The following is a 46,268-nucleotide window of genomic DNA, read 5'->3' on the forward strand; positions in this document are numbered from 1 at the left end:
GCTTCTTGTTACTGCCATGGATGTGTTTTGCTATCTTTTAGTGTGCCCAACAACAAAAGAAGCAGTCCTGATTGACCCCGCTGGTGATTACGATGACATCATGCAGGCAATACAGCACCATAATGCCAGCGTAAAGTACATCATTAATACTCATGGTCACTTTGACCACACATCAGGTAATAGTAAAATGATTGAACTCACTAAAGCACAGCTTCTGATTCACGAAGCTGATGTGCAACAGTTAACCGGAATTGCCAACCGCCTCATGGCACGCTTCAACAAAGGAAGTGCATCTCCAAAACCCATGCAAACATTGCGCGATGGCGATATAATAAAATTTGGCAATGAATCACTTGAAGTAATCCATACGCCAGGACACACACCTGGCAGCATAAGCCTGTACACACCAGGCCATGTTTTCACCGGCGACACCCTTTTTACCGAAGGCATGGGGCGAACTGATTTACCCGGCGGTTCATATAAGCAAATAATGGAATCAATTTACCGGATACTATCGCTACCTGATGACACTATTATATGGCCAGGGCATCACTACGGGCGCTTTCCAAAAAGCACCGTAGCCGAGCAAAAGCGATATTACATGTAATTATGATGCTAATTCATAAAAAAGTTAATGAATGATGTGTAAAATATTTTTTAGGAGAGGCAGTGTGCATAAAAAAATTATCTTTAATTGGCAACTGTTAGTAAAAATATTTTTGATTATAGTGTGCATAATCACTTCAAGTTTGGTGTATGCTGATTTCCCACCATGGGATGCAGATGTTGTTATCCCCGCTGAAACAAAAAGGCAAAAGCAAACCGCACCACATGTACACAACGCTGCGCAGGCTATTGGCTATTTTTTTATTCGTATGTTTCAGGTGATTGTTTCACCTCAGGATGGGCCAAACTGCCGCTTTCAGCCAACCTGCAGCGAATATGGCAGACAAGCAGTTATGCGCTATGGCTTTATTGTAGGGGGATTTTTAGCAGGTGAGCGCCTTATCCGGTGTAACCCCTACTCAATGCCGGGACATGACCCGCTACCACAACGAATATCCGAGTAACCCACATGTGTGTTGTACCACTTATCATGGCACTGTTGTTTCAGACAGTTGCTCAAACACCCCTTCAAAAGTATATCGCTCAGCTTTATAAAAATAATGAATACTACCAGTGTATTGCCGAACTTCGCCGATACAGCATGATGGCAGGCCAGGATATGGATTACAGCATTGCCTACTGTTACTATAAGGGCAACAGGCTAGCTGAGGCAGCCCACATATTACACAAAAGTCCAAATAAGCAAACCCGGCACTACCTTCTTCTTGCACACATCTATACTTCATTACAGCAATATAATGATGCACTGCAAATGTTAGCGTTATGCGATAGCTTTGGCCATCCACCGCAGCAAATGCTTGTATATAAAAATATGCTAGCAGTGCATGTTGCTCGCTACGATTGGGATGCCGCACTTTCGTTTTACACCTCTCACAGCGATGAGTTGAAAGAAATGCAAGAAATGTTTACTGTATTAAATAACGCCAAACGTGATGCAAAAAGCCCTTACCTTGCTGCAGGCCTGTCTGCAATCCTGCCTGGCACAGGTCACTGCTATGCACAGCATTGCTCCGACGGGCTTATAAGCTTTGTTACGGTTGCAGTGCTTGCAGGAGCAACATATATCTCGCATGCAAAAGGAAATGATGCTCTCATGTATACATTTGGAGCACTGGCTGTAATTGGTTATGGTGGAAATGTGTATTCAGCATATACCAGCGCCCTGCACTACAATGAGCTTCTATACAGTAACTATCGCACAAAAATATATAATGAATTTTTACAGTACAACCCTGAACAATTTTTACCGCAATGGATGACACAGTGAAAAAATTTTTTATCATATTATGTGTGTGCATGATATGCACACACGTGAACGCTGACCCTCTGTTAGAGCTGGCGGCAACACATCTTTACAATAAAGAATACTACCATGCCATTACCGAGTGCATGCGTTATCAATACTGCTACCCTGATGGAAGCGAATATCCACGTAGCATGCTCATAATGGCACGCGCATATTTTCTTGGCGGCAACTACTACCGCGCAACTGATATTGCTTACGAGTGCTATCAGAAATATGCAGGCACACTGTGGGGAGAACAGGCATTGTACAATTTGGCCACCATGCGGCTACTTGACGGATCTGCATTTTTTGCATACCGCAATTTTCAGGAATATTTTACGTTGTACCCACAGGGAAAACTAAACCAGCAGGCCAGGCTTAATTTTATTTACACTCAGGTGGTGCTCAATTATTATGATGATGCAAAAAAAGATCTTGATGCTTTTCTTACACACACTAACGATAAGGATTTGCGTGATGAAGCTGAAAAGTTTAAAATTGCATTTGACAACTTTAACGCACGCCAAAAAAAATCGGTGTGGGTTTCGTTAGGGGGTTCGTTGGTGGTACCTGGTTTTGGGCATTTTTATACAGGCAAAATTTCCACCGGGCTTTTATCGCTTGCATCAACAGTTAGCTTTGCTGCTCTTGCATACCGTGGATACATGCATGACAATAATTTCCAGCTTGTCTTTTTTGCTCTGGCGGGGTTTACTTTTTATCAGTATTCGCTGGTGAGTGCTGTTATCAATGTGTATGAGTATAACAGCGATGCATCATTTAAAGAAGCTATAAAATTATCAGTAATGAAGCGGTTTTAGAAAGATATTTAGCAACATGTTTCTTTAAACATTTGTTATTGCGCGTCCCATGTATCATATAGAAATATTTTGCTTGCTAAAACTATTTTATGGAATTACATTGCAATTACGATTATTAAGGACAACCACTATGAGAACTAAAATAATAACAATTGGCAATGCAAAAGGTATTCGTATCCTTAACACTATTTTTAAAGTAGTGTGCAACCCTTCAACAGTGAATATGCTGTTTTAAGAAAAAGAAAAAAATAATAGTAAAAGTAAAGCCCGCTAAAAAAACATGAAGGATGGGACAAAACAGTTCAAACAAATGCATAAAAAAATCACGATGTTTTATTAATTGATGATTCCATGGACATCCCTGATTTTGAATGGTAAACGATGATAATAAAACAATACCATCTATATTTAATAAACCTTGACACAACGATTGGCCATGAAATAAAGAAAACAAAGCCATGTATTGCAATCTCACCCAATAAAATGAACAACACCATTAGTACCATCATTATTGCACCTATGGCCACTAAATCACACAGCTATCCAACCAGAGTTAAACTTAAATTTCAGAACAAAACAGGATACATGGTACTTGATCAAATCAGGATTATTGACAAAAAAGAATTGTTAAGGAATTATGGATTGTGAATAAAGGCATTATCAAAAAGATTAAATCTGTTTTGCAAAAGATGCTTATAGAATAAAATATTGACAATCAAGATCCATGGAACAGGAAAAGAAAATAAAAGATATTGAATCGCTGCTCAAAGAGCGACGCCCGCTTGAGGATATTGCACAGGATATTCTAGATGGCGCCTTTGGTGAGCTTGATATGGAGCGAAAAGACTCTTTAGACCGCTTCCTTGATTTTGTGTATACTAAAGTACAGCGAGGGAATCCATACATACTGCATCTTGCCTATCCCACAAAACGAATGGCTGATTCAGAGTTAGAGGCAAAAGTGAAAGAGTTAATCAACCAACACCTGTATCCTGATATTATTTTGCCCCTGCTTAAATTTTTTACCCGCAATGTCCATAACTCTGATACCAATCTTTACATAGCATACCTCATTGAAAACGAAAACATTATCAAAGCTATTTTTGATACATTTGTGCTGTTTAAAAAGGACATATTTGAAACCGACAGGGAAAAGCGCACACAGAATGTACGAAGAATGCAGCAGTTTCTAGCACGTATTGAAACCATTTCAGCATCACCGCTTGATGCTGCAGCTCGTTTAAAATTTATCCTGGAATTTTTAGCGTTGAAACAAAATGTCAGCCACATTTACACACTGAACGATGTGAAGCTTGCCAATTAAAAGCCAAATTTTGGAAGGCGCTCTACTACTGTTTCCTTATCTAGTTCCATCTCACGCACATATATATTTTTATAACGCTTTGAATTCTGATAATTGGATATGTCGTTAAGCTCTGGTTCATAATTCTGGATAAGCCACCACAATATATCCTGTACATCAAAGGGGTTGGTATCAACTGCTGTATATTTATACCACAATTCCCTGCCTTCCATTGCTTTTGCCAAGTCAGGATGTCGTGTAAAAATTGGATCAAGTAAATTTTTAAGTCCAAGCCTCATTCCATCTCGCCAGCAACTGTAAAACAACACATAATGATATGTGTCTTCATTAAGCTTTTCCATAATGGCAACAATGCCAGCAAGCTCTGGAATTATTTTTGTTATTGAATACTTGTCAAACTTATACACTGGTGACCATGCAATGGTATACAACACATCATCCTGGTATATTTTCTTTTTCATGTATTTCGCTCTCCCTTTTTCTTTTTACTCCTGCAATAAGTTCATCTAAAAGCGTTATAATCTTTGCAATACGCTGTTTCACATCAATTGTATTGAGCAATGTAATACGTTCATCATAGTCAAGTATGAAATAATTTGCAATAAAATCTGTAAGCTGCGCCCCGTCTGATATATAATTTAAAAGATGTATCAGTTTGTCCGATTCATCAACATTTATCAAAAAAATTAATTCCTGAGCTTTTTTTCTGATTTTTTCCGCCAGCTCTGTTTTTGCTGGTAGCGTTTCATCAATTTCTTCATACTGGCATTGGAACAATCCCTTCCTGCTAAGTATCTTCACACGTTTGAGCCCTTTTAACGACAGCAAATATGTTGTGTCCGATAGCTCCACTTTCATCACCTCCGCAAGCACCCCTACATTTTTAATAGAAAAATAATCGTGCACTGATTTTACAGGATATACAATAACCGTATCACCCTGCGCATAGCGTTGCGCAATCAACTTTCTTTTTATGGGCACTGTAACTCCGCAATGCGGGAATAACACCTTTCTGTATGAATAAAAGATACGCACGTGCGCTCCTGATTAGTTTTATGGTAGTAACATGTATAGCTTAAAACTGGCGGCAACATTTGCAATCATTTTATTTATGTATTGCTGTTGACGGAAACAAATCGTTTAAGCAAAAATTTTTATTGCATTTCTTTTACCCATCACTTATAATACAGCCATTGAAAATAACACAACACAAGCGAGGCAACTATGGCTGAAAAACGAAAATATACTCGTGTGTCAAAAAAATGCAAATCTATAGTTGAAAGCATGGAAGGCATTACGTTCAGCACCGCACATGATATCAGCGAAGGCGGGATGTTCATTTCAACGCCCGAACCAGTGCATCCGGGAAGCACTGTTGACATTGAGGTATACCTTTCACCTGAAGAAAGCATAACACTTAAAGGCACTGTGCGTTGGGTACGCAAGCACGAAGAGGGCAACCACAAAGCCGGCATGGGTATTCAGTTTATACCCACAAGCAGGGAAATGGAAAAGCTTAAAAAAGCATTCTTAAAATGAAGACTTTTTGCAAATCAATATTCCTACATTAATAAGTCTATAATTCCATTGTACATCTGCAAATCCAGAGTACTGCTCAAGGCGGATTTTGAATTCTTCTTCAATTTTTTTCATCATATTTTTTGTCCTAGTCATGGCACTATGCATATCTTTGCCATACCACTTCCTTTGGCACTCCTGCCATTCAAGACGTTTTTCCAAAAAATCCATCTCCTGCCGATAATGGTGCTGCAGGCTTTCAAGGTATGGATCAATATGCAAATTCATTGATTCTTTTATTTCAGTAACTATCGCCCTGACCTTTTTTTCAAGGCGTGCAAGCGATAGCTCATAGTAATACTCTATTCTATCGCAGTAGTTTTTAGCTACGTCATTTTCAACACTCACCACACAACCGTATTGACGCAGCGCTTCCTGTTCAATGTCCTCCACTATGGCCTGGTTTAAAATATCCTCTGGCAAAAATACCGGCACTATTTGCTGAACCTCTTCTTTTGCGTATAGTGTCAAAAGATAATGAAAGATCAAACCTCGTGCATCATACGGACAAATAATTTGCTTTATACCTGAAAATCCTCCAAATGCATGCTCCTTACACCGTGCAATGCCAAAATCAACAAGTGGGTGACCAAAAGCTAAAAATTCAAGAGCTTCGTTTTCAAGAGCTATCTGGCTTTTAAATGTCCCAAATTTATTAATTGGTGTGCCATGCGCAGGATTATGGCGCACAAAATACAATCCGGTTTTGGGGTTGGGATCTGATATACATTGTGCAATTGACGTATCAACTGATTTCAGTTCGTTCATAAACTGCTCAATGCGCGCATTGGTAAATTCGCGTTCCTGCATAGTGATTGTGTAATACTGATCAAAATTCATGTCAATTTTGCGAGCAACAGTAAGCTCCTGCAATTTGCTATAACTTTCCCTTGCTTTTTGAAGATGGGTATCAATGTCCTTTGATACCTTGCGCTTATTTTTTAAGCCTGCAATAAGTTCCATAAAAATTCGGTTAAAGAAGCGCTCATCAGCGATGTCACCTAAAATTACATCAGGCGTTCCTAAGGATTCTTCAAACAATTTTAACTTATGGTTAAGTACTTCCAGAACACGTTCGGCAACAGTATCCCTTGTAGCAAAATTGTAAATGATGACATTGTTGCTTTGCCCAAAGCGGTGAATGCGCCCAATGCGCTGCTCCACCTTAAGCGGCGACCACGGAAGATCATAATTTATAAGCACATTACAGAATTGCAGATTACGCCCCTCACCGCCTGCCTCAGTGCATATCAGGATTTCTGCATCATTTTTAAATGACTCAATTGCAGCTTCCTTTTCATCGCGTGACAGCGAACCATGAAACAGTACTACCTTAAAGTTTTTCAACACCTGGGCAAGATATTCCTGAGTTGTCCTAAACTGAGTAAAGATAAGAATTTTTTCATGCTTTTCGGCTTTTAATTTTTTCACAAGCTGTAGCAGTTTTTCTGCTTTTTTATTTCGTCCTACATTAATTGCCATTGCTACAAGCTTCTCAAGGGTTGCTATCTCATTCTCTAGCTCTTCACTTTCAACAGCTACAATATCATCTACATCTTCAATTGCATCATCATCCATCTCATGCCACATAAGTGCTGGCAGCGCTTTTTTCTCCTTCAGCTCTGTTAAATATTCGTGCCGTTTTTTCAATGCGCACATCAGCGCATACGACGAAGAATCCAAAAGCTTTTGAAACACCGTCATAACAAAGCCAATGGCACGATTATCAGCCTGCATTGCTTTGTTAAACTGGTCAGCAACATATTCAGTCGTTGCATCATAGAGGATGCGTTCCTCAGGATACAATTCAAAACGTATTGTTTTTGCAAGACGCCTGGTAAACCCGCCAACATCACGTTTAGTCCTCCTAATTACCACTGAGGATATTTTTTGTTTCAATGGCGCAAGGTTGGCATCCGGCACACAGTAAGTTTGCTGAAAGCTGTGCAAAGACCCTAAAAGATTTTTATCAAGAAGCGAAATGAGATAATAAAGCTCTTCTAATTTACCTCTAAACGGTGTTGCTGAAAGCAGCAGCAATGCCTTGCTATTTTTGGCAAGGATTTCAGCCACCTGGTATGATTTTGTCTGAGTGAGTGCATCACGGCGCAACCGATGGGCTTCATCAATGACAACAGTGTCCCACTGCACCTGTGACAAACTATCTACAAACTTTTTGTTCTTAATAAAATCAATTGAGCAGATAATCTTATTCAATTGCCAGGGATTGCCCCTGTGTTTATGATATATTTTTTTATCTACTATCGTAAATTCTTCATTGAATTTGCTCTGCATTTCATGCTGCCACTGGTACTGCAGGCTTGCCGGGCACACAATGCACACCCTATCATAATTGTAGCGGTACGATAGCTCCTTTATCACAAGTCCTGCTTCAATTGTCTTACCCAATCCAACTTCATCAGCTATCAAAAAACGCTTGTGCAGCGAATTGACAATTGTATAGGTGCTTTCCACCTGATGTGGCAGAATACGAGTACGCGAATTGGATAGCGACAGCATTTTATTATTGGCATACGCGCAAGAAAGAACAAAGCTTTCAGTTTTCAGCAAAAAACGGCTGTCGGGAGTAAATGAATGTTTGGCAATATATTCTAAAATTGATTTATCATTCAATGCCACGCTTTTTGTTTCATTATAATCATCTTCATAGAACAGATGAACAGTCTGCATAGAGATGTATGTTCCCCCAATAATTGGATTTCATTATCGCATTCCGATGTGCTCATCACCATCATTCCGGGCTTACCCCGGAATCTTTTGCCACCCTGTCATTCCGGGCTTGTCCCGGAATTTTTTCCCACCCTGTCATTCCGGACTTGATCCGGAATCTTTTTTGTTGTAATAGATCCTGAATCAAGTTCAGGATGACTTTCCCAACACTGTCATTTTAAGCTTTTTACGGTTATATGTATGAAAGGATTTGATGCGACATAATACATACCTCTATCATACGTACAAGCATTTTTTTAAAATAGATTTTGTTACATCATCTTGCTTCCTTGAAGAGAGGCCATATAATAATAATTATTACCGCAGTTCAGCTCTGAAGATATCAATGCTATATGGAATGTTTTCATCAAGGATAGGCATAATGGGCTGAGTCCGTGGCTTGAATCCACGTGCAAGGTTGACACGAGCAAATTCATTTTCCATACCAAGGCGTGAGGCATACTCTATAGCCTTCCAATAAGCAATGCTGCTTTTGGTTTCATTCCCCTGGATCTGATATACTGCACCTAAATTATTATATGCTGATGCCAGCGACTGGAAGATAATCAGATGTTCCTGTCGGTCAGCCCTAGGCATCCGTATCGCTTCGGCCTTACGTTCAAACACAGCAATCATCTTTAAATACTCACCCTTACTTGCCTCTAAGTTATTCATATGATAGAACGCATTGCCTATCGCAAACATAACCTGGGGATTGGTTACAATATCTTCATACAGATTAAGCCATTGCTCAAGTGCCTGCTGGTAATTCTGGTTTACATAGTATATCCGGCCCAGGTTATAGCGCACTTCAGGAGAGGAAAAGTTTTCCTGCAAGGCAAGCTCATACTTTTGCCGTGCAATATCTAAATTTGCCATTTTATCAGATTCCTCATCAAGAAGCGCTTCATCAAGCTCATCGCCAAACCTTAATGTAACCTTATCAAAGAAATAATAAAAGATATGGCCAAGGTAGGCGTATGTTTTACCTATTGATTCAGATTCGTAGTAAAAATCCTCATAGGTGAACTCTGGTGGGTACTGATATGCTGTGATAGCTGCATTTAAGTATTTATACGCTTCAACCGGTTGCTTTATTGTATAGTTGTATTCACCTAAAAGATGCAGTGCTGCAAAATAACGTTCGCCTTTTTCCTCTGCTTTTTGTTCAGCTTCTTTTAAGAGCATTTCAACAAGCTTAAGGTTCTTCTGTGCTGCAGCTAACTTAGCACTGGCAACATACAAAGGAGGATAATCCGGATCCTTTTCTTTTAATGCATCAAGCACACCACGGCATGCTGGTATTAAATTATCCTCTTCGTCCTTGAGCCGTGGTGATTGTATACCTAAATCAACACGCACATTGAACGTATCCGAACGGTTTTTGCCTAAGTAGTAATGGGCTAACTTGGCCAAAAGTGGCGACGGGATATCCGTGAGAATGTCTCGCGCACGCAGGTCCGTATGTATTGAAAGCACTTCGGGCAGATTATCTCGCTCAATAAAAAGATTAAGAAGGCCTGCATAGCCAACCCAGGAATTAGGATCTACTTTAAGAATATTCTCAAAATACTGGCGTGATTTTAAATACTGCCCCTGATACAAGTAAGCATTACCAATACCAAACAGAGCGGTGATATTTTTTGGGTCAATAGCTAACGCTCTGTTATACATCATAATTGCAAGATCAACCTGTGAAATCTCATAGGTGCCTTTGGGCGCAAATGTTTTAATGGCATCGTTTTGAATACGGGTATAATAGTTTTGCGGTATTTTGGCAAAGAAATACCCAGTATTGTTCAGTGTATCAATATCCCGATTATTAATCTGAAATGCGCGTTTTAGTTTAGTATACGAATAATCAAACTCTCTCTTTTTAAAGTATGCCCGCGCATAGGCATTATAGCCATAAAGATAATCCTTTTTATAATGCTGGTCAACGTATTCAAAAAGTTCTTCTGCCTTTTTATAATCCTTCACCTTTTTAGTGGCAGGGTCGCCCGGCTCAAGTATCAAAGCCACCCCCTTGTTGATAAGCCGTTTGGCCATAAATGGCTTATAAATATACTGATAGACAGTTACTGTTAATACAAATCCAACAAGTATTGCCGCTGCAATAATCTTTGTCTGCCGTAAAAGCCGCTGTTGTCGCTGCATCCCTTCACGGGTATATTCAGGACGCGCAGTGATGACTCTTCTTTGTGGGATTTCTTCCTCAAGGGTAAGCCGTATATTAAGCTTTTTTTCAATGAAGCGCTGAATATTGTCTTCAGGCTTTCCAGAAACAATAAGGTCGATGAGCTTTCGCGTATCTTCAGGGGATAACTGGTCCTGTAAAATTATATCTTTAATTTTCCTTCTTAGAGTTGGGTGAAGCAGGAGTAATGCTTTTTTAAGCCGCCGCAATTCTGCATCTGATATCTCAACACTTTCCTCCATTGATATGGGCTGTGTTTCCTCTTCACCTAATCCCTCAAACTCAGGTCTGAATTCTTCAACAGCACGTTCAACCTTTTCTGCTTTTCGTACTGGCTCTTCAAAGCTTTCAAGCTCATCAAATGAAGGTGTTTCAAATCGCGCTCGTGGTGGCTCTTCTTCTTTTGAAATTTCTTCAAACGCTGCCGGCTGTGGCATTTCCTCATCAATGCCTAATGCCGATAGATCCGCCTGGGGCAACTCCTCCGCCTTTATTTCTGATATCTCCGATACCTCTTCTGCCCCAATTTCAGAAAGATGTATGTCCTCATCCAAGCTTACATCACGTGGCCCACGTGGCTCTTCAGTCACAAATTCATCGGTACGGATTTCGTGAGCTTCAACAGTTTCAGGTTCAAATTTTGTAAGCTCTTCCAGTTCATCAAGTGGACTTACTTCTTTTTTTGATGGTCGTGGTGGTATTTCCTTTTCTTCAAATGCAGGTATTTCTTCTTCCAGCAACTCCTTTGGCAATTGTTCTTCAACTGCTATTTCTGTTTCTTTTGGAGCTTCTTCAAAGGTTGCTGGTTCCTCAAATTCAAACTCAGGTAATGCCTCTTCTTTACCCGACGGCGGAGCTTCCTCCGGCACTTCCTGAATCATATCAGTTATGTCAACTATCTCTTCAGGCTCTTCATACACTTCAGGCACAGCTTCTAGCTCACCTGTTTCTGACTTTTCACCTGGTGTAATGGTAAAATCATCTGCAGTAGAATCAGCCTGGATAACACTTACCTTACCGCGCATCTGAGCAATAGATGATAGTTCAGAATCAAACGAATCAACAATGCGTTTTATTTCAGCTTCTTCTTCTGGAGCCAGATTCTGTATCTCTTCGGTAACTGCCATAATGGATTCTCGCGATCTGTTATTCTCCTGTCAGATAATGTGACATAAACATACTCATCATATTCTATTTTAAAAATCAAACATATTTTTCTAATTATATATTAATATGCATTTACAGCAAAATCATATAAATATTTTCTCTATACCTATCGACATATTAATATGCAATTATAAAGCGTAAAATTTAGCACCAGGAGCTTGTGTTCCATGCCAAAATCGCTGCAATGGATTATGCTTATCATCACACTGTGTTATTTCTCTACTAACGATTATGTGCCCTCAAAAAGTGTTCCTTATTTTTCGCTGTACACTCTTTCAAAAGCTTCACCGCCCTCACCGGTAACTGTCTCACATAGTAAGCCTGGCATGCCACAAATACTCAAAGGCACACTGATAACCTACAAAAACCGAAGTGCCCACAAAGTGTATATAGCCGGTGATTTTTCATACTGGAAAAAACAACCCATGGAACGAAGCTCTCATGGAGTATGGTTTTACATAATTCCTTATGATGATGACGAGCGTATTGTGCGCTATAAATTTCTGGTTGATGGTGTTTGGATTAATGATCCTACAAACCAGGACATTGCCGATGACAATGCTGGATCATATTTTTCTATTGTTCGACAGGAAAAGCTTCCGGAAGGCACACAGGTTAGTTTCAAGATTCTTGATGAAAATATACGGCTAGTTGAATTCAGGTTGTATGCACCAAATGCATCAATCGTGGCACTTGCTGGCGATTTCAATAACTGGAATCCCGAAATTGATTTGCTAAAAAAAGATAGTTCTGGGATTTGGCGCCTTAAGAAGCGCTTGCCTAAAGGAGCATTCCGCTACAACTTTGTTGTGGATGGTACGTGGAAGCTTGATATGTACAATCCAAACACCGCATCAAACGCAGCAGGAATGCTGTGCTCAGTGATACAGTTCCCCTAAGTTACAAAATTTTGTGGCGATAGTAACCGGAAATTATAATCCTTTGATTACAGTGGCAAGTGCCAGTATAACAAAACCTATTGTTACAAGCCACCATGAGTAAGCAGACAGCACTGGAATTGCAACAAACCTGCCGATAATCCCCAGTAGACCTATTACAACAGAAATCCACCATACGATGGACCGTGGCGCATTTGTCTTCATGACAAACCTCCTTAAAAAAATATTTATATACACCAACCATGCTTACAAGGTTATTAATCGCAGCCACAAGTTATCCTGCCAGCACTATCATAAGTCAAAAACTTAAAAATGGCAATTGGATACACTGCTTTTAAAAATCACACAATAAAAACTACGCTTATAATAATCTCTAAATTTACGGAAATCAAGTCATATATTTTATCTGGGTTTACCTATAAAGCAGGGTTGTTGACCATTTACTTTAATTAAATTTGTTTGATTTGTTTTTATGTCGTAACCATAAATATTAAAGTTATACACAAAAACAATTTTATCCCCCGAAGGCGAAAACGATAGATCACTATTAAAGCTTAGTATATAAGGGAGTGTATAATCAATAGTGTTAGCTAACACTAAATTATAACAATGAATAATATTAGGATTATACCCATCAATATAAACAATCACTTCTCCATGTGGTGCAAATGTAATATCGTAACAATTAGTTATACCATATTGATTTGCATAATTTACTCCATTGACCAAGTTCATAATACCTACAATATTGCTAGCTCCCCATATATAACTTGCTTTAGCAGAGTCAGGTGAAACGCTAATGCCTATAATATAAGAATCCACTCCTGAAGCAATAAACTCTTTAATGGTAACACCACTCTTATTCATTACACCAATATAATATGTATCTGTGAATCTTCTGCCATACACAATTCCAGATCCATCAGGCATCCATGTAGGTGAAAAGTAGTTTTCGTCCTCTCCAGTGAACGTCAACCTTGTTTCATTTTTTCCATCGTTATTAATCAAATATATTTCTTCATAACCTTCTACGTTTCTTACAAATAGTATATATCTCCCACAAGCAGACCATGAAGGATTATCATCATGGCCTGAATATGTTAATTGCATTTCGTTACTCCCATCCTCATCCATAACCCACACATCACCATTGCGGATAAAACATATCTTCAGAGGCTCCTCATTCCTGACAGCATCACATCCAGTACTGCTCATACATAGCAGAAATGTCAGCAAACAGAGAATAAACGCATTCCAGTATTTCCTATTCATCAAACAACCCCTTATTAATACCTTGCAGCGTCCACTGCAGACCACAATAAATTAAACTTCCATGAATATTTTTTTCAATGTACTCTTCATCACACCATGCAAATTGATATCCTGCTCGTATAAAGAAAGATATTTTCTGGGTTATTATATACCCTAACCCTATGATTGCTTCTATACGCGGCCCAAGTGAATCATGTACTTCTGTTTGCGAAACATCCATATACGGGCCATAGTGTTTTGGCGTATATTTGCGTATATATACTGCACCACCGCCAATTCCAGCATTCATTTTAATAGGACATGTGGCAAAGGTATAGTCAAGGTACATCCCTCCTGTAACTGGGAATAAAAATATGCTGGTATTCCATGGCTTATCTGCATATTTCTGCCCATAACTTATAGATGATGAACAATACCACATTGCTTGTAAACCACTAAGCTTAAAAGGGATGTCACATGATACCCCAATGCCCAATCCCTGAACATACCCTTCTTTGCCAGCGCAAGTATTTGTATAATACGTATCAGCAAATATTAAAGCATAACCAAACGCAGGCAAAAATGTAATTATAATTATGGCGGGGATTATAGATAATATCTTCATAAAAAATTACACTTTTTCTATATATAACTTATCAATGTTACTGTTAGCAAATTGATATAATGTAATGCTAACTTTTTTCAACTATTTTTTATATTGTTTTCGTAGCAAATATGCATACTATCCAAACTACATGTTATTGAATAACACAAAATGATATGAAAACACATAACTTTACTATGAACGAAAAGTATAAAATTATTTCCATTTGAAAAAATGGTGCTGCACAACCATACTACTATTTTCTTTGCATACCTTCACGGTTCATTATTATCAGTTGATGACTTCATTGATATTGGCATCGCAATGTATTTAAACGATACAATAGATTCTATCATGGACTTTGCGTTGCAATGTAAATAATAACTAATGAAAGCCATTAGGAAATATTTTATTAATGTTAATGTTAGAGCACTTAACACAGCACCTTTGCCTTTAAATACAATGTCATCAAGACATTGATTTTCTGCCACACATAAAAAATCACAGCAAAGAGATAGTAGGTGTTATTATTTAATGAAACCAAATTTACGAAAATATTTTCTAAAAATCAGTACAGCACCAAAGATCTTTGAAGGTTTAAAAAAGCTCTCATTAAAAAAATTAGTGCGGATGCCCTTAACGTTACAAGCGCAAAATGCGATGTCATAGTCGCAATTGCAAGTATTATAGATCTCACATAATAGCAAATAATAATTTCAGACCACCAAACAATTATACAGATACATTCACAATTATGTTTTCAGCAGGGTTTAATTGATACGTCATTGGTTGATACGTTAGTAATGATGGCTCGTTTTAAAAACAGATTAGTCCATATTTATTGTGAAATTGATATTAATGAACTGTATAAAATTATTCAAACACAACTGCATGATATTTATGAATCTTTAAAGCCGTTTAAGACAATAATAAAAAGAAATGTGTAAACCTTTAAGTATAACACATACTAATAAAGCTTACAGTACCTTACCGCACACCTGCGCTATACAACATTTATCACAGTGTGGTTTTTTTGTGCACACATCCTTACCGTGTTTTACAATTAATGCATGATACTCATTATAATCCTGTACCGTGCCCTCAAAGTTTTTATGAAAGAACTCCTGTATTGCCATATAATCCTCGTTCCCCGTTAAAATCCCAAAGCGTGTGAATATTCTTTTAGTATAAGCATCTACAACAAATATTTTTCTATTAAGTGCATATAGCAATATGGAATCACACGTTTCGGGGCCTATGCGAGGGAGTGAAAGCAATTCTTTACGAAGCGTATCGGTAGGTAATCTCTGCAATGATTCAAAGCTGAAATCATATTGCTTAAACCAATGTAAAAATGCAGCAATGGCACCAGCTTTCTGATTATAGTATCCTGAAGATGTAATGTATGGAGCTATGGCCCCAGCACTTTTTTTGTAAAGCGCCTGTGGTGATAAAAGCTTGTGTTTTTTGAGATTTTCAACTGCTTTTGCAGCATTAGCCCATGAGATATTTTGAGCCAGAATTGCGCCGATAGTTACTTCAAAGCTAGTCTCTGCAGGCCACCAGTGCTGTGGACCATAGTGCGATAGTAACTGTTGATAGACTCTTTTCAGTATATGCATATACTAAAAGCTTACCGGAAGGCGTTTGCCCTCAGGCTGATCCACAAGGATGTCGCCGTCCTCCTTGTATTTTTTGAGCATAAAATGAGTGACCGTTGATTGCACGTGATCAATTGTTGCAAGCTTCTCAGCTACAAATGTTGCAACTTCTTTAAGCGATGGCCCCTCAACCTGCACCAGCAAATCATAGCCCCCCGATAAAAGATATACCGCCGTGACCTCAGGGAAGCGGTAAATGACTTCTGCAACCGAATCAAAGCCAACTCCTCGCTGCGGAGTTACCTTAACTTCAATGAGCGCCCTTACCTCATGTTGCTTTATGCGCTGCCAGTTGATATGCGTTTTATAGCGCAGGATGATTCGGTCCTTTTCAAGCTTCTTTATATATTTTGCAACTTTATCTGCACTTACATTAAGCTGCCGAGCAATATCTTCAGCTGATGTTCGTGCATCATTGGATAAAATCTCAAGGATATCTTCGCCCAATTTATCTATACTGTAAGGTTTCATTAAATGTTCCTCCGTAAATAGATTTTAACAATGATCTCCAAGATATAAAAAAATCTTTTCTCTTGTCACATATTTGAATCTATACCACAGTAAAAAAGGACTCTTTATCACTCGTACCCTTCTGCGTATATCCCTTTCAAACTTTACGAAAAGCTTTCAGCTTTCACTGTTTTACTTTGGTACAATAGCATTAACTAAACATTCACTGCAATAGTTTAAATAATATACCCACTAAGAGTAACTACTTCTTTATTTAAATCATCACATTCTCAATAAAAATACACCGCTTAGAATTAGTCAATATAATTTACTTGCATAAATAGCATAAACGTAGGCTACAATACTATAATTTATTTTTACAGCATACTGCAAACATCCTATGAAAAAGCCTTTTTGTTTCATTATACCTCATGGAGGATATAAAGTGCCAGATGAACTGGCAGACTTTTGCACGCTCAGTGAGCTTGAGTTGTTCTTTGAAGCTGATACTGCTGCTTGTGAGTGTTTTGCTCTTAAGGAAATTGGTACTGTCATTACCACACCGGTGCACCGCCTGTTTATAGATGTGGATAGGGACCCCTACAGTCTGCCACCAAAAGCACACAATGGGGTTATTAAAACAGTAACGTCACAAAAGAAACAGATTTTCCCACCTGGTATCTTCCCCGATGAGATTGCTATTGCTGCGATGATTAAACGCTATTGGTTCCCTTTCCACAGCAGAATTGAACAAGCTTGTAAAACTAGCCGATTCATCATTGTATGTCATACGATAGCACCGGTGGCCCCACCTATTGCACCTGATGCAGGAAGCCCACGCCCCATCATCACACTGGAACATGGTGCCAGCAATGGCTCGGATATCACTACCTGTGACCAAACAGCAGCATTAAAATTATTAGGGCTTTTAAAAAAGGCATTTGCTGGCGAAAAATATACCGTGACAACGCCATTTAGTATTGGTACACCTGCAAAACGTTACATTATGTATCGCTATGCAAAGCACTTGCTGCCAATTATACGGATTTCATTATCAAAGGCATTATTCTTGAATGAAAAATATTTTGACCCGCATACACTGAGTATTGACCCACAACGAATTCAGAGTATACAACAACGCCTATATGAATGCTTACATACTTTTTCAAAGTACATTTAAAGCTTCCACAATATTTATATTGACATGATTACATAAAAAAATTATTTTATTATAGAGTGCCATCAACCGGGAGGATTTAATGAAAAATATACGAATTGAAATAGATGATAGGAATTATGAACATATATTATTTTTATTGAGAAACCTTAAGATCAGAGGTCTTAAAGTAATTGAAGAAGATAAAAACAAAATGAACAAATTAACAAAAAAAACTTTAAAGAAACTTCTCACTTCAAAAAAGGTTGAAGTTTTCCAATCCATTGATGACCCTTTACAATGGCAAAGGAATCAACGAGATCAATGGCTATAAAAGTATTTGATACTAATGCAATAATCTACTTATCAAAAGGATTACTAGATATTGATAGTGTCATTGACGATACAGCAGATTATGCAATTTCAGTTATAACATATATGGAAGTTCTTGGATACGATTTTTCTTCAATTGCTGAAGAGAAATTTGTAAGGAAGCTATTGTCATATTTTCGCATTATATATATTGACAAAGAAATTTGTAATACTGTTATTAGATTGCGAAAGAAATACAAAATAAAATTACCCGATGCAATAATATGTGCAACAACTATTGTTTTTAATGCAACTTTGGTAACAAACGACTTCAGATTAAAATCAATAAAAAATTTAAAATTACAGTTACTGAATATATAACACATACGCTACATGGTTAAAATAACTTGCTCCTTCATGTTTCATACACATCATAATTCTAAATGCCCAAACTACATGAGCCACACCTTTTTGTTTAACCCCTCACCATTGCTTATGTGTAATATATTCATACGCACTGATTGATGCAGTTGCGCCATCGGCTGCTGCCATAAGCACTTGCCGATATGAACCTTCACGCAAGTCACCTGCTGCAAAAAGGCCGCTAACTGGTGTTCGCATCTGCATATCAACCTTAACTTGACCGGCTTCATTCAAGATTTCTTTTGGCAGGTATGCTGTATTTGGTGTAAAGCCAATAAATATAAACAGACCATCAACAGTAAGTTCAGACTGTTTGTTATTTTTTTTATTCAAAAGAGTAATGGTCTTTACTTTTTCATCACCATTGATCTGCGTGACCACGGTATCAAGAATAAGCTCAATCTTTGGATTTGCTTTTACTCTATCCTGCAAAATCTTTTGCCCTCTGAATTCATCACGCCGGTGAATAAGATACACCTTTGATGCAAACCGTGTTAAATACAATGCCTCTTCAAGCGCTGTGTTGCCACCACCCACCACTGCCGTCACCATATCCTTGAAAAATGCAGCATCACAGGTGGCACAATACGACACACCCCTGCCGGTAAACTCAGACTCACCCGGCACACCCAAGCGCCTTAAAGAAGCACCTGTTGCAGCAATCACTGCGCGCGCCTGCAAGCTGCTGCCATCGGTTGTAGTAATCTCAAATATATCATTAATTTTTTTGACAGACTCCACATCCTTGCTTTCAATAGTTACTCCAAGGCGGCGCGCCTGCTGCTCCATATTGCTTGCAAGCTGCCACCCTTCAACAGGCTCAACAAATCCGGGATAATTTTCTATTTCATAGGTCAGCATTACCTGCCCCCCAGGAGAAATCTTTTCCAGCACCAGCGTATCAAGCCCTGCACGCACAGCATAGATCGATGCTGCCATACCTGCAGGTCCTGCACCTATTATGATAAGTTCTTTCATAACAAAATTTCCTCCTAAAAAATATCATGGTAAACTTTTTCAGCATCTTTTTAAACTCAAAAAAAAACGTCATGCTGAAATTGTTTCAGCATCTTTTTAAACTCAAAAAAACGTCATACTGAACTTGTTCCAGCATCTTTCAAACCAAATAAAACGTCATACTGAACTTGTTTCAGCATCTTTAAACCCAAATCAAGTCTTTTCCTGTACATCAAGAGGTTCAGAATGATACTATACATTACCACTGTATTTTAGATTTTTCTAAAATACATCGAAATCATCGGATATAAATATTTTTCCTTTGACATTTAGATTATTGACAAAAATGAATGTCAAATACTTTATCTGTGCTATATTTTTTGATATTTGTCATCTCAACAAACACAGTTTACATCATCGCTTAATTTTCACTGTAAAGCAAAATAACAGGAGCTATCGCCAAATAAATGTATGGGCGATAGTTACTGATAATAAAATTTAATCTTGTAGAGTGAGGCTATGGAACAAATAATCAAATACCACCACGGAAAAATCCAAGTGCCTGATAACCCTGTTGTGCTTTTCATAGAAGGGGACGGCACCGGCCCCGATATATGGCGGGCAACCAAAATTGTACTTGATGCAGCAGTGAACAAAGCATACGGGGGCAGGCGCAGCATACAGTGGCAGGAAATCCTGGCTGGTGAAAAGGCATACAACACTACAGGAAGCTGGCTTCCAGATGAAACAATTGAAAAGATAAAAAAATACAAAGTTGCCATAAAAGGACCCCTTACCACACCAGTGGGCGGCGGTATACGGAGCATCAATGTTACACTTCGCCAGGTGCTCAAACTCTATGCCTGTGTGCGCCCTGTTCGCCACTTTGCTGGCGTACCAAGCCCGCTTAAAAATCCTGAAACAGTAGATATGGTGATATTCAGGGAAAATATGGAAGACGTGTATGCGGGCATTGAGTGGAAACAGGGAACACCTGAAGCAAAAAAAGTCATAGATTTTTTAAATAAAGAGATGGGACAGTCGTTGGGATATGATACCGGCATTGGCGTTAAACCAATTAGCATTGAAAATACTAAAAACATTGTAAGAGCAGCAATCCGTTATGCAATTGATAACAAGCGCTCAAGCGTGACAATAATGCATAAAGGCAATATCATGAAATTTACTGAAGGAGCATTCCGTGACTGGGCATATCAGACAGCAAAAGAAGAATTTGCAGAGTATATTATTACCGAAGATGAACTATGGGCACAGTACAATGGCAAAGTACCCGCAGGAAAAATCGTGATTAAAGACCGTATAGCTGATGCCCTGTTTCAGATGGTCCTTTTGCGCCCCGATGAATTTGATGTGATCGTGACTCCAAATTTAAATGGCGACTATATCTCCGATGCACTGGCAGCCCAGGTTGGTGGCCTTGGGATGGCACCCGGTGCAAATATTGGCGATGACGCTGCAGTGTTTGAAGCAACCCATGGCACTGCACCAAAGTATGCCAATCAGGATAAGGTTAATCCAGGCTCGCTCATTCTTTCAGGAGAGATGATGCTTCGCTTTATGGGCTGGAAGGAAGCTGCAGATTTAATCATCAAAGGCCTTGAGAAAACCATACAGCAAAAGCGCGTAACCTATGATTTGGAACGGCAAATGGAAGGCGCTACATTGTTAAAGTGTTCTGAATTTGGTCAGGCTGTTGCTGATAATATGTAAAACAATATATTCCAAAGGATACCATAATGGCAATTCCCACATCACGTGGTGATGCACAAACTCGCGTTTCTATTGATGCAAATAAATGCAATGGATGCGCCTTATGTGTCACAGCCTGCCCTGATAAAAATATAATTATTGCAAACAAAAAAGCTACGTTTGCACTAAATCCTTACTTCGGCTGCATTGGATGCGGACACTGTATGGCTATCTGCCCAAGAGTAGCTATTGCAGTAAGTGGCAGGGCGATAGCTCCTGAGGATGTGTTCCCAATTAAAGGTATTAACAAGGCTGCACCCTATCCACAGTTACTATCGCTTATGCAAAAACGAAGGAGCATACGCCTGTTTAAGAACACTCCTGTAAGCAAAGACATCATTAATAAAATTGTGGATGCAGCACAGACCGCACCAATGGGCATTCCACCATCTGAAGTAAATATCATTGTATGGGATAACAGGGATGATGTTTTGCTGCAACATACGCGATGTTAGCAGCTGAATCACTTGGCCTTGGCAGTTGTATGATTGGCGGCATTCATCCTTTTTTGCAGCAGGGCAGCAAGGCAAAGGCTTTCAGGGAAAAATACGGAATTAAATATAAAAGCAAGAGCGGCCTTTTTGTAATCTTTGGCTATCCAAAACTTGCATTTAAAAAAGGCATTAAACGAAGTTTTGCATCAGTGCAAAGAGCAGAGTAATTCCTATACGGGTGTTTTCCAGATATTTATAGCAGGATCATCATTGCACTTCTTGCAGAAGGCTTTGGTATTGCCATGCCCGCATCCATAGCACCAGATATCAAACACACGGCACTCTTTGCATAGCGCTTTGCCACACCCATCGCAGCGCACCACTGCTTCTTTTGCGTGGCACACCTCACACACCACACCGGAGATTGTTTCCATATTTTTCTCTATTTATTCTTAATATTTAAATAAAAACATCAATTAAATACCATTTAACAAAAGGTAATAAACCATATACAATACAAGAAAACCACATACTCTGTTATTGAAACATCAATCAAATGGATTAATTATTTTTAGTTTCAAACTTTTATAGTCCTCAACATTCCTTGTCACCAGTATCAGATTATGCACTTGCGCTGTTGATGCAATAATATTATCTGCAATTTTTATCTTTTTCCTTTTTCTATTCTTTAAAGCCTGTAATGCTATTTCTTCGGATGTGTCTATCACTTTAAAATGATTAAGAAGTTCTTTTACTGCTTTCACTTCTTTTTTGTTATAATTAAATGAAAGAACCTCTATGTATGTTAATCGTGATATACAAGATTGACTAATATATTTTTCCAAAAATTCAGAGGCAATTATTTCTCCATTTAAATGATATATTAAAATATTTGAATCAATTAAATACTTACTATCGTTCATATTCTTCCCGAATCTGCTTTTGCCATTTAACTGGGTCTATTTTATACTTTTTCAACATCCCTTTTGTTTTATTGAGTATCATTGTACAACTTGACTTGCCATATGATTCTTTAATTCCAACATCAATGGGGAACAATAGCACTTCTATGTCTTTATTTATATATTCGTTGGGAATCCTAATCGTTAAGCTCTTTTTTGTTGGTTTGACCAATATTCTAATCATAGCATTTTATATCTCCATAATATTCATCAAAAAATGATTTGCTTATTAAAATATTACCATAACAAGCTAAAAAAGAAAAGTATTTAAAATCAATATTACCTCTTCTCGGGGTAACCTGTTATTTCGCGTATGTCCTCGTACAAAGGTTTTAAATGGCTATATAATTTCTGGTACACCTTTTTATACAGCTTATCATAAATTTCCACATCCTTTGGATTGGGATAAAATACTTTTCCAACACGCGTCATTGCACCAACTGCAGTCTTAAAATCTGGATACATCTTTAATCCTACTGCAGCGTCTATTGCAGCACCCAATGCAGAAGTTTCAAAGGTATGCGGCCGCTCTGTAGGCAGATTAAAAATATCAGCAGTAAGCTGCATTGCAACATCGCTCTGTGCACCGCCTCCGGATACTCGCAGCTTTTCAATGGGTACTTTGTTTCGCTTCTGTGTTCGCTCTGCACCTTCGCGAAGTGCATAGGCCAATCCTTCAAGTATTGCACGATAGATGTGCACACGGGTGTGAACATCACCAAATCCAATTATTGCCCCCTTTGCTTCAGGTCCTGGGATCTTAACTCCTGGCGACCAGTATGGTTGTAGTGTAAGTCCCATTGAGCCAGGGGGAATTTCTTTTACTAATCTATCGAACAGTGCCTCAGGCTTTATGCCCATCTTCTTTGCCTGCAGTTCTTCCCGAGCACCAAATTCCTTCACAAACCAGCTTAACATCCAGAAACCTCTATACACCATAACCTCGGTATTGTATGCTCCCGGTACCGCACTTGGGTATGGCGGAAAGAACGGTATAATTTCAACATACTTAGTGTTGGTTGTTTCCACTGTTGCAGTGGTGCCGTAGCTTAAGCAGGCAATATTTGGTGTAAGGCATCCTGACCCAAGCACTTCACAGGCTTTATCAGCAGCACCTGCAATGAGTGGCAATCCCTGAGGTATTCCCGTTTCACTGGCAGCTTTTTTTGTTATGTAACCTAACACCTCAGTGGGTTTAACCAAGCGCACCAGCGTATCTTTGCTCATAGGAAACAGGCGCCACTTCAAATCAGAAGAAGGTGCCCAGTCCTGAGTTTTGTAATCAAATGGGATAAAGCCCACCTGACATCCTACTGAATCAACAAAATCACCAGTTAATCGATATGTAAAAAACCCTGAAAGAAATAAAAATTTATATGTTTTTTCCCATATTTCGGGCTGATACTGACGTATCCAGTTTGCTTCAGATTCTGTAATAAAATACTCAACTGCTTCAAGCATATTTACTACTTTCAGGCCTGCTTTTATATACCAGGGCAGCTTTACGATCGATTTATCCGCACGGCGCTGATCAAGCCACACAATGGCAGGGCGCAATGGCTTGCCGTTTTTATCTACATTAATAACGGTATCGCGCTGCGTTGTCAGGGTTACACCACGGATAGCGTCTTTTTTTACTTTCCCTTTTGCTAACAGCTTTTTTGTGGTTGTGCACAATGTTCTCCAGTAATACTCGGGGTCCTGCTCGGCCCAGCCGGGATAATTACTGAAATACGGCTCAATAGGGGTTTTTACTATATCAACAACATTACCCTGCAAATTAAATACTATGGCACGAATGGATTGAGTACCTGCATCAATTGATAATATTAGTTCATTTTTAGGCATATAGCTCACCTGTTTTAATAATAGAGTTTTTTGCCTTTGTACAACAGGGGTGCAGTATAAATCAATATAAAAAAATATTGCAATTTATTTTTCAATACCCTGTAACCTTCTTCCATTAAGGAAGATATGGATTGCCAATGCCCATCTTCTAAAAATTGATGCAACTTATCAACTATTGATACAATCTACTGCCAATAAGTGATTACATCATCTCTATCAAACATCACAAACCCCTTATAATCAGCATCTTTTTTTCGTATATACAGGTTTGTGAGATAATTATACACATCTTTTTTTATTGTACCAGGCTTGATAAAATGCTGGGCTAGCAACACCTGTATTCCTTCATGTGAAACCGGAAAATATCCTCGTGTTGCAAGCACATATCGCACTAGTGACTCAGCAACATAGAATAATGCTGTAACACATTCTCTGTAATTGTTGGCTTTGTAATTACTTATAAAGCTTATAAATTTGCTTTTAATGAGATTAAAAATATCATCTAATCCCTGCGTTGTCTCAACCATACGATATCACCTTCCAGGATTTCTTTGCCTATTGCCACCGTATGCAGGCCATTTGTATCTATAACAAGGAAATGCAAAAGTATCTCAGGTGAAACATCTATATTCCATTGCTCAATAATTTTCTCAAGTTTTTTAACATCTGATGTTTGTTCTACAACAATTGCTACATCTACATCACTGTATTCATTGCTTTGCCCTTTGCTTCGTGAGCCATATACAATAACACTTGTCACTTGATTAAAACTACTGATATACTCAACAAAGCTTGAAATTAATTGCTCCTCGTAAGGTGTTAATTTTTTGCTTCTTATCATTTATAATCCTTTACTATCTAGCATAATAATTGTGTTGTAGTGTACACAAAGTCAAGACATTTAATGGAATTGATTTTTATTTGTGTAAAAATAATATTATAACAGTACCATCTTTAAAAAAATAGTATTGCACAAATTGCTTATGCTATAGTGTAGTGTAGATTACACGAGGTGCACAATGTTTACACTCATTGAATCAAAACCAGTGGCATATAACCATTATCTGCTCACACTGCAAACAGACTGCCTTACAAGTACTCCTGGACAATTTATCAACATCAAGGTGAACACAGCTACAGACCCGCTGATACGGCGTCCATTTTCAATCTTTGACCAAACCGGCAACACATTGCAGATTGTAGTGCGTGTAGTTGGCAGAGGTACACAGCAAATTGTAAACCTTCAGCCTGGATTAATAGATTGCATTGGTCCTTTTGGCAAAGGGTTTTCAATAGTTAAAGGTAAAAAGGCGCTTTTAGTAGGTGGCGGTGTGGGAAATGCTCCATTGTATTATTTAGCAAAAATGCTTGCTGCAGTACATACGCAGGTTACATATATCTGGGGAGCTCGCTCTGAGTCTGACATTTTTATGTTAGACAGTTACAAAGAGCTATCGCACACCTGCATTGTAACCACAGATGATGGCACCTACGGCATCAAGGGTAATCCCGTTGAAGCAGCAAAAGACATCGTAAGCAAAACTGCATTTGACATTGTGTACACCTGCGGTCCCGAAATCATGATGAAACGCCTTTCACATGAGCTATCGCACTTGCCTATTGAAGCTTCGCTAGAACGTTACTTTGGCTGTGGCATTGGCCTGTGCTTTGGATGCGCAGTGGCAACTAAAGAAGGCTATAAGCGTGCCTGTGTTGACGGCCCAGTGTTTGACGCACACTCCGTGCTATGGGATGCACCATAATTATTTAAACAGGGGCGATAGTTTCTTGAAAATTTCAGTACCTGCCCTTTCTAAAATCATAAACGAAATTGTTTCCGTAGGATATACTATTGCACCTGCTTGCCTCAGTGCATGGATTGCCATTTCCCATTCATGCGTGCGGCGTGAACACACAGCATCTGATGCGATGATGACATTGTAATTATTTTTAAGCAGTGACAGCGCAGTAGTCAGCACACAGATGTGGGTTTCTATTCCACATAAAATGATATTGCTGCGCTTTATCCTTGCAACCTGCTCACGGATGGTATCGTCCTTCATGCAGTCAAATGCTAACTTATCATACGCTACCACACCTTCAAGCCTATCCATCAACTCTTTTATGGTAGGACCTAGTCCCTTGCGGTATTGCTCGGTTAGCACTATTGGCAAGCTGTACTGCTTTGCAAGTTCAATAAGAATGCCTACATTTTTAGCTACTTTCTTGCGCATCTCATATTCCATTGAGTTAAACAAGCTGTCCTGCACATCAATGATAAACAGTGCAGTGTCATCAGGTGTAATATAAAATTTTTGAATATCCATAGTAATCACCGTATTACATTATCTATAGATTCAAGTATATCTTCATCTTTTTTTTTCATTTTCTTTAAAATCTGTTCCTTTTGCTTTTCAGATACATTGATGTGAGGTAATTTTGTTGTGGGCAATGTACTGCCACTTGCACATTTGCTACACTCTTCCTGTGGCTCGGTGCCGGGTATAAAAAGCTCATCAATTACTTTTTTACAATAATATGATGGCAATAGCCCTGATTCAGCGCACACTTTTGCAGTAGTAATATTCCCATACGCAGCAAACTCCAGCACTGGCTCCTTTTGCAGTGCACAGCTCATATAATCACCCCACACCGGTGCAACAACCGCACCACCAGATTGCCCTGGCCCAAGCGACAACCCTTTGCCATCATATCCCATCCATATTCCGGTGACAAGTTGCGGGGTAAATCCTACAAACCATGCATCGCGAAAGTTACTGGTAGTACCAGTTTTGCCTGCAACAGGTCTTCCAATGGCAGCTGCCCGTCCGGTACCTGATGAAATGACTGATTGCATGAGGCTAATCACTATACGTGTTGCTTCAGGAGGCACTATCTGTATTGAGCCATCTTTTTCTTGCTCAGCAAGTTCTGCCATAATTTCTTCTTCTGGATTATAAATGATTTTGCCAGTTTTATCCTGTACATAGCGTATTGTGTATGGAATAACATTTTTTCCATTATTAGCAATAATAGCGTATGCACGCGACAACTCAAATGGACTGACCTCAAATGAACCAAGTGCAATAGAAAAATTGCGTGGAACTCTCTCTTTCAATTCATTGCGAGATATTTTCAATAATTTTGCAAAGTAATCGAGCACCGTATCAATACCTAAGGCATCAGCAATACGTACCGACACAACGTTGATGGACAACGCAAGTGCACGCCGCAGTGTCACAAGCCCGTAATATTCACCTTCGTAATTCTCGGGTATCCAGTCCCCACCTTCTAAGTCAAGATACAAAACTGGCGAATCCATAATGGTGGTGGCTGCGGTGAATTTTTTTGAATCAATTGCTGCAGTGTACAAAAGCGGTTTAATTGCCGAGCCAGCTTGCCGCCTTGACTGCATTACACGGTTAAGCTGATTGGTGCTTGTAAAATCGCTTCCGCCAACCATTGCTTCAACATAGCCATTTGTTGGATTGATTGAAATAAGGCAGCCTTCCACATTCATAAATTCCTTTTGATCCCAGCTGCCTTCAAAATACTGCTGCAAAATATCTTCTATGCTATCAAGACCTGTTATTAAGTTTAGGGCTTGCAGTTCCCACAGAAGGCCATCTTTCATATACCGGTTAAATTTGCGCTTTTCAGCTGACCCGCTTTCTTTTATTGGTGGTAGCCCAAACATCATATTCAATAAATTTACTTCATCAGCAAAGCGGTTTGATATGTACTCGTCATTGTCAAATGTCAGGCTGCGCGATATAACTGTTTGCTTTTCTACAGCCTCTTTCAACAGCTTTTGTGCACACTGCTGCTTATCAACATCTAACGTAGTGTACACAGTAAGCCCGTCTTCGTACACTGCCTTTTCACCAAACTTTGCAACTAATATACGGCGTATGTGCTCGGTAAACCACGGCGCTTTGTTCACACGCGATGACCATGCAGTCATGGTTGGTGGCAAATCGTTAATGTAGGCAAGATAATCCGGCCAAAAATCTAGATATGCCTTCTCAGCCTGTTGCACAGTGATATACCCCATATCTACCATCTTGGCAAGTGCTACTCTGTGGCGCTCCATTGAAAGGCGCGGATTTTTTAATGGCGATAGTACATTGGGAGCAGACGGCAGTGTGGCAAGCAAGCTGCATTCAGCTAAATTTAAATCCCACACATGCTTGCCAAAATAAAATTTGGCTGCTGATTCAACACCGTATGTTCCATGCCCCAAAAAAATCTGATTGAGATACATTTCCATAATCTCATTTTTTGTGTAAAACATCTCAATCATGAGCGAAATAAATGCTTCCTTTACCTTGCGGTATATGGATCGCTCCCCTGATGTAAGCAATATCTTGGCAAGCTGTTGCGTGATGGTGCTTCCACCCTGCTTAACGCGTCCCGAAACAAGGTTAACAAAAAAAGCTCTCACAATACCTTTGGGATTTATCCCAAAGTGCTCATAAAATTCATTATCTTCCATTGCAATGAATGCCTGCACAACATACGGTGGTATTCGTTTAAGAGGTACTACTTCACGCTTTTCTTTGAAAAATTCTGCTATTAGCACGTTATTCTTGTCATATATCTTTGTTGTCTGATATGGGGTGTAATGTGCAAGTGCCCTCACTTTATAAAAATCTATAATGAGAATAACAATAAATGCTATGATGGCACCCACAACAAGACCAATAAGTATCGGTCGGATGTTACCAAAGCGCAACTCCAGTGCATATATAATATCCTCAAAAAAATTAACAATGCGTGTAAAAAAATCACCTGTAGAAGAGTATGATTTTTTACTGAATGTTCTGTTCAACTGGTATCGCCGCATGATATATATACACACAGTACAACAAAATTAGTATGGAATAAACAAAGTTTAACCTTTCAAGCAAGTCAACACATTATTGCAACAATTTTTTTATTTTCATGAAACTAATGCACAGCTTAAACATTTTCTTGACACAATACAGGCAGTAGTGTACATGTTTATGGCGAAAGCTCATAGTAAAAATGCATAGGTGACTATATGATACCTTTTACTAAACTCCATGGCATTGGCAACGATTATATTTACATAAACGCTATACAACATCCAATAAAAAATCCAAAGAAACTAGCACAAGCCATGAGCAACCGCCATTTTGGGGTTGGCGCTGATGGGCTGATTTTAATTTTGCCTTCTCAAAAGGCTGATTTCAGGATGCGCATGTTCAATGCTGACGGTAGCGAAGCCGAAATGTGTGGAAATGGAATCCGTGCATTTGCAAAATATGTGTACGATCATAAATTGACAAAAAAGACACATATATCCATTGAAACATTAGCCGGCATAAAATATGTACAGTGCACTGTGAAAAAAGGCAAAGTACACACTGTCACAGTGGATATGGGGGAACCAATACTTCTGCGTGATAAAATTCCCATGATTGGCAATCCCGGAACAGTTATAGAGGAAGAAATACATGTTGACGGTGTAAAATTTGCAATCACAGCAGTTTCCATGGGTAACCCGCATGTTGTAATATATGTTGAAGACGTTAAAAATTTTCCTGTGGAAAAATACGGGCCCATGATAGAAAATCATGAGCTTTTTCCCAAACGCACCAACGTTGAATTTGTACAGATAGTCAATGAAAAGGAAGTGATACAGCGAACATGGGAGCGTGGCAGTGGCGAAACACTAGCTTGCGGCACAGGAGCCTCGGCAGTGACGGTAGCGGGAGTTCTCACCAAGAAGACAGCACGAAAATTAAAAGTCCATCTTTCAGGTGGTGACCTTACAATAGAGTGGAAAGAAAAGGACAATCATGTGTATCTGACTGGCCCTGCTGAGGAAGTATTTGAAGGAGTATGGCCGTAAGTAAAAATAATTGAGAGTGCTCTTTACCACAGATTTTTACCGTACACTCCATGTTCAAGGAGCACTACTTTAGTAATTCCCTGAATATTTCGGCTTATTGTCTGTTCTAGTGCTTTATTAAATGCCTTGAATGAATCTGGGATATACGGCACCTGTCCTTCAATTGTTCCAAGCTCACAATCTATTATGCAGGTAGTATCATAAAACCATATATGACGCACAACAATATCAACAGGGGCAATAGCCCGCGTGTTTTCAAATTCTGACCCTTCTGCAACTAATTTCACAAGCCTTCGTACTTTACCCTCATTATCTTTTGGCAATGATACCAGCCGTGTTTCCTTCAGGATTGATTTTGCATCAAGGTCAGCAACAAATATATCAATAGTATCCCGTGTATCAAGCGCAGGCAATGAAGGGTAAATGTCAAAAATGCTTTTATCAGTAAGGATTGAAATTGCAGCATAATCAATAATGCATACAATACTTATAACGAGCAATAGTATGCGGTACCGTTTTTTTGTGTCAACCGGTGGATTTGCTATCAGTGCAATACAATCCTCACAATAGCGTTTACATTTTTCAGTATACGTTCTGTACAAAAGAACTGCTTTTGCCCCAACCTTTTTTAAAACATCTGTAATTTCCTTAAACGAAAATTTATTTTTCATACTAAGTTATCCCGTAACAGTTATATTATACATACACAATGCAACATACCCTCTTTAAGCAGTAAGGTTTTGCGTTTCATAGTAATACTGCACAGTAACTATCGCACACGCTCATTTATTCAATATTGTTGTGTTGTAGGCATCAATAAAGTTCACAATGCCTTCAGTTATTCCATACGCAAGCTTTTTTTGGTAATTTTTATTGGTTAAATAACTTTTTTCCTTTGGATTGGTGATATAGCCAACTTCAACCAAAGCTGACGGCATAAGGCAACCGCGCAATACAAAAAAATCAGCCTTTTTTACACCCTTGGATTTAAATTCAGTAATATTTCTGTCAAGGCCTTTTTGAATTGCGAAAGCAAGCATTGAACTTTCCTTTTGTATCTGTGTGGTAAGCATAAGCGCTTCAATAAAATCAACATCGCTGTATCGCTTTCGCTTCTCAGGGGATTCAAACACAATGACATTATTTTCAAGCACAGCAGTTGTACGCGCCTCCTCATTGGATGGATTCTGTGATAGAAAATACGTTTCAAAACCTGAGATTTTACTTACCACTGCTGCGTTGCAGTGGACGCTAATAAATATTCCATTGACACCTTTTTTAAGTAGCCTGTTTGCAATCTCGGTGCGCTGTCCTAATTCAAGAAATTTATCCGTGGTACGGGTCATCATCACTTCAATGCCAGGCAGCTTTTTTTGAAGTTGCAGTGCAACCTCCCTTGCAATTTGTAGTGTGAGCACTTTTTCTTTGATCCCACCTTTGCCTATGGCTCCAGGATCTTTGCCTCCATGCCCTGCATCTATCACAATAAATCCAATAGCATCTTTAGTTACTGGCATTGGTGTGGTTTCTTTTTGTTTTTCTTCAACTCCCGCCACCTTTTCAATGACAATAGTATTGCCCAGTACTGAAACTACATGACTTTGCATAAGGCTTTGTATCATTGGCAACGCAATATCAAGAGGAATCATAACTTCACCCTGCACACGAGTGACAGGGTAGTCACTGCGCAATAACAAATCACCAGCCAGTGCAACTGACATGCCCACAGTGTAAATGGTAAATCGTGGACCACGCATTAGTTTGCCACGCTGCAATATTACATCAAATGACGATTGCACTGGTAGAAGCGTGCGTATGTCATATTCGGATATATATGCATAACTGGAAATATGCTTTACCGGCAGTGTGATGCTGTTGTCAGAATAACCAGGCACATACAAAAGTATAATAGCACTACCTAAAAGAATAATGACACAGCGCACCATACATTTGGCTATGTGTTGGGGATATTTCATTGGTGAGTTGTACGGTACTATCGCTTACCTGTAAAGTAAATTTTGGAATATATTCGCCAGTTAGCAACTGATGATAGAATAACCAAGAGCAAGACCACCAGCAACGAAATCTGCTGCAAAGTATATCCTGCTATGGTAGTGGAAGGGTTAATAATAAAAATTAATCCGCAGACTCCCATTACAACTACCATACATTTACCAGCAAAGCTTGGCCGTACCTGAATATCATGCTTATAAAAAAGATAAAAACCAACAATAACATGGAAAATATCGCGAATGAGGATAACAATAATCATCCACAAAGGGAATTGCCTGAAAAAATAGAGTGTGGTTGCAATAACGAAAATAACACATTTATCAGCTAGTGGGTCTAAAAATTGTCCCAACCGTGATACCTGATGAAGCATGCGTGCCAGAATGCCATCAATAAAATCAGATATTGCAATTATTATATAGACAGCAAGTGCAAGTTTACCATACCACAGCTCACCGGTTGTTTTTTCATAATACAGCGCACCCGTAACCACAGGTGCCAGAATTACCCGCACCACCGTTATTAAGTTTGACCAAGTTGCCACACGCCCTTCAAATAAATCGGTAATTTTCATTGTTGTAACCAATCATCGCCATGTAGTTGTTAATATAATCAAATCCATGCGTAAGACCGTCAAGTTAAATTCTTACAAAGATTTCCTCTTTAAAAGTTTATTGACGAAATACTATTGATTGCAGATATAACTACATTCATACTATTTTTTGGCGATAGTTACTTAAATATTGACCATTTCCTTAGCAAAAGTTGTACAAAGTTGCTGTGCAAAACTGAATGTATGAAAATATTCTCAAGCAATAGTTATTCTGAGTTCGACTCAGGATCTATTACATATTGCGTCATCACCAATCCCAATTTTTTATTGGGACAGGCTGTCATCCTGAACTCGACTCAGAATCCATTACACATTGTGTCATCCTGAACTCGATTCAGGATCTAAATGAAGAGATCCCGGACCAAGTCTGGGATGACGATGGTGTAGGATTTTTTATCAATTTTGGATAACATTAGACGTACAATTCCATTTGACGCACACGATAACAGACGATAAACTATATTGTCAAAGGAGCAATAATTCATGAAGAAGCACTATCACATATATTTTTTTATGAGTATTATTCTCATTGTAACCCAGTGTAGTAAATCAAACAATGATATTAATATTACTACCAAAACACCAAAAGCCGTTGTGATAAACGACAATACATCAGTGCGTATCGATCCACATATCTTTTCATCAAGAGTAACAACCGTTAATAAAGGCACAATAGTTACAATAATTGATATTTCAAAAGAAAAGCAGTGGGTAGGCGGTCAAATAGATCATTGGTACAAAGTTAAGCTTTCTAATTCAATAAAGGGATGGATATTTGGTTCATCACTGGCATTACAAATAGATGCATCAGATGCTGCCATTGAACGCTACGTTAACAGCCTGTGGAAAAAAGAAGCTGAAATAGTACGAAAAGATATTGCTGGCAAATGGTGGAGTGTCAACAAAAGTGGTGATTTTACCGAACATGCCCTTGAACTGTATCCTGATGGGTCTTACAAATCATACAGGAAAGGCACCAAAGGAATTGAAGGGAGTTACTCACTTAATTTTAGGACAAGTGAAGTAATTTTTTTAGATGGCACAAGTTTTGGGAAAAATCTATATTTCATTAAACGGGGCAATTCATATCAGCTTTCCGATGGATTGCAGGATACAAAACTACAATTTAAAAAAATAGCCGAATATAAAGATTCAATGCCAAATATCGCTCCTGAAACAACCGTACAGGATTCACAGGAAGGTACACTTCAAAATGATAGCACAGAAAATCCGAATCAATAAATACTGCTCATTGTGTGGATTGGGTTCACGTAGAAAAACTGAAGAAATTATAAAAAAAGGATTGATATACATCAATGGTCACCCCATGACCGACTTGTCCTATCAAGTTGATGTTGCCAACGACATTGTTATGTATAAAGGTAGGGTAATAACGCCTGTGCAGCAATATCACTATCTGGTACTCAATAAACCTAAAGGGTATGTTACCACAACAAAGGATGAGCGCAACCGCCCTACAGTATTGCAACTGATTCCCGAGCATTACAAGGCAGAAGGGACATTCCCAGTGGGCAGGCTTGATAAAGACACCCAAGGCTTGCTGCTATTTACCAATGATGGTGAGCTTGCTTATAAACTAACTCATCCACGCTTTAAAGTGCCAAAAACATACCAGGCAACGCTAGACCGCCCATTGCGTGATGACCATAAAATAGCACTAGAACATGGCATTGAACTGTATGGTACATATACACTCCCTGCAACAATTATTCCTGTCAATGATGAATGGACAATAGTTACCATAACAATCACTGAAGGGAAAAAGCGGCAGGTGCGTATGATGTTTGCAATGTTAGGATATGAGGTTTTAGACCTGATACGCATCCAATATGGACCCATTACACTTGGGAATCTGCCAAAAGGCAAATATAGGGTGCTTTCAAAACAAGAAATACAAAAATTAAAATCCGCAATCAATTAATTCCTTAATACACATTTCCTTTTTTGACGATAAAAATATTACTACACGCTATATTATCTTTATCATAGAAGGTCTTGTCATCTATGCAGAACTTTGACTTTTACTCAAATAATAAAAATCCCTATTTAGACTATAATGCCCAGGATTTTGGCGATTATACTTTACCACAGAATTATACAGCACATACCAGGTCTTTTTCGCAGAAAAAAGCACACAGGATGCTTACAATAATTATCGCACTCATAATAATGTCATTTACCGCTGGACTTGTAGTAGGCATTAAATTTGCAGGTGGCCAAAGCAAGGCAATTATTGACCCTCATACTAAAGTAGCATTACACAATGCAGCACAAAAAGCAAAAACCTTAGTGCAGCCTCAACAAAAGCCGCAATTCTCAAAATCTGAATATCCCTATGCAATTAAAATAGGAAATTATTTTACAAAGGATGAGGCCACTGCGCTGGCAGAAAAATTGAGTAAAACAGGACAGCGTATTATTGTTTCTAAAAATAAAGACCAATACACTGTATATGCAGGTCCATATACCTCACTACAAGATGCAAAAAAATCATTGAAATTAATTACTGCACAATTCAAAAATGGCAACTTTAGTAATGTTATTATACTTAAACGCTGATCTGTAATGAATGTAACAATCCGAAAAGCTACCAGCCATGATGCAGAACATATTCTGGCATTGATTTCCCCCTATGTAAAAAAGGGCATTCTTCTGCCAAGGAGCAAAGAGGAAATTGAAAACAGCAGTGATTCTTTTACAGTTGCTATCGCCCAAAAAAAAATTATAGGTGTTATCTCCCATTACAAATATAACAACAAACTTTTTGAAATACGCTCTCTGGCAGTACAAAGCAGGTATCATCACAAAGGCATTGGCAGACAGCTTGTAGAGTATGCAGTTACTGATATTCTACTGCATCATAAAGATGCAAAGATTTTTTGCCTTACCTACTCACCTACTTTTTTTAAAAAAGCAGGATTTATGACAGTTGCTAAAGAAACGCTTCCGGATAAAATATGGAAAGATTGTCAGTATTGTAAGCATAGAGACAATTGTACTGAAACTGCAATGGTGTATGTAACGCGCTCAAGGAGTTGAAAAACTATTAATAATTCCCAGTAAATCGTCTTTATACAGGTCATACCTTTCTTTAGTGGTAAAAATTCTTACACAATAGCCCCTGTTTTCTTTTACAAGCAATAATTCCAATCCTTTAAGTGATAGGCTATCCTGCGTAATAAATGAATACAGAGCCATTGTGTCATTATGTTTTAGCAACTGGCGCTCAAATGAATCAAATGCAATGGTATTCCAGTGCTGTTGCAATACAGCTATTGACTCAATAGTATCAGCAAAACGTTCTGCAACAACCGTCATGATTGCATCATATCCATTGGTTTTAGAAAACCGTATCCCCGCACGCATAACAGTGGAGGAATACTGTAATCCCTCAACTGATTTTGCCGCAATTACTTCTACACTACCCTGCAAGGTAACAATATACGGTACTTTGTCATTAAATACATACATTGTGTTATCTTCCTTGGTTAAATATAACCATGCTTCCCTTGAAATGTCAACAAAACGACTACCATGCTTGCTTTGCATATCGCGTATAAATATTGTCATATCCCTTTTAGCTTTTAATACATGCATAGAAGATTCTTTCAATGCTAAAATTGATTTTGCAATGATGATGGCCTCTTTACGTTTCCCTGCCTTCCATAAGGATTTCACTTTAGAAGTATAGTATTCAAGGCCATCTTTTGATATTGCTCTATATTCAAACTCAACTTCGTCACTGGTATATATCTTTCCGCTTTTATCTATGTAATAGGTATTGCCTTCTTTATCTTTGAGCATTGCCCACTCGGGCATCTGGGCAAACGATACTACATACACAAAAAAAAGAAATACTATGAATAGTATGGTCTTTTTCATTTTTTTATTTTATATTCTTCTCCATTTCTTAAACAACAACCCTTGACGCTATTTCAGTTGCTTTCACAGCATCCTTTGCATCTGGCTCCCAATGGCATCAATACACTATCAGCGTGCCTGCCCTTGTATATACTATAAAAAAATTTTTATTTTCATCAGATAATGTAACTTTATTGCTACTCTCGCCACAACAAACCAAACAACGATGTATATATAGTATAAGCTTATTCCAGATCCCACACCTTAAATATTCAATTAGCCTTTATTGATTTTTAAAATAGCCTGATACACGTGATACCATGCACCTATATAAAATACACCTTTTAAAATATATTTTTTAATTCTTCATTACTTATTTTAACACCTTCTACTGTGATGCTACTGTGATTATATCAACTATATATCGTGAGTCAAGAAACTTTATTGTCATAAGCATCCGGCATTACATTCTCTTCAATGCAATTATCTCTTGACAGTACGGTAATACAAAACTATATTTCTATTGCACTTTATTGTTTACATGCTGTTGAAAATAGTATAAAATGTCTTTAATAAAATTATGACAACTAATTAATGTACTCAATGAATAGAAGTTATTAATATGTTGTGATCATTAATAAATAATTCATTAATTGCAGATACATAAGGAGGAGGAAGTATGGCATCAGATATTTACAGGGAATTATCAAAACGCCTCATGTTTGAAAACTCCACGCTTTTACAGCAAATATGGCAAATGGTAGCAAACGAAACTGAAGCACAGATTATTGCTTACTTGCCAGCAACAGCTCCACAAATTGCAGAAAAATTTAACCTTTCAGTTGAAGAGGCAACTACGATACTTGAAGAATTATTCAAACGTGGCGCTGCATTTAAAAAATCAAAACCTGAAGGCGCAGAATACAGGCCCCCTAAACATATTGTCCAGTTTCATGATGCAACACTACTGTGGAAAGATGCTCCTGCTGATTTTAAGCGCCTATGGGTAGAATTTATGAACACTGAATACCCGCCACTTCTTGAGGTTGTCACAAAAGCTGGGATCCCTTCATTTATGCGGGTTATCCCTATTAATGCAACGCTTAAGCCTAAAAGTGAAGTACTGGTATACGAAGATGCTTATAAAATTATTGAACAAGCAAAAGAGTTAGCTGTTGTTGATTGTGTGTGCCGATTATCCCATGGCAATTGCAACAAGCCCCTTAATGTGTGCATCCAGGTAAATAACGGTGCTGCTTATACCCTGGAACGAGGAACTGGTAGAGCTATAACTAAAGAAGAAGCATTTGAAATTCTGAAAATATCAGAAGAAGCTGGACTAGTGCACATGACCGAAAATAAAGGCTTTGGCAATGCAATTTGCAACTGTTGTTCCTGCTGCTGCGAAATGCTGCGTTTTGCAGGCAATAAAGCAACACACGGCGTTGTGGCAAAAAGCAGGTTTACCGCAACCGTTGATGCAACCAATTGTAACGGATGTGCACTGTGTATGTCTATATGTCCTGTTCATGCTATTGAAGTCAACAACACAGCTGCCATCGACACCCAAATGTGTATAGGATGTGGCTTATGTGCAACGCAATGTCCTACACAAGCTATATCGCTTCACGAAACACGACCCAGGGAACATATCCCAGCATGAGGATATTGCACTTTTTATTTAAAAAAATTCCAATGGCCGCTTACTGCAAACACATTTATGATTTAAAAATGCATGGTGAAGGTCATCGTGACGTGATTTTATTTCAGGATTGATTCAGGATAATTTTTAAAAATAAGTCATCCTGAACTTTCTTTAGGCTTTAAATGCAAGAAAGATTCAGGATCAACTCCTAAATGACAATGTGGAGAGAGATTGCAATTTTGGCCCGCAATGGCGGCTGGTAAAATCCAATAACCAAAGGAGGGAAGTTATGAATCTCAACAATCCCGAAGCAACACAGCAGGCACTCAGCATTTTACGAAGTGGCGATCCTTTTCAATGGTATGTCATCACGCTTCTTGCAGTAGTAGTGTACATCTATTTTAACGAAATCCAGAATAAAAACTGGAAAGGCATTGCAGCCGGCCTTTCGCTGTATATGGTCCACTGGTTTGTGGAGATAATTAATGCCCTCATTCAGCATTTTACAGGACACGCGCTGTGGACTGTACCAACAGGGACAGCCTATTTACTGCTGGTTGGTGTGGGAGTAGAACTCAGTTTCATGTTTGCAGTATCAGGCCTGATTTTCAGCAAGATTTTGCCACAAGATCCAAAGGCAAAGATCCTTGGCATCAACAATCGCTTGTTTATAGCTATCGCCAATGCTGCCTTTTATTCAATCTTTGAGATATTTTTAGTAAAAACCCCGTGCTTTGTATGGGTGTACCCATGGTGGGGTGCACTGCCGGTTTTCATCACTGTCTATATCCCGTTCTGGGTAGTATCGCTGTATTGCTACGACTGGCAGCCGAAAGTACAGAAAGCAGTCATTGGCAGCCTCTTTGCTGTTAATGCAACAATGCTCATAGTCTTTGCCGGTATCCTGAAATGGATATAGTTAGAAAAACCCTCGTGGGTTTTTCATAGTTTCTTTTTCCCAGTTTTCCAGTTTCAATCTTAGCTTTTCTGCCACCTCAGGGTAGGTGTTGATAACATTATATGCTTCGCCAGGATCTTTTTCCAAGTTAAACAACAAGGGCCAGCGATTCCCTAACTGGTCCTTGCCTAATGTATTTGCAAGATCAACTGAATCCAATGGAATAGGCCACACATATCGGTCAATCTTTGAGTAATATTTCCATTTGCCACAGCGAATACCAACAAGCAAATCATAGTGATAAAAATATAAATCCTCATGCACCGATTTATCAATACCTTTAAAAAGTAAAAGTATGTTTTTGCCATCAATAATGCGATCCTGTGGTAATCCTACTCCCGCAAGATTAAGCAAGGTAGGGAAAAAATCAATATTCATTGCTGGTGAATGAGTAATTTTCCCTGCAGGGACTATACCCTTCCAGCGAACAATACATGGTACCTTAAATCCACCTTCATTGCTTTGTCCTTTTCTGCCACGCAGCGTGCCTGCACTGCCTTCATACCACGGGCCGTTATCGCTTGTAAAAATAACTAATGTTTTATCATCAAGTCCTTTTGCTGTAAGGAACTTCAGTATCTCTCCTACACTCCAATCAATTTCTTCAACTGCATCACCGTATTTTCCGGCCAGTGACTTTTTATCAAATTTCTCTGATGCCCACAATGGCTGATGCGGGAACGTGTGTGCAAAGTATAAAAAGAATGGATTGTTTCCACATGATTCTAAAAACTGAAGTGCTTCTTTTGTATATGTGCCAGTCAAAAACGACTGATCTTTTCCATGAATATCATCTATTACTTTTTTTTCATTTTTATATACCGGACAAGGCCGCATATCGTTGCTATGTGGTACACCATAATAAAAATCAAAGCCATGGCGCAGTGGATTGAATTCTGGCTGTGTTGAATAGTCGCCCAAATGCCATTTGCCAATCATCCCTGTTTTATACCCAGCAAGTTTTAACGCTTCGGCGATAGTTACTTCTTCAAAAGCCAGCCCCCGTGCAACTATATCATCGCGTAAATCCATCGAACCAAGGCTCCGGAGCATCATCCCAAAGTTACGCGCCAATTTGCGCCCCAGAGGTTCCTTTTTTGGGAATGGATTGCCAATAATACCAGTCCTGAATGGATAACGCCCCGTAAGCAATCCCGCACGTGACGGTGCACAGACTGCAGCACAGGCATAGAAGTTGGTAAACCTGTTGCCCTCCCGTGCCAGCGAATCGATGTTGGGAGTGCGTATAACAGTATTGCCATAGCAGCCGATATCACCATACCCTAAATCATCACAGTATATGATGATTATATTAGGGCGCAAAGCCTTGGTGGTAACTATCTGTAAGTTTTTTAATTTTTCCTTTGGTGGGTAATTGCCATATAACTCACTAATGTCAGGAGTTCTTAACAGTTTATACGTACAGGTACCAATTAATGTGCCTGCACCAATTGCCACTCCTGCAGCAACAGATTTTTTTATCAGATCGCGACGGGTAATTTTTTCCTCCATGCAAACCTCCCTTTTATGTATAAGGGATTTTATTAGCTTTTAAGATAAAAACTCAACATTTATTTTTTTTAGAAAGAAAAAAATAAAAAGGCTGGCTTTCCGCCAGCCTTTTTTTACAAATCCTATGCAACCTCACGGCACTCAGGATGTGAACTGCAGTGTTCAACAGCTTCTACGGCCTTTTTATAATTTTCTTCAGCTTGCTTCCAGTTGACAATGTTCCAAAATGCCTTCACATAGTCAGCTCTTCGATTCTGATAATTGAGATAATATGCATGCTCCCATACATCAAGTCCAAGAACCGGTAGCAACCCTTCCATAATGGGGCTGTCTTGATTAGCAGTAGAATGTACTACTAATTCACCAAGCGCATTGACACTGAGCCATGCCCATCCCGAACCAAACCTGTTAAGTGCTGCATTGCTGAATTCCTCTACAAATTTTTCAACAGTGCCAAATTTGTCTTTTATTGCTTCCAGTAGCTGCCCACCAGGTAACTCCCCTCTGCCACCTAAGATCTTCCAAAACAGTGAATGGTTGTAATGGCCACCGCCATTGTTACGCACCACTGTTCGTATATCCTCAGGCAGCGTAGCTAAATTTGCCAAAAGATGCTCCAGAGATAACTCATACAGATGCGGATATTTATCTAACGCTGCATTGAGCTTGTCAATGTACGTTGCATGGTGTTTGGTATGGTGAATTTCCATTGTTTTGGCATCAATATATGGTTCAAGCGCATTATATTCATAGGGCAATTGAGGCAATGTATATCGTTTCATGGTTATTCTCCTTTTCATATTATTAAGTAATAACTAAATTACTGTAATATACAAAAATATAGTTTCACCGTCAATAGGCGTATAAATTTTTGTGCGATAGTAACTGTAAAGTGTCCCATTAAAAAATATCTTGACTTTCATCAATAAATGAATATTCATTAACTATCGCACAAAAAAACACTTTATAAATTAATAGGAGGCACACATGAAGACCAATCATAAAGAAATGACAATACCTTCTGGAGGTATTACACTTTTTGCTATCAAAGATGTTATTGATAAACCAAAGGGTATCGTCATCATCGTGCATGGATTGTGTGAGCACTGCGGCAGATATAGTCATGTAGTGAGCAAATTAAATGAAGCTGGATATTCAGTATACCGGTTTGATAACAGGGGCCATGGGAAATCAGAGGGGGAGCGGACCTATATCGACAGTTTTCAGCAATTTATTGATGACATGGATGCAGTTGTCCAAACTGCAAAAAATGAGAATCCAGGTATGCCGATTTTTACTCTTGGGCACAGTATGGGAGGTTTTATCAGCGCTGCATATGGTATACAGCATCCACATCTTTTTAAAGGTCAGATATTTTCAGGTGCAGCGGTAATGATTCTTCCCGATCTAAGAGGTCTATTAACCATGGACTACAAATCCCAAGGTAAAAACCGTATTCCCAATTCACTGGCAGAAAAAATATCACAGGATCCTGACGTTGTGAAAAATTATCAAAATGATCCACTAGTATTAAAAGATTTTACTTTTATGTTGATGGGCGAAGTCTTCTTAAAAGGTGGTCAATGGATAGAGGAGAACAGAGCACAATACAATTATCCCTGTCTTATACTTCATGGAGGCAATGACCAGATAGTAACTCCAGAAGCATCAAAAACATTTTATGAATCAATAGCATCGCACGACAAAACTTTGAAAATATACCCGGGCCTGTTCCATGAAATACTGAATGAACCCACAAAGGATATGGTAATTGCGGATATTACTCACTGGCTTGATTTACATGTGTAGTGTTTTTCAATTTTTTCTTAACTGTTACAATGCTGCTGGAAGGCTTTATAAGTGCACCTACAATAAGTAGAACAATACCAGTTATAAGCAGGATAATGCCCCATTGCCACACAATTGATTGCTGTACCGAATCTAGCAATGAAGTCATAATATCCTTATAAGGATTGGCATATAATGTTTCTTCAACCTTCACTCTAAGCTTTGCAACCTTGTTGTACACACTGTAGATTGAAAATACAATAACCCCTAATGAGCCCATTGCAGAAATTAACAGCAAACGGTATAATCCCAACAGTGCAATTATGATAGCAAAAATAGCAAACACAATAACTATCTCATCATAGTATTTACCTATACGAGTATACGGAATAATGCCAATAAAAGGCGCTTTTATAAAAGGGGAAAATACGCCTGCAGTTAATAATGCTGCACCTACAAGTGCAAGAACAAATTGCCACCTGACCACCAGATTATTATCTGTGTCAAAGTAATTGTTTTTAATGTTTGAATATAAGACTTTTAATGTTGTCCGTATCATATAATTCAGCTTAATACTTTATATACAAATTTTGCATGCATTTGACACTAAAGTTAAACTTTATTTTTTCAATCACAAAAAAAACTTATAATAAAAAAATTTATTAATAATACTTCAAAAGCGTTTGACAGCACATCTACATGAAAATATTTAAATTATTGTAAATAACATAGTAATATGCTATAACACATTCACTTGTAACTATTTTATACAACTACACATAGTACTATAGGTAAAAAATTTTTCACCAAAGGAGCCCAATGTCAAACTGTAACATCAACAACAAAAGGAATCCGCGGCTTACAGAATCTGTGCGCGGTTCAGGGTGAGCAGCAAAAATAGGTCCGGCGGACCTAGCAAGGGTAATGAAAAAGCTGCCAATTGAATATTCCAGCAACGTCCTTGTGGGAATGCAGACAAGTGACGACGCCGGCGTGTACCGAATAAGTGATGATATAGCAGTTGTGCAAACTGTCGATTTCATTACACCGATAGTGGATGATCCTTTTGTCTTTGGCAAAGTTGCTGCCACCAATAGTATTTCCGATATATTTGCGATGGGTGGCACACCAATTACTGCAATGAATATAGTGTGTTTTCCGGTAAATACCTTTGATATTGATGTGCTTGAAAAGATCCTCCTTGGCGGGCTTGAGGTAATGAAGAAAACCGGTGTGCAGCTTATTGGAGGCCATAGCATTGATGACATTGAGCTGAAATATGGGCTATCGGTTACAGGAATAATCCACCCTGATAAAATATACACCAATGTAGGTTTACAGCCTGACGATGTCATAATCCTTACCAAACCCATTGGTACCGGTACCATCAACACCGCTATCAAAGCGGGTGTGGCTACTGATATACACATACAGGAATGCATTCACTCAATGACTACAATCAACGATTGTCTTATTGGCTACCCACATTATAAGCACATCCACGCTGTTACTGATGTTACCGGTTTTGGGCTCATTGGACATTTATCCGAAATGATTGGTGAAAGCCCAATAGCACTTCACGTTAAAGCCAGTGCTGTGCCACTCATTTCTGGTGCCTGTGACTATGCATCAATGGGACTTCTTCCAGCAGGATTATACCGTAATAGGGACTTTGTGGAAAATCGCTGCAAGGTTTCATCCACCATCAAACGCGAATTCGTTGATCTGTTGTTTGACCCTCAAACCTCCGGTGGACTTTTAATTGCAGTTCCGCCACACCATGCACAGGAAGTCATTGAACATATTTCTGCAAAAGCACTATGTACCGCAATCATTGCTAGTTGCCGCAAAGCTGACACACCTCACATATATATTGAATGATTCATAAAATATACAAAATAAATGTAAAGAAATTAGCACTCTATAAAGCAGCGTATGCTAAAAATTATTAAACACAGTTTCCCATGAGGCGTGTACACCTACCAGGAATACAAAGAAAATACTTATGAAAAATTCCAAAGTTATTTGACGATACTAGTTCTTGACATTGGAAAATGAGATAACAATTGTGTTTATACATAAAAAATCCTTTACAATTATTGCAATCTGCTGGTAATAATTTATAATTACATCACACAATTAAGGAAGCGGATGAGATCTGGTGGTCTCTGCGGTCTTCAAAACCGTTGGCTGCCTTAAAAAGGCAGTGGCAGGTTCGATTCCTGCCCCTTCCGCATTTGAGTAAAGGGATAACGCAATGTACGAACAGATACCACAGGTACAAAAATTGCTTGAAGAGGATGAAATTAAACAGTTCATTGATCAGATTGGTCATCCGTTTGTCGTTGCAGTTATCCGCGAAACACTTGACCAAATACGAAAAGAATTACTAGCAGGCACCCCGTTTGATTATACGCAGTGTATTGAGGCGATAGCTCATAAATGCAGGGCTCTACGTATGGAAAAGCTGCAGCGTGTGATTAATGGCACAGGAATATTGCTGCACACTAACTTAGGGCGAGCGCCTCTTGGCAGTGAGGTACTCTACAGCCTTGTACATAACCTCAGCGCTTATTGCAATCTGGAATACCACATTCCCACTATGAAGCGAGGAAAACGAGGGGGATTTGCCGAAAAGCTTATATGCCTCATCACCGGTGCAGAAGATGCTCTTATCGTGAACAATAATGCTGCAAGCGTGTTCTTGATACTGCACCATTTTGCAAAGGACAAAGAAGTTATTATATCGCGTGGTGAGCTTATTCAGATTGGTGGTGGTTTCCGTATTCCTGACATTATGCAACAGGCTGGTTGCCATGTTGTGGAAGTGGGAACTACAAATATTACAGAGCTATCGGATTATAAAAAAGCAATTACACAGAATACAGCTGTCATCCTTTCTGCACACCGCTCCAACTTTTATATGAGAGGTTTTACCAACAGCCCCACATTGCAGCAACTGGCTTCACTCAAATCAGAGTCTTTAATATTGGTAAAAGACCTTGGAAGCGGCAATCTCATTTTCAACAATGACGATAATGTGGCTTCTGCACTTAAATATGCTGATTTAGTGTGTTTTAGCGGTGATAAGCTGCTTGGTGCCTGCCAAGCTGGCATCATTGTTGGCAAAAAAGATTATATTGACACACTGAAAAAAGACCCCCTCATGCGCATTATGCGTGTTGATAAAGTAACATACTTCATTCTACAAGAAGTACTCCTTCGCTATGCCAACAACACTCACTATATGCTTCCTACATGGGCTTTGATGAAGCAAGATGTACATGCAATAGATAAAAAAATAAAAAAACTTTTAAAGAAACTGAACACTGAGGTTAAACCATTTATTCACCGTATCAACTCCAAAACTGCATTTGGTGGTGGCGCAATGCCAGATAAGGTGTTACCCGATTACGGCATAGCCATTGCAATTGATGGCAAAAAAGCCAGTGATATTGCCACACATATGGTTATGCAACCAATTCCCATCATTGGGTATATTCAAAACGATATGTTTACACTAAAT

The 46,268-nt window shown here is 38.8% G+C and carries 50 protein-coding genes, 1 tRNA gene and 1 pseudogene; 26 read left to right on the top strand and 26 right to left on the bottom strand.

Annotation, left to right across the window (positions count from 1 at the left end; all coding sequences use genetic code 11):
• The 6 genes and pseudogenes from N3F66_05735 to N3F66_05760 all read left to right on the top strand — a co-directional run.
• A partial coding sequence (locus N3F66_05735; protein MCX8123650.1) for an MBL fold metallo-hydrolase occupies positions 1-607 on the top strand: 607 nt, incomplete at its 5' end.
• A gap of 64 nt (positions 608-671) precedes the next feature.
• Positions 672-1,070 (top strand): membrane protein insertion efficiency factor YidD, encoded by a 399-nt coding sequence (gene yidD / locus N3F66_05740; GenBank protein ID MCX8123651.1) that lies wholly within the window; start codon positions 672-674, stop codon positions 1,068-1,070.
• 5 nt (positions 1,071-1,075) lie between these two features.
• On the top strand, positions 1,076-1,894 hold the full coding sequence (locus N3F66_05745) for a hypothetical protein (GenBank protein ID MCX8123652.1): 819 nt from the start codon (positions 1,076-1,078) through the stop codon (positions 1,892-1,894).
• Entirely contained in the window at positions 1,891-2,733 is an 843-nt protein-coding gene (locus N3F66_05750; GenBank protein ID MCX8123653.1) for a hypothetical protein, read from the top strand. Before N3F66_05745 ends, N3F66_05750 begins: the two co-directional genes overlap by 4 nt.
• Before the next feature lie 381 nt (positions 2,734-3,114).
• Positions 3,115-3,437: pseudogene (locus N3F66_05755) on the top strand (type II toxin-antitoxin system PemK/MazF family toxin).
• A gap of 20 nt (positions 3,438-3,457) precedes the next feature.
• A complete protein-coding gene (locus tag N3F66_05760) occupies positions 3,458-4,057 on the top strand; it encodes a hypothetical protein (GenBank protein ID MCX8123654.1) in 600 nt (199 codons plus the stop codon).
• Here the strand turns inward: N3F66_05760 and N3F66_05765 are convergent.
• Positions 4,054-4,518, bottom strand: coding sequence for a hypothetical protein (locus tag N3F66_05765; GenBank protein ID MCX8123655.1), 465 nt, complete (start codon positions 4,516-4,518; stop codon positions 4,054-4,056). The genes N3F66_05760 and N3F66_05765 overlap by 4 nt on opposite strands.
• On the bottom strand, positions 4,493-5,092 hold the full coding sequence (locus N3F66_05770) for an LON peptidase substrate-binding domain-containing protein (protein MCX8123656.1): 600 nt from the start codon (positions 5,090-5,092) through the stop codon (positions 4,493-4,495). The genes N3F66_05765 and N3F66_05770 overlap by 26 nt, the downstream gene beginning before the upstream one ends.
• A 189-nt stretch (positions 5,093-5,281) precedes the next feature.
• On the opposite strand from N3F66_05770, the gene N3F66_05775 reads away from it, so the two are divergent.
• Positions 5,282-5,596 carry a PilZ domain-containing protein gene (locus N3F66_05775; GenBank protein MCX8123657.1) on the top strand — a complete coding sequence of 105 codons (315 nt, stop codon included), beginning with the start codon at positions 5,282-5,284 and terminating at the stop codon, positions 5,594-5,596.
• On the opposite strand, the gene N3F66_05780 is transcribed toward N3F66_05775, so the two are convergent.
• Positions 5,588-8,326 (bottom strand): SNF2-related protein, encoded by a 2,739-nt coding sequence (locus N3F66_05780; GenBank protein MCX8123658.1) that lies wholly within the window; start codon positions 8,324-8,326, stop codon positions 5,588-5,590. The two genes, N3F66_05775 and N3F66_05780, sit on opposite strands and share 9 nt — an antisense overlap.
• Before the next feature lie 357 nt (positions 8,327-8,683).
• Positions 8,684-11,689 (bottom strand): tetratricopeptide repeat protein, encoded by a 3,006-nt coding sequence (locus tag N3F66_05785; GenBank protein ID MCX8123659.1) that lies wholly within the window; start codon positions 11,687-11,689, stop codon positions 8,684-8,686.
• A gap of 207 nt (positions 11,690-11,896) precedes the next feature.
• Between N3F66_05785 and N3F66_05790 the strand changes: the two genes are divergently transcribed.
• Positions 11,897-12,628 (top strand): glycogen-binding domain-containing protein, encoded by a 732-nt coding sequence (locus N3F66_05790; protein ID MCX8123660.1) that lies wholly within the window; start codon positions 11,897-11,899, stop codon positions 12,626-12,628.
• Between the two features lie 33 nt (positions 12,629-12,661).
• On the opposite strand, the gene N3F66_05795 is transcribed toward N3F66_05790, so the two are convergent.
• From N3F66_05795 to N3F66_05820, 6 genes are all read right to left on the bottom strand, one after another.
• Positions 12,662-12,832 carry a hypothetical protein gene (locus tag N3F66_05795; GenBank protein MCX8123661.1) on the bottom strand — a complete coding sequence of 57 codons (171 nt, stop codon included), beginning with the start codon at positions 12,830-12,832 and terminating at the stop codon, positions 12,662-12,664.
• 198 nt (positions 12,833-13,030) lie between these two features.
• On the bottom strand, positions 13,031-13,900 hold the full coding sequence (locus tag N3F66_05800; GenBank protein ID MCX8123662.1) for a hypothetical protein: 870 nt from the start codon (positions 13,898-13,900) through the stop codon (positions 13,031-13,033).
• Positions 13,893-14,504, bottom strand: coding sequence for a hypothetical protein (locus N3F66_05805; GenBank protein MCX8123663.1), 612 nt, complete (start codon positions 14,502-14,504; stop codon positions 13,893-13,895). The genes N3F66_05800 and N3F66_05805 overlap by 8 nt, the downstream gene beginning before the upstream one ends.
• A 254-nt stretch (positions 14,505-14,758) precedes the next feature.
• A complete protein-coding gene (locus N3F66_05810; GenBank protein ID MCX8123664.1) occupies positions 14,759-14,974 on the bottom strand; it encodes a hypothetical protein in 216 nt (71 codons plus the stop codon).
• 486 nt (positions 14,975-15,460) lie between these two features.
• Positions 15,461-16,105 carry an endonuclease gene (locus tag N3F66_05815; protein MCX8123665.1) on the bottom strand — a complete coding sequence of 215 codons (645 nt, stop codon included), beginning with the start codon at positions 16,103-16,105 and terminating at the stop codon, positions 15,461-15,463.
• A 3-nt stretch (positions 16,106-16,108) separates the two neighbouring features.
• Positions 16,109-16,615, bottom strand: a complete 507-nt coding sequence (locus N3F66_05820) for an Lrp/AsnC family transcriptional regulator (protein MCX8123666.1) — start codon at positions 16,613-16,615, stop codon at positions 16,109-16,111.
• A 379-nt stretch (positions 16,616-16,994) separates the two neighbouring features.
• On the opposite strand from N3F66_05820, the gene N3F66_05825 reads away from it, so the two are divergent.
• The 3 genes from N3F66_05825 to N3F66_05835 all read left to right on the top strand — a co-directional run bounded on the left by N3F66_05825 (position 16,995) and on the right by N3F66_05835 (position 18,443).
• Positions 16,995-17,774, top strand: a complete 780-nt coding sequence (locus tag N3F66_05825) for an N-formylglutamate amidohydrolase (protein MCX8123667.1) — start codon at positions 16,995-16,997, stop codon at positions 17,772-17,774.
• 79 nt (positions 17,775-17,853) lie between these two features.
• Positions 17,854-18,084 carry a hypothetical protein gene (locus tag N3F66_05830; protein MCX8123668.1) on the top strand — a complete coding sequence of 77 codons (231 nt, stop codon included), beginning with the start codon at positions 17,854-17,856 and terminating at the stop codon, positions 18,082-18,084.
• Entirely contained in the window at positions 18,075-18,443 is a 369-nt protein-coding gene (locus N3F66_05835) for a type II toxin-antitoxin system VapC family toxin (protein MCX8123669.1), read from the top strand. The genes N3F66_05830 and N3F66_05835 overlap by 10 nt, the downstream gene beginning before the upstream one ends.
• A 102-nt stretch (positions 18,444-18,545) precedes the next feature.
• Here N3F66_05835 and trxB read toward each other — a convergent pair whose 3' ends face one another.
• Positions 18,546-19,463, bottom strand: coding sequence for a thioredoxin-disulfide reductase (gene trxB / locus N3F66_05840; protein MCX8123670.1), 918 nt, complete (start codon positions 19,461-19,463; stop codon positions 18,546-18,548).
• Between the two features lie 498 nt (positions 19,464-19,961).
• Here trxB and icd point away from each other — a divergent pair, with 498 nt between their 5' ends.
• From icd to N3F66_05855, 3 genes are read left to right on the top strand one after another with little or no spacing between them, the layout of a single operon-like run.
• Positions 19,962-21,173 (top strand): isocitrate dehydrogenase (NADP(+)), encoded by a 1,212-nt coding sequence (icd, locus tag N3F66_05845; GenBank protein MCX8123671.1) that lies wholly within the window; start codon positions 19,962-19,964, stop codon positions 21,171-21,173.
• A gap of 26 nt (positions 21,174-21,199) precedes the next feature.
• Positions 21,200-21,667: a 4Fe-4S dicluster domain-containing protein gene (locus N3F66_05850; protein ID MCX8123672.1), complete on the top strand. Its 468-nt coding sequence runs from the start codon at positions 21,200-21,202 to the stop codon at positions 21,665-21,667.
• A complete protein-coding gene (locus tag N3F66_05855) occupies positions 21,661-21,873 on the top strand; it encodes a nitroreductase family protein (GenBank protein MCX8123673.1) in 213 nt (70 codons plus the stop codon). Before N3F66_05850 ends, N3F66_05855 begins: the two co-directional genes overlap by 7 nt.
• A 3-nt stretch (positions 21,874-21,876) precedes the next feature.
• Here the strand turns inward: N3F66_05855 and N3F66_05860 are convergent, their stop codons facing one another.
• The 6 genes from N3F66_05860 to N3F66_05885 form a co-directional block, all read right to left on the bottom strand.
• Positions 21,877-22,080 carry a hypothetical protein gene (locus tag N3F66_05860; protein MCX8123674.1) on the bottom strand — a complete coding sequence of 68 codons (204 nt, stop codon included), beginning with the start codon at positions 22,078-22,080 and terminating at the stop codon, positions 21,877-21,879.
• A gap of 114 nt (positions 22,081-22,194) precedes the next feature.
• Positions 22,195-22,569, bottom strand: a complete 375-nt coding sequence (locus N3F66_05865; GenBank protein ID MCX8123675.1) for a PIN domain-containing protein — start codon at positions 22,567-22,569, stop codon at positions 22,195-22,197.
• Entirely contained in the window at positions 22,559-22,792 is a 234-nt protein-coding gene (locus N3F66_05870; GenBank protein MCX8123676.1) for a hypothetical protein, read from the bottom strand. Before N3F66_05870 ends, N3F66_05865 begins: the two co-directional genes overlap by 11 nt.
• Before the next feature lie 95 nt (positions 22,793-22,887).
• The gene (locus N3F66_05875) at positions 22,888-24,456 is read right to left on the bottom strand and encodes an FGGY-family carbohydrate kinase (protein MCX8123677.1); all 1,569 of its coding nucleotides are present in this window, start codon (positions 24,454-24,456) and stop codon (positions 22,888-22,890) included.
• A 185-nt stretch (positions 24,457-24,641) separates the two neighbouring features.
• Complete coding sequence (locus N3F66_05880) at positions 24,642-24,983, bottom strand: HEPN domain-containing protein (GenBank protein ID MCX8123678.1); 342 nt, start codon at positions 24,981-24,983, stop codon at positions 24,642-24,644.
• Positions 24,959-25,297, bottom strand: coding sequence for a nucleotidyltransferase domain-containing protein (locus N3F66_05885; protein MCX8123679.1), 339 nt, complete (start codon positions 25,295-25,297; stop codon positions 24,959-24,961). Before N3F66_05885 ends, N3F66_05880 begins: the two co-directional genes overlap by 25 nt.
• Before the next feature lie 178 nt (positions 25,298-25,475).
• On the opposite strand from N3F66_05885, the gene N3F66_05890 reads away from it, so the two are divergent.
• Entirely contained in the window at positions 25,476-26,219 is a 744-nt protein-coding gene (locus N3F66_05890) for a dihydroorotate dehydrogenase electron transfer subunit (protein ID MCX8123680.1), read from the top strand.
• Here the strand turns inward: N3F66_05890 and N3F66_05895 are convergent, their stop codons facing one another.
• Both N3F66_05895 and N3F66_05900 read right to left on the bottom strand, forming a co-directional pair.
• A complete protein-coding gene (locus tag N3F66_05895) occupies positions 26,220-26,783 on the bottom strand; it encodes an isochorismatase family protein (protein ID MCX8123681.1) in 564 nt (187 codons plus the stop codon). It abuts the gene before it with no gap.
• 5 nt (positions 26,784-26,788) lie between these two features.
• Positions 26,789-29,302 carry a PBP1A family penicillin-binding protein gene (locus tag N3F66_05900; GenBank protein ID MCX8123682.1) on the bottom strand — a complete coding sequence of 838 codons (2,514 nt, stop codon included), beginning with the start codon at positions 29,300-29,302 and terminating at the stop codon, positions 26,789-26,791.
• Between the two features lie 201 nt (positions 29,303-29,503).
• Between N3F66_05900 and dapF the strand changes: the two genes are divergently transcribed.
• Entirely contained in the window at positions 29,504-30,334 is an 831-nt protein-coding gene (gene dapF / locus N3F66_05905) for a diaminopimelate epimerase (GenBank protein MCX8123683.1), read from the top strand.
• A 23-nt stretch (positions 30,335-30,357) separates the two neighbouring features.
• Here the strand turns inward: dapF and N3F66_05910 are convergent, their stop codons facing one another.
• The 3 genes from N3F66_05910 to N3F66_05920 form a co-directional block, all read right to left on the bottom strand.
• Positions 30,358-31,005, bottom strand: a complete 648-nt coding sequence (locus tag N3F66_05910) for a hypothetical protein (GenBank protein ID MCX8123684.1) — start codon at positions 31,003-31,005, stop codon at positions 30,358-30,360.
• Positions 31,006-31,116: 111 nt separating this feature from the next.
• Positions 31,117-32,310: an N-acetylmuramoyl-L-alanine amidase gene (locus N3F66_05915; protein ID MCX8123685.1), complete on the bottom strand. Its 1,194-nt coding sequence runs from the start codon at positions 32,308-32,310 to the stop codon at positions 31,117-31,119.
• Positions 32,311-32,327: 17 nt separating this feature from the next.
• Positions 32,328-32,918: a CDP-alcohol phosphatidyltransferase family protein gene (locus N3F66_05920; protein ID MCX8123686.1), complete on the bottom strand. Its 591-nt coding sequence runs from the start codon at positions 32,916-32,918 to the stop codon at positions 32,328-32,330.
• A gap of 522 nt (positions 32,919-33,440) precedes the next feature.
• Here N3F66_05920 and N3F66_05925 point away from each other — a divergent pair.
• The 4 genes from N3F66_05925 to N3F66_05940 all read left to right on the top strand — a co-directional run bounded on the left by N3F66_05925 (position 33,441) and on the right by N3F66_05940 (position 36,017).
• Entirely contained in the window at positions 33,441-34,199 is a 759-nt protein-coding gene (locus N3F66_05925) for an SH3 domain-containing protein (protein MCX8123687.1), read from the top strand.
• Positions 34,171-34,899 (top strand): rRNA pseudouridine synthase, encoded by a 729-nt coding sequence (locus N3F66_05930; protein MCX8123688.1) that lies wholly within the window; start codon positions 34,171-34,173, stop codon positions 34,897-34,899. Before N3F66_05925 ends, N3F66_05930 begins: the two co-directional genes overlap by 29 nt.
• A gap of 83 nt (positions 34,900-34,982) precedes the next feature.
• The gene (locus N3F66_05935; GenBank protein MCX8123689.1) at positions 34,983-35,537 is read left to right on the top strand and encodes an SPOR domain-containing protein; all 555 of its coding nucleotides are present in this window, start codon (positions 34,983-34,985) and stop codon (positions 35,535-35,537) included.
• A gap of 6 nt (positions 35,538-35,543) precedes the next feature.
• Positions 35,544-36,017: a GNAT family N-acetyltransferase gene (locus N3F66_05940; GenBank protein MCX8123690.1), complete on the top strand. Its 474-nt coding sequence runs from the start codon at positions 35,544-35,546 to the stop codon at positions 36,015-36,017.
• On the opposite strand, the gene N3F66_05945 is transcribed toward N3F66_05940, so the two are convergent.
• Positions 36,006-36,860: a hypothetical protein gene (locus tag N3F66_05945; GenBank protein MCX8123691.1), complete on the bottom strand. Its 855-nt coding sequence runs from the start codon at positions 36,858-36,860 to the stop codon at positions 36,006-36,008. The two genes, N3F66_05940 and N3F66_05945, sit on opposite strands and share 12 nt — an antisense overlap.
• 658 nt (positions 36,861-37,518) lie before the next feature.
• On the opposite strand from N3F66_05945, the gene N3F66_05950 reads away from it, so the two are divergent.
• The gene (locus tag N3F66_05950; GenBank protein MCX8123692.1) at positions 37,519-38,502 is read left to right on the top strand and encodes a 4Fe-4S binding protein; all 984 of its coding nucleotides are present in this window, start codon (positions 37,519-37,521) and stop codon (positions 38,500-38,502) included.
• Between the two features lie 271 nt (positions 38,503-38,773).
• Positions 38,774-39,403: a hypothetical protein gene (locus N3F66_05955; GenBank protein ID MCX8123693.1), complete on the top strand. Its 630-nt coding sequence runs from the start codon at positions 38,774-38,776 to the stop codon at positions 39,401-39,403.
• On the opposite strand, the gene N3F66_05960 is transcribed toward N3F66_05955, so the two are convergent.
• Positions 39,404-40,954, bottom strand: a complete 1,551-nt coding sequence (locus N3F66_05960; GenBank protein ID MCX8123694.1) for a sulfatase — start codon at positions 40,952-40,954, stop codon at positions 39,404-39,406.
• Positions 40,955-41,076: 122 nt separating this feature from the next.
• Complete coding sequence (locus tag N3F66_05965) at positions 41,077-41,736, bottom strand: superoxide dismutase (protein MCX8123695.1); 660 nt, start codon at positions 41,734-41,736, stop codon at positions 41,077-41,079.
• Positions 41,737-41,941: 205 nt separating this feature from the next.
• Between N3F66_05965 and N3F66_05970 the strand changes: the two genes are divergently transcribed.
• Entirely contained in the window at positions 41,942-42,763 is an 822-nt protein-coding gene (locus tag N3F66_05970; protein MCX8123696.1) for a lysophospholipase, read from the top strand.
• Here the strand turns inward: N3F66_05970 and N3F66_05975 are convergent.
• Positions 42,735-43,301, bottom strand: a complete 567-nt coding sequence (locus N3F66_05975; GenBank protein ID MCX8123697.1) for a hypothetical protein — start codon at positions 43,299-43,301, stop codon at positions 42,735-42,737. The two genes, N3F66_05970 and N3F66_05975, sit on opposite strands and share 29 nt — an antisense overlap.
• Before the next feature lie 260 nt (positions 43,302-43,561).
• Here N3F66_05975 and selD point away from each other — a divergent pair, with 260 nt between their 5' ends.
• From selD to selA, 3 genes are all read left to right on the top strand, one after another.
• Positions 43,562-44,623 carry a selenide, water dikinase SelD gene (gene selD, locus N3F66_05980; GenBank protein ID MCX8123698.1) on the top strand — a complete coding sequence of 354 codons (1,062 nt, stop codon included), beginning with the start codon at positions 43,562-43,564 and terminating at the stop codon, positions 44,621-44,623.
• A gap of 262 nt (positions 44,624-44,885) precedes the next feature.
• A tRNA-Sec gene (locus N3F66_05985) sits at positions 44,886-44,978 on the top strand.
• Positions 44,979-44,999: 21 nt separating this feature from the next.
• The coding region (gene selA / locus N3F66_05990) for an L-seryl-tRNA(Sec) selenium transferase (GenBank protein ID MCX8123699.1) at positions 45,000-46,268 on the top strand (1,269 nt) is incomplete at its 3' end.

The sequence above is a fragment of the Spirochaetota bacterium genome (assembly GCA_026414805.1).
Taxonomy (GTDB): Bacteria; Spirochaetota; UBA4802; order UBA4802; family UB4802; genus UBA4802.

Excerpts from the sequence above, each read along its gene's own strand:
- N3F66_05945 (MCX8123691.1), bottom strand. The coding sequence starts at position 36,860 with ATGAAAAAGACCATACTATTCATAGTATTTCTTTTTTTTGTGTATGTA.
- N3F66_05965 (MCX8123695.1), bottom strand. The coding sequence starts at position 41,736 with ATGAAACGATATACATTGCCTCAATTGCCCTATGAATATAATGCGCTT.
- N3F66_05925 (MCX8123687.1), top strand. The coding sequence starts at position 33,441 with ATGAAGAAGCACTATCACATATATTTTTTTATGAGTATTATTCTCATT.
- N3F66_05830 (MCX8123668.1), top strand. The coding sequence starts at position 17,854 with ATGAAAAATATACGAATTGAAATAGATGATAGGAATTATGAACATATA.
- N3F66_05765 (MCX8123655.1), bottom strand. The coding sequence starts at position 4,518 with ATGAAAAAGAAAATATACCAGGATGATGTGTTGTATACCATTGCATGG.
- N3F66_05795 (MCX8123661.1), bottom strand. The coding sequence starts at position 12,832 with ATGAAGACAAATGCGCCACGGTCCATCGTATGGTGGATTTCTGTTGTA.
- N3F66_05780 (MCX8123658.1), bottom strand. The coding sequence starts at position 8,326 with ATGCAGACTGTTCATCTGTTCTATGAAGATGATTATAATGAAACAAAA.
- N3F66_05860 (MCX8123674.1), bottom strand. The coding sequence starts at position 22,080 with ATGGAAACAATCTCCGGTGTGGTGTGTGAGGTGTGCCACGCAAAAGAA.
- N3F66_05940 (MCX8123690.1), top strand. The coding sequence starts at position 35,544 with ATGAATGTAACAATCCGAAAAGCTACCAGCCATGATGCAGAACATATT.
- N3F66_05900 (MCX8123682.1), bottom strand. The coding sequence starts at position 29,302 with ATGCGGCGATACCAGTTGAACAGAACATTCAGTAAAAAATCATACTCT.
- N3F66_05815 (MCX8123665.1), bottom strand. The coding sequence starts at position 16,105 with ATGCATATACTGAAAAGAGTCTATCAACAGTTACTATCGCACTATGGT.
- N3F66_05855 (MCX8123673.1), top strand. The coding sequence starts at position 21,661 with ATGTTAGCAGCTGAATCACTTGGCCTTGGCAGTTGTATGATTGGCGGC.
- N3F66_05760 (MCX8123654.1), top strand. The coding sequence starts at position 3,458 with ATGGAACAGGAAAAGAAAATAAAAGATATTGAATCGCTGCTCAAAGAG.
- N3F66_05835 (MCX8123669.1), top strand. The coding sequence starts at position 18,075 with ATGGCTATAAAAGTATTTGATACTAATGCAATAATCTACTTATCAAAA.
- N3F66_05825 (MCX8123667.1), top strand. The coding sequence starts at position 16,995 with ATGAAAAAGCCTTTTTGTTTCATTATACCTCATGGAGGATATAAAGTG.
- N3F66_05875 (MCX8123677.1), bottom strand. The coding sequence starts at position 24,456 with ATGCCTAAAAATGAACTAATATTATCAATTGATGCAGGTACTCAATCC.
- N3F66_05950 (MCX8123692.1), top strand. The coding sequence starts at position 37,519 with ATGGCATCAGATATTTACAGGGAATTATCAAAACGCCTCATGTTTGAA.
- N3F66_05880 (MCX8123678.1), bottom strand. The coding sequence starts at position 24,983 with ATGGTTGAGACAACGCAGGGATTAGATGATATTTTTAATCTCATTAAA.
- N3F66_05910 (MCX8123684.1), bottom strand. The coding sequence starts at position 31,005 with ATGAAAAATAAATTTTCGTTTAAGGAAATTACAGATGTTTTAAAAAAG.
- N3F66_05935 (MCX8123689.1), top strand. The coding sequence starts at position 34,983 with ATGCAGAACTTTGACTTTTACTCAAATAATAAAAATCCCTATTTAGAC.
- N3F66_05850 (MCX8123672.1), top strand. The coding sequence starts at position 21,200 with ATGGCAATTCCCACATCACGTGGTGATGCACAAACTCGCGTTTCTATT.
- N3F66_05790 (MCX8123660.1), top strand. The coding sequence starts at position 11,897 with ATGCCAAAATCGCTGCAATGGATTATGCTTATCATCACACTGTGTTAT.
- N3F66_05885 (MCX8123679.1), bottom strand. The coding sequence starts at position 25,297 with ATGATAAGAAGCAAAAAATTAACACCTTACGAGGAGCAATTAATTTCA.
- N3F66_05970 (MCX8123696.1), top strand. The coding sequence starts at position 41,942 with ATGAAGACCAATCATAAAGAAATGACAATACCTTCTGGAGGTATTACA.
- N3F66_05870 (MCX8123676.1), bottom strand. The coding sequence starts at position 22,792 with ATGATTAGAATATTGGTCAAACCAACAAAAAAGAGCTTAACGATTAGG.
- N3F66_05930 (MCX8123688.1), top strand. The coding sequence starts at position 34,171 with ATGATAGCACAGAAAATCCGAATCAATAAATACTGCTCATTGTGTGGA.
- N3F66_05775 (MCX8123657.1), top strand. The coding sequence starts at position 5,282 with ATGGCTGAAAAACGAAAATATACTCGTGTGTCAAAAAAATGCAAATCT.
- N3F66_05865 (MCX8123675.1), bottom strand. The coding sequence starts at position 22,569 with ATGAACGATAGTAAGTATTTAATTGATTCAAATATTTTAATATATCAT.
- N3F66_05890 (MCX8123680.1), top strand. The coding sequence starts at position 25,476 with ATGTTTACACTCATTGAATCAAAACCAGTGGCATATAACCATTATCTG.
- N3F66_05915 (MCX8123685.1), bottom strand. The coding sequence starts at position 32,310 with ATGAAATATCCCCAACACATAGCCAAATGTATGGTGCGCTGTGTCATT.
- N3F66_05805 (MCX8123663.1), bottom strand. The coding sequence starts at position 14,504 with ATGAAGATATTATCTATAATCCCCGCCATAATTATAATTACATTTTTG.
- icd (MCX8123671.1), top strand. The coding sequence starts at position 19,962 with ATGGAACAAATAATCAAATACCACCACGGAAAAATCCAAGTGCCTGAT.
- N3F66_05960 (MCX8123694.1), bottom strand. The coding sequence starts at position 40,954 with ATGGAGGAAAAAATTACCCGTCGCGATCTGATAAAAAAATCTGTTGCT.
- N3F66_05920 (MCX8123686.1), bottom strand. The coding sequence starts at position 32,918 with ATGAAAATTACCGATTTATTTGAAGGGCGTGTGGCAACTTGGTCAAAC.
- N3F66_05895 (MCX8123681.1), bottom strand. The coding sequence starts at position 26,783 with ATGGATATTCAAAAATTTTATATTACACCTGATGACACTGCACTGTTT.
- N3F66_05955 (MCX8123693.1), top strand. The coding sequence starts at position 38,774 with ATGAATCTCAACAATCCCGAAGCAACACAGCAGGCACTCAGCATTTTA.
- N3F66_05785 (MCX8123659.1), bottom strand. The coding sequence starts at position 11,689 with ATGGCAGTTACCGAAGAGATACAGAATCTGGCTCCAGAAGAAGAAGCT.
- N3F66_05745 (MCX8123652.1), top strand. The coding sequence starts at position 1,076 with ATGTGTGTTGTACCACTTATCATGGCACTGTTGTTTCAGACAGTTGCT.
- N3F66_05800 (MCX8123662.1), bottom strand. The coding sequence starts at position 13,900 with ATGAATAGGAAATACTGGAATGCGTTTATTCTCTGTTTGCTGACATTT.
- N3F66_05820 (MCX8123666.1), bottom strand. The coding sequence starts at position 16,615 with ATGAAACCTTACAGTATAGATAAATTGGGCGAAGATATCCTTGAGATT.
- trxB (MCX8123670.1), bottom strand. The coding sequence starts at position 19,463 with ATGAAAGAACTTATCATAATAGGTGCAGGACCTGCAGGTATGGCAGCA.
- N3F66_05975 (MCX8123697.1), bottom strand. The coding sequence starts at position 43,301 with ATGATACGGACAACATTAAAAGTCTTATATTCAAACATTAAAAACAAT.